A 57,671-nucleotide genomic window follows, 5' to 3' on the forward strand; every position below is an offset into this window, starting at 1 on the left:
AATACTTTACCCTTATAGATTGATGACAAATCCTCTACATTTTTCACTCCACTAACAAGTGCAGCATATTCAAAGTCCTTACTGCATAAAATGCACGACTTTTCACCTGTAACAACATGATTTGCAGCAGCCATTTGTAATCTCATTTGTCTCATCTCCAATCTGTCTTTCATTCATTCGACAGTCAAAGGGTGCTTTCCTTCTAAATTTTTATGTATTTAAAAAATTCACATTTTCGACAACTTTAAAATAAATGATCTAAAAAGGCTGTTTAGGAATCTCCTAAACAGCCTGGATTATATCTTATTCTTCATCATCTTGTGATTGATTGTAATTATATTGTGTTCGGTCAATAGGAGTAAAGTTTCCAGGAGTGTAGAAGCGTAATAGATCTCCGTTTACGACTTTATCAGAAAGTGCTAATTTATTTTCAACGATTTTCTGAAGATTCAATGCCTCTTCCATCCTACCTTCATCTAATTTCAATCCTGTAGTGGAATCGTAGAATTTACCACCTACAGATGAAATAGTTGCGCTCATAAAATTACCATCACGGAATGGAACAAGATCATCATGCTGTTCAGATAAAAGGTCAGTTCCAAACTGAACATAATCTTTTGTATCAATTCCTAACAAGTGAAGCAGTGTTGGCAGGATATCAATTTGTCCGCCGTATTCGTGGTTAATTCCACCCTCAATTCCAGGAACACGAATAAAGAAAGGCACGCGTTGTAATCCTGCACTATCAAAATCTGTAATTTCTTTACCTAGAACTTGTTCCATTGCTTTATTATGATTTTCTGAAATTCCATAATGGTCACCGTACATGACTATGACAGAATTATCATATAACCCTGATTCTTTCAGGTAATCAAAGAATTGTTTCAAAGCTTCATCCGCATAACGAGCTGTTTGGAAGTAGGTATCAACCGATTTATCACCCGTTGTATGTGGAGCAATTGTTGCATCTTCCTCAGCAAGCGGATAAGGGTAGTGATTTGAAACAGTAATAAACTTTGTATAAAAAGGCTGAGGTAATGTTTCCAACAATGGGATTGATTCCTCAAAGAATGGTTTATCCATAAGCCCATACTCAGCCAGGTCTTCTGGATTCATACTATATGAACTTTCATCAAAAAAGTGATTATATCCAAATGATTTATAAATTTCATCACGATTCCAGAAGCTGCCTGAATTTCCGTGGAACACAGCAGAACTATAGCCTTGTTGACCTAAAATTGCAGGTGCTGCTTGATACGTATTTAACCCTTTAGTTGTAAAAGCAGAACCCTGCGGTAATCCATATAATGAATTTTCAAGAATAAATTCAGCATCAGCCGTTTTACCTTGTGCAGTCTGATGGAAGAAGTTATCAAAATAAAGTGTGTTTTGATCCTTCGTTAACGAATTTAGAAACGGTGTTACTTCTTCCCCATTTAACTTGTAGTCAATCAGGAAGTTTTGCATCGATTCAAGATGTAAATAAATTACATTCATACCTTTTCCCGCACCAAAGTATGCAGGATTTGGCTGTGCGTAGTTTGATTTTGTATAGTTAATTACTTCTGTCATATCGTCACTGTTAGCCATAACCCTTTGTGCGGAAGCTTTTGTACTTTTAACAGCATCATAAATGGTGTAGTTGTACATCCCTAAATATTTCACAATATAATTACGGTCAAATCCTCTTGTTAACAATTGAGGACGATCACTTTCAGCTAGTCCAAGATTTCCACAAGAAATAGCAAGTGATAATGAGAATAAAGCAGCTACTTTTCTGCGATTCATGTCTTTAACTTCCACTTTCACAAAGCGAAAAGCAAGTAAAGCAATCAAAAGGATGATATCCATAAAGAATAAGAAATCATATGGTCTTAATAGTGTTACGACACTTCCGCTTACATCACCAAAGTTTTGAGTCTGAGTTAAAGTTGGTAACGTAATAAAGTCATTAAAGAATCTATAATAGACAACATTTGCAAATAATAGAAAGGATAAAAAGAAATCAATCACAAGTAGTGCAATATATTTCTTACGCCCTTTAAATAAAAAAGCCAATCCTAAAAATAATAAAGATGATCCTAACGGATTAATAAATAATAGGAACTTTTGTAGTGTATTTTCAATACCTAAATCAAATTGAGTTAATTGAGCTATATAGGTTTTCATCCAAAGGAAGAATACAGCCAATAAGAAAAAGCCAATATATTTATTTAAAATACCTTGACCCTTTTGAGTAAAGTTATTCATTTTTTGCACCTGCCTTAAGAAAATAATCATTATTTAGTGGGGTTTATTTTATATAAGTTATATTAATCTATCACTAAATCTATCATTAATAGTAACAGTTAAGTATGAACAATTTATGAACAGATTATAAAATAATTCAACACAAAATTGTATTATACGGATTATTTATCAAAAGTCAAGTGAGGTTGTATTCTTTTAGAATCAATGTTGAGTTATTAACTAAAGAGTGCATGAATACCCTGGTATCCAAAATAAAGTCCAAATAAAACGAGTGATGCACCAGAAATAATGGAGATAGCAATCAAGCTTTTTACTGTCAGGAGCTTTCGGAATCCTGTAGTTAGTCCAGCAACAAATACGTCCCAAATGGTTAGTCCAAGGAAAATCATACTGCTATAAATCAAAAGAGATTCTGTTCCATTTGTTTGGGCTGTTTTTGCTAAGACCGAGCCATAAATACCTAACCAGAACAATACCGATAAAGGACTGGTAATGGACATAATAAACCCAGTAAAGAAACATTTCATTAGTGACTCTTGATCTCTTCCATAAGTAAGAGTGATGGTATTCGCATTTTTGATACTTTCAAAACCTGAATAAATAAGGATAAAGCCTCCGAATAACCAAAGAAATATTTGGATCATCGGAATTCCCAAAAATTGTACCATCCCTAAATAAACAAGCAGCATAAAAAATCCATCGGCCACCATAGAGCCTGCACCAACAATCCATGCATGCCAAAATCCATTCTTAATTCCCTTATCTAAACGCGCGGAATTTACCGGCCCGATTGGAGCTGCCAATGTAAATCCCAAAATGATGTAACTCAATAAAATGCTGATACTCAATAAAACCACTCCACTCCGCCTTTATCTAACTTGTACATTTTATGTAAATTATCCGGACACATGTCCAAAAAATTCTAATCATGTAAAAACGATAAAAATTAATGATAGGGTTTGAAATGGGAAACCCTATTGATGTGCTTGGAAGAAAGGTGGCACTGATTATGAACAAATTTTCATACACACTAAGGAGGGCAACGATGGGAATTTTAAGTGGCAACCCTAAAGAAGAGCCTTTACACTATGGTGAAGTATTTGATCTTTGGTCGTCATTATTAGCTGGGAATGGCATGATTGCAGGGTATAAAACGATGCTGAACCATGCTGGTGATGAAGATTTGAAGAAGCTGTTAGTTGAAGCCGTGGAGATATGTCAGCAGGAAAAGAAGCAATTGGAAGAACTATTAAAAGAAAATGGCATTGGGTTACCTCCTGCACAACCAGAGCCGCCTGAGGCATGTTTAGAGGATATTCCTGTAGGAGCTAGAATCCCTGACCCTGCGATTGCGGCTGGACTTTCTGCTGATATTGCTGCTGGACTCGTCTTATGCAGTCAAATAATCGGCAAGTCAATAAGGGAAGATGTAGCCATGATGTATGGACAGGTTCATACACAAAAAGCAGGACTCGGCGCAAAAGTGCTTCGTCTAAATAAGGAAAAAGGCTGGCTAATTCCTCCTCCATTACATCTTAATAAGCATGGAGATTGTTAAATCAAATAACTCAGAGAAAAAGGGATGAACACGGTTGTTTCATCCCTTTTGGTTATTTTAAAAAGTAATACACATACATTTTCAAGTTTCACTGTAACTACCTAAATAGGTATTTTTGTTTACAGATATTGGCTAATAGTCCAAACAACAAGGAAATAGTCCAAAACCCTTTGGAAATAGTCCATAACCATAAGAAAATAGTCCAAAACCACAAGAATATAGTCCAAAACACCCCTAAAATAGTCCAAAACATTTTCCCAAACTATTTTTCAAAAAATATAACCGATTAATAGGCTCTTTTATTAGTTACCTTCATTATTAGAAGTAATCCGAAAAGTAAGGTATTTGCCTCTCAATGATATTCTCTAATATCTCGACAACCTGAGCATTACCCTTCAGGCGTGAAATGGCAGCCAAGTAAGATGGTCTCTTATAACTGAGCAGCATAGTCGTCAGTGTCTGTATATCGAGAGAAAATGTTGGCTCTTCTTTACTTTGAAATAATTTTCCTTGACCTAATGGGGATACATTTAATGTGAATGTCCCTTGATTCCACTCAAGCATAGGATCCTCAAGCATAAACGTTAACTGTATATCTGTGCCTGTTGCTTTAAAAGGATATTGAGAAATAAACTGTTTTGCACATACAATACGTGCCATAAAATAGGGAGAGATACTTTCATTAATGTCCCCATCCTCCAGCCAAAAGGCTAATGGTTCATTCATAAAAATATTCCCTACAACCTTTGACACCATTGAAAAATGGGCACCAATGAAATTCCAGAGTCCAATCCTTGCCTCTTGATTCATATAAACCATTTCTTTAATATGAAGCACATCCTCAGATATCCAGTACAATAGATACCCTTGCGGCTTGTGTGAACTGTCATAATAAAGTGCTGCCGTTAATTCATCTACATCCCATCTCCAATATTCATCCCAGGCCAAGTCATTTCGAAGCATACCAACATGCATTTTACTCGAGAAGAGTTTATATACAATCCTTACGTCTGGGTGCTCAATATCCAATCTTTCCACATATCCTGGAACTTTCTTGATCTTTGGTAATTGAATATCTCTTACTTCAAAAGTCATCTTATCCGAAACAATTTCCCATCCTCTACGGCGATAATAAGGAATCGAATAGGGAAATAAATAAGATATCGATTGTTTTCTTTCCCGCATATCTGCAAGTGCCTGCCCCATCAACTTATACATTAGTCCCATATTTGCGTATTCTGGATAAGTGCCAACACCTGTCAGCCCCCCCATTTCATATGATCGCCCAAAAATATTTACTTGAAAAGGGTAAACAGCTAATTGTGATACCAGTTTTTCACCATCAAACCAGCCTAATACATCCGCCTGATCCAGAACTGGCTTTTTGGCTAAAGCTATTTCTCGTTCTTCCCAGCCAATCATTTGCAGATCTTTTTTTGTCACTTGAAACACATAACGCAATAACTGATTGAATTGTTGGAAATGTTTTGTTTCCACTTTCCCCATTTTGAGCCTGTCTAGTCGACTCATATCTATACCTCCAATTTCAAATAGCACTCTAACTATTAGTCCTAACAAGTATTGTTTGCTTTATTAGAAATAAGAATTCTTGGCTATAAATTTTTATGCTAAGTTTTTGTCATACTTTAAATAGGCTTTTAAATAAGGCAAATAAATTTGAATGTTACATAATACCATGTTATCGTTATATTATGTAACATGGATGAAGGAGCAAGGTTTTTATGGAATACGTTGAAGCTTTAAGGGACATCAAGCAAATCAATGCAATTAAAAAATATTTAAAGAAGCATTCTGAGCGAGATTATTTCCTCTTTATTTTTGGTATTAACACGGGGTTAAAAATTACAGAAATGCTTGATATCAAGGTTGGTGATATCTTTAGTAATAAAGATGGTGTTAAAAACTTTTACTCGTACCCTCATCATGAAACCTTGAAGGAAGTCTACCTCAATCATAAAGTTAAACAGGCCCTTCAACATTATGTGGAAAGCAGCAAGTTAACCAATGAGGATTTTTTGTTCAAGTCTTCAAAAACTGATAAACCCATTACACGCCAACAAGCATATCGGATTATCCATCAGGCCGCTACAGCAATTGGTATTGAAGGAAAAATAGGAACCAATTCTTTGCGTAAGACTTTTGGATTTCATGCCTATAAACGTGGAATCGCCATCTCACTTCTGCAAAAGCATTTCAATCATTCAACCCCTTCCGAAACACTTAAATATCTAGGAATTTCCAAAGATGAGAAAATAAAAACAGAAATTGATGTCAATCTGTAGAGGCAACACCATTTTATCCATGTACAAATTATTTTGAGGAGGAAAAGTTAATGAATATTCGTGAAATCGAACTGCCTGGTATTGGGAAGAAATTTGAGGCCATCACAAATAACAAGGATAAGCTAGTCATTATCATTCACGATGATGGAAGAAGAGACATTTATCATTTCGACCAAGAGGATTACGAGGAAGCAATCGCTAGCACTACCTTCAATGACCAGGAAGCCAGACAGATTGCAGCAATAATTGGCGGGATGACTTACGCGCCAAAAGCATTAGAAACCATAGAAATGGCATTTGATGATTTAGTGATTGAATGGTTTAATGTCGAACCAAATGCTGCAGCAGTTAATCAAACCATCGGACAACTTAATATCCGTCAATCCTATGAAGTAAATATTATAGCGATTATAAAACGACAGAATCATAAAAAAATTCATACTCCTGGTCCTGAAACTCTTCTAGAAGAAGGAGATACAGTTATCGTGTCTGGGGAGCGCAATCAAGTAAAAAGGATCGTTAAAGAAGTACTTTCAAGAAGGGACGGGTGATACTTTTGACGAATCATTTAGTTTTTGAAGTCGGGACAGCATTAGTACTAGTTGCGCTTACAGCAGTATTAGCAGGAAAGTTGAAATTTTCGATTATCCCCTTTCTCATCCTCTTAGGGATGGTAGTTGGTCCACATGCTCCACAAATTGGGATCATTGATCTTACCTTTATTGAAAGCTCCGAGATTATAGAGTTTTTTGGCCGTATTGGTGTACTGTTTCTATTATTCTATCTGGGTCTTGAATTCTCAGTAGGAAAACTAATTCGCTCGGGCCGTTCCATTGTAGTAGGCGGTTCAATTTATGTAACACTAAATTTTACATTAGGTATTGTTTACGGTTTTATGACAGGTTTTCCTATTATGGAAACATTAATCATAGCTGGTCTTCTTAGTGTCTCCTCTAGTGCAATAGTTGCCAAAGTTCTTGTTGATTTAAAAAGAACGGCAAATGCCGAAACCGAGTTAATTTTGGGAATTATTTTATTTGATGATATATTCCTAGCATTATTCCTCTCCATCATGTCAGGTCTATTATTAGGCGGAGCGACCACGGTTGTTGGAACAATCATTTCCGTTCTGATTTCACTAGGTTATATGATTCTCTTTTTTATTATCGCTCGCAAAGGTGCACCTATTCTCAACAAACTATTAAACATTAAATCTAATGAAATTTTTATCCTCGTTATCTTCGCATCACTCTTTTTTATCGCAGGTTTTTCAGAGAAACTACATGTTGCAGAAGCAATCGGCGCATTATTATTAGGTTTAGTTTTCTCTGAAACAGAACATCGCGAGCGTATCGAACATTTAGTTATTCCATTTAGGGATTTCTTTGGAGCACTTTTCTTCTTTAGTTTCGGATTAAGCATTGACCCCTTTAGCTTAGGTGGAGCAGTTTGGCTGGCTATTGGTGCCGTAATACTAACGATTATTAGTAACTTTGTAGCTGGAATGATTTCCGGGAGAAAAGCTGGTTTATCTTATAAAGCTTCCTCAAATATCGGATTAACAATCGTTTCTAGAGGTGAATTTTCGATCATTGTTGCTAACTTAGGACTTGCCGGGGGCTTACTGCCTATCTTAAAACCATTTACTGCCGTCTATGTTTTAATTTTGGCTATCATTGGCCCGCTATTAACCAAAGAGTCAAAAAATATATATAAATTATTAAACAGTATCTTCAAATGGGAAAAAAGCAAAGTACCTAAAAAGAAAATCACTATTCCTAATCATGAAAATGAAAATACCCCTGGTCTTTAAAAAAGTAATGATGAGCAAGGGAGGCTCTTATAATGGGCATCGGGTTAACAATCATTTTGTTAACATATGTTTTATTATTAGTCATGTCCTATCAGTTTTTTATATTCATAAATGAAAAAGATGACAAGCGCAGCTGTATCATTATTACCAAGTCATATCAATATGCGTATTCAAACCTGTTATTTGGAATTCTTGTCGTATATGCATTAATAGTACTTCCCCATATTCATATAGATTCACAAACCATCAGCTACCTAGTTCTAGCTAGTAAGTTTATTTCAATCGTTACACTTGCTGGGAGTATTTATCTCCTTAGCAAAAAATTAAAATAACACAAACAGTATTAGTAGATACTTTATTAAGAGTATTGGAAATGATGGTTGTAAAAGGGGCAATAAGGTTTGAGCGGTAACCATTCAAATTAATGATGCCCTGGATGAAGAAAAAGAGCTTTAAGGGGAATCATTCGAATGGAATGATTCCCCGGAGAGAGGAAAAAAAGCTTTGGCGGGAATCTTTCGAAAGGAATGATTCCCTTGGAAGAGGAAAAAGAGCTTTGACGGGAATCATTTGAAGTTAATGAAACCCGTAGAAGAAAAACTAGGTACTGAGGCTTGTTTCACTATCAGGTCTTTAATTGAATAATGAAACCCATAACCATTATAAAGAAAACCCGCCAATCAGGATTTGCGGGTTTTCTTTATTTGTATAGCAATAGTTCTGACAAAAGTACTGTCATTTTGGCTCAATATTTAAGAAAAGCACCTCAAAAGGGAACCCTTTAGGATAAGAAATGGTGGATTTTTTTCTATAACTTTGTTCGTAAGCTCCAAAGTTCAGGAAAGAATTGCTGGTCTAGAACCCTTTTCAAATAGGTTACACCTGATGACCCGCCAGTTCCTGTTTTATGGCCTATGATTCTCTCAACTGTACTCATATGATTAAATCGCCATAATTGCTGTTGATTGCCAATATCAACTAACTTCTCTGCCAGCTCGTATAAGTCCCAGTATTGGTCGACGTTGCGGTAGACGGTCAGCCAGGCTTCTTCAACACTTTCATTCGGTTCATAGTTTTTGGATAAATCGCGATTTAAGACCTCTTCATCTACTGGAATTCCACGAGCAACAAGTGCGTGTATGGCGGCATCATAAATACTTGGTTTATAAAGTGCCTCCTGCATTTTTACATACAATTCTGTTTGATGCTGATAGACTGCCAGGGTATGGGCATTTTTGTTTCCTAATGCAAATTCAATCATCCGGTTTTGGTAGGACTGGAAGCCGGATGATTGTCCGAGCTTATCCCTAAACTCTAGGTACTCTGAAGGGGTTAAGGTGGAAAGAACACTCCATGATCGAATTAATTGCTGCTGAATTCTAGAAACGCGTGACAGAATTTTAAAGGATGGCTCTAAATGATTCTGGCGGATATACTGGACAGCCTCTGTTAATTCATGAATAATTAATTTCATCCATAATTCACTTGTTTGATGGATAATAATAAATAACATTTCATCATGGTGACCAGATAAACGGTGCTGACTATCTAAAATCTTATCAAGGTGCAGGTAATCACCATAGGACATTGCTTTTTGAAAATCTGTTTGAATCGATTTTTCCAAACCGATGCTTGTGTTTTTTTCTGGTGTATTCACGTAATATACTCCCCCTGTTCTAATGTGGTACTGATGTATGAATTAATAAGTTATTAATTTATATTCTCATCTAAAATATCATTCGTTTCATTTACTGATTTTTGAGTGTTGGATCTTTTTTTAAAAAAGAAATAGGCAGCCGTTAAAAACAGTAACCATGGAATTCCGAATTGAAGCATAATCTTAAAATCTGTAAACCATGTTGTTATCATTAAGCTCAATAGTAGTACTGCTCCTGCGATCGTTAAATAAGGAAAGCCAATCATTTTTACAGGCAATTTACGGCCATTTGACTTCTCCCACTTTCTTCTGAAAAACAAATGGGATACAAACACCATAAACCATGTAAAAATAGCACCGAACATTGAAATCCCCATCATAAACGCATAGGAGGAGCCTGGTAATAGTGCATTTACTGCAGCTGCAAGGAAAATCCCAAAAGTAGAAACACCAAGAGCCTTTAACGGAACTCCTTTTTTGCTTAATTTGCGTAAAAAGGCCGGAGCGTCATTTCCCTGGGACAAAGAAAACATCATCCGTGTAGAGGCATAAAGTTGACTGTTCATAGCAGATAAGGCAGCAGTTAATATAATAAAATTCATAATACCAGAAGCACCAGGAATATTTAAGAGTTCCATGACCTTTACAAAAGGACTTTCTTCTACACCTGTAGATTTCCAAGGAACAATCATTAACATAATTCCGATAGTAATAATATAGAATGTAGATAATCGGAATACCGTTGCTTTCAGTGCTTTTGGCACCGCAATATCGGGATCTTTAGCTTCTCCAGCTGTAACCGCTATCATTTCTGTTCCTAAAAAGCTAAATAAAGAAATAAAGATCGCGACCCACATCCCCCACCAACCAAAAGGCAGGAAACCTCCGTCATTTACAATATTCTCAGGCCCCATATTCGGCTGAGCTGAATTACCGAATAATACATAAGATCCTAAAAGTATGAAACCAACTATTGCACTTATTTTGATCATCGAGAACCAATACTCAAAAGTCGCAAAGGTATTTACGCTCGTTGCATTTACATAAATCAATACACCCGCAAACAACAAAATCCAAATGAATCCAGGAACATCAGGGAACCAGTACTTCATATAAACAGCAATGGCACTCACTTCTACTCCGACCGCAAGAACGTTTGCTATCCAATAGGAATAGCGTACAAGAAAACCAGCCAGCGGGCTGACGTACTTTTCTGAAATGGTGCCAAAGGATCCTGACGTTGGGTGAGCCACCGTCATTTCGGATAAGCACCCCATTAATAGTAATACAATAAATGCACCAATAGCATAACTTAGTATTACACCCGGTCCAGCAGTACTAATGGCAAGGCCGCTTCCAAGGAATAAACCCGTACCAATTGCACACCCCATTGCAATCATCGTTAGCTGTTTGGTTTTTAATTCACGCTTTAATCCCATTCCAGATTCATTCCCTTTATTTAAATGAATATTTTTGTTCCCCATATAGTTCCTCCTACTTTTAGTAATCTTATGCTACGACCTCACGTTCATTTGCGAACTTTTCATATTGTCTTTCTTCCATAATTTTCTTTAGAATTTGTACTACTTCCCATACTTCACTAAAAGAGGTGTAAAGAGCCACTGGAGCTAGACGAATAATGCTAGGTGCACGGAAATCTGGAATAACACCATTTTCTTTTAATGCCTTGCAAATGCGTGCAGCTTCCTTATGCTCTAGGCTCACATGACCTCCACGACTCACATCGTCTAGAGGGTTACCCAACTTGAATCCCAGATCGGATAACTCTTGGTCCAACAAATCCATCAAGAACCGATTTATTTTCAATGACTTTTCCCGGATATTTTCAATTCCTGCTTCTGCAAAAATCTCCAAAGCACCAAGTAACGGTGCAAGACTTAACACATGAGGTGTCCCAATTTGATAGGCTCCGGCAGACTCAGCAGGTGTTAATGAATGTTCCATATCAAATTGTTTCTCTTTTTTAGAACCAAACCAGCCCGCAAGACCAGGAGCAGTTCCAAAGTGTTTCTTATTTACATATAAACCTCCAACACTTCCTGGTCCTCCATTTAAATGCTTATAATTGCACCAATAGGCAAAATCAACACCCCATTCACTAAACGAATGTGGTATGGCACCGATGGAATGGCAGCCATCAAAACCGATTAAGATGCCTCTTTTATTCGCCTCCGCTGTTAGACGTTTCATGTCCAAGATTTGACCGCTTCGGTAAAGTACTGTAGGTAAAATGATCAGTGCAATGTCTTCGGTCATTGCCTCGATAATATCCGCTTCATCCAGGTAACGGCCATCCCGGCTTTTTACACGAATGAGGTGTGTATCCGGTTCAAATCCATGGATGCGAAGCTGGCTTTGAAGAGCATAAATATCAGATGGAAAGGTTAATTCATCAGCTAGAATTTTTGATTTTTTTCCATCTGGCTTATAAAAAGTAGCGACAAGTTGATGCAAATTTACCGTGGTCGAACCCGTAACAATAACTTCATTAGCGGAAGCTCCAACTAACGGTGCCATCATCTCTCCTAATTTTTCTGATAAAAAAAACCATGGGTGTTTCCCTTTTGTCCAGCCATCAATTCCATGTTCTTTCCAATCATTTAATGATTCTAATAGAGTTCTTTCTGCTCTTTTTGAAAGGAGACCTAATGAATTACCATCCATATAAATGGAATTTGGTTTTATGTAAAACTCTCCCCTAAATTTGATCAAGCTGTCAGCCTGGTCTAATTGTTTGGCATACTCTAATGTTATTTCCATATGTATCCACTCCTCTGGATTTATTTCTACTATATTATTATTTACAAGAGAATGATACACTACCCAGTTCTGCAAAATCTACTAAAATGGTATCTCCAGATTGAAAGCTAATCGCTTCCGTAATGGCACCACTAAGAACGATATCACCTTTTTTTAAGCCGCGTCCCGTTTCTCCAAGCTTATTTACTGCCCAGGCTACCGCTACAGCAGGATTTCCTAATACTGCAGCACTTGTGCCGACAGTGGCCACTTCTGAATTTTTGGACATATATACACCAATTTCTTTCAGGTCAAGAGATTCAGAATACTTCCATTTGTTTCCGACGATAAATTTTGAAGATGAACAGTTATCAGCCACAACATCAACCAGAGTAAACTTGAAATCTAAATAACGACTATCAATAATCTCAATAGCTGGTGCCACATATTTTGTAACACTTAAAATATCTTCCGCTGTAACAGAAGTCCCTTGGATATCTTCATCAATAAAGAAGGCAATTTCAGGTTCTGCCTTTGGATGGATGAAACTGCTATAAGGTACTGGCTCCCATTCTGTGGCAAGCATATCATCCATTAGATATCCATAAATCGCTTCATGGACCCCCATCATTTCTTGCTTCGCTTTACTTGTTAACCCGAGTTTAACTCCAATCCGTCGAAGTCCTTCCTGTTCTTTTTGCTCAATCAATTTTTGTTGGATTTCATATGCCTGCTCAAATGTTAAGGACGGGTATTTTGTCGTAATTTTTTCGACTTCTCGTTTTTCCTTTTCTGCGTCTAAAAGGTATTTTACAATTTCTTGTTCTGTTCCTTGCATCAGTTTCATGTAGAAAACCTCCTATTTGTTTACTCGAATGTTACAGAAACAGTTCCCAATAAGCCGAAATGTGCTGAAATCTTATCTCCCTCTTTTACAGGAACTGCACCAGAAAGTGCTCCTGGAAGAATCAACTCACCTGCTTTTAAATGGATGCCAAATTCATGTAATTTATTCGCCAACCAGGCAACTGCTTTTGCAGGGTGTCCTAACGCCGCTGTTCCAGCTCCTGTTGCAACCATTTCATCATTTTTATAAAGGACCATTCCCTGGGTCCGTAAATTAAAACCTTCTATTGTACTTAATTTATTCCCAACAACTACTCTTGCAGATGATCCATTATCCGCCACAGTATCTTCTAATCTAATTTTCCAATCAGTTATACGGCTATCAATTATCTCAATGGTCGGCACCACATATTTTGTAGCCATTAACACGTCTAAATAATTTACATTTGGTCCTACTAAGTCCTTATCTAAAATAAAACCAATTTCCGCCTCGACTTTTGGACTGATGAATTCACTGATTTTGACCTTTTCATCATCAGAAATCCTCATATTATCTAATAGGTGGCCGTAATCTGGTTCATCAACTCCAAGCATCTGCTGCATTGCAGCGCTAGTTAGACCCACCTTCTTCCCAATAATCTCATGTCCTTCTTCTATCTTTTTCTCAATAACTTTAAGCTGTATATGGTATGCATCACGAACATTATGGGTGGAAACCCTCTCGGATAGCGGAGTTACTGGTATTTGACTATTCTCTGCCCTAATTAATTCAGTTGTAATCAAATCTAAGAAATTACTCATTATACATCCACCTGCCTTATTTCATTATAGGAAAAGTGGCCATTCAGCCACTCTTTCCCTTTACTCCTACAATTTCATGGTAATCGTTTTAGCCTCAGTGTAGAATTCGAAACTATGACGTCCGCCCTCCCTGCCAATACCGCTAGCCTTCGAACCGCCAAAAGGAGTTCTTAAATCTCGGTAGTACCAACAATTGATCCAGAATAAACCAGAATTAATCTGATCTGCTACACGATGGGCACGCCTCAAATCATTTGACCATACAACACCAGCCAACCCGTAAATCGAATCATTGGCAATTTGAATCGCATCTTCTTCTGCTTTAAAAGGAATAACCACTAACACCGGTCCAAAAATTTCTTCTTGCGCTACTCTCATTTTATTATTTACATCATAGAGTACGGTTGGCTCGTAAAAATTACCTTCTGTTAAACCTTCTACACGCTTTCCGCCAGTAGCAAGCTTTGCACCCTCATCTAATCCAATCTGCACGTATTTGTCAACAGTTTCTAAATGATTTGTGGAAATAAGGGCACCCATATCTGTATTTTCATCCAATGGGTCTCCCACTTTGATTTTCTTTACCGCTTGTACCAATTTTTCTAGGAATTGTTCATATACTGTTTCCTGTACTAACAGCCTTGAACCTGCAAGACAGATTTCACCCTGATTTCTAAAAATCGCTTCAATCGAGCCTTGGACTGCTTCATCCAAGTCAGCATCATCGAACACAATATTTGCTGATTTTCCGCCCAATTCTAGTGAAACTGGGATTAACTGTGAGGCTGCATTTCTCATCACCGTTTTACCGGTTGAACTTTCCCCGACAAATGAGATCCTGCGGACAAATGGATGAGTAGTCATCGCCGTCCCTACCGTTGAGCCTGGTCCGGTAAGAATATTCAAAACTCCTGGTGGAAGTCCTGCTTCATTGGCAATTTTACCTAACATGACAGCACTTAACGGAGTATATGATGCTGGTTTCACAATAACCGTATTGCCTGCAGCTAAAGCTGCAGAAACTTTCCAGGTCATTTGCATGAATGGCAGATTCCAAGGAATGATTAAGCTTGTAACTCCAGCTGGAGCATACTGCGTATAGCTCATATGCTTGGATTGAGGATAATGCTCATGATGAATATACTTTGCCATTTCCGCAAAGAATCGTAAATTTGAAGCCGCTCTGGGTATATCAAAATCTCTGCTTTCTTTTATCGGCTTTCCCACATCTAATGTTTCAAGCAACGCCAGCTCATCAACACGAGCCATGACAAGATCGGACATTCGACAAAGAATCTTAGCTCTCTCTTCAATTGCCATTTTGCTCCAGATACCACTTTCAAAAGTTGTTTGAGCAACTTGAATCGCACATTCAACATCATGTACACTGGCACTTGCGACTGAAGCTAACTTTTGATTCGTTGCCGGATTAATAGTGTCAAAGGTTTCTCCTGAACTAGCATTTACATATTCTCCATTAATAAATAGCTTAGCATCGTTAATTTTAAGCTGTTTTTCAAGGAACTTACTCATTTTGATCACCATCCTCAACTTCTAAAATCATCTCAACCTCCACAACATTATTGTGTGGCAGCTGTGCCATCCCTACAGCTGACCTTCCGTGTCTGCCTTTTTCTCCAAATACCTCAACCAACAAATCTGAGGAGCCATTCATTACTTTGGGGTGGTCAGTAAAATTTGGTGTGCTGTTTACAAAACCAAGAATCTTGACCACTCTTTTTACTTTACTAAGGTCGCCTAGCTCATGTTTGACAACAGCTAATAGATTCAGCATACACTGTCTGGCCGCCTGATAACCTACTTCAATGGATACGTCCTCACCAAGTTTTCCACGAAATTCATCTGTACCCTGTCCTGAAGTAAAAATAAGGTTTCCAGCGCGAACACAGCTAACATAGTTTCCAGATGCTTGGCGTAGAGGTGGAAGCTTTAAACCAAGTTCCTTTAATCTTTCTTCTGGGGTTATCACCTTTTCTACCATCTACTCATCTCTTTTCCTACTAAATTAGTTGATTAACCGGTAAATTTAAAAATCTAAGTGCATTTTCACCTAACATCGCTCTTTTTTGGTCAGCAGTAAGGGATAGAGTATCATCTATAATCTTCCCAGGAGGTGTTTCCCTGAGCAGGAAAGGGTAATCAGAACCCATGATGACTTGCTCTGCTCCAAATTTTTCAACGAGGAATTTAATATTCACAGGATTATTTACGATAGAATCATAGAAGAATTTCTTTGCATAAAAACTTGGAGGCTGCTCTGTCAGTTGTAGGTGTGGCCAGACATTCCACCCATGATCAAGGCGGGGAAGAATATAAGGCAGTGAGCCGCCGCCATGAGAAAAACAAATTTTTAATCCTGGAAACTTTTCAATGACGCCTCCTAGAATTAAACTTGCAGCAGCTAAAGCGGTTTCACTAGGCATCCCAACCGTGTACATTAGGTTATGTTTGGTAAACCGATCGCTGCCCAATGTTTCCCATGGATGAACGAATATAGGAACATTCCACTTCTCACACATCGCAAAGAAGTCTGTTAACGATTCATCATCTAAATTTTTCCCATTAATGTTCGTGCCAATTTCAATCCCCTTTAAACCAAGCTCATGAACACAACGATCCAGTTCACGAATGGCAATTTCAACATTTTGCAGCGGGACTGTCCCAAGACCAATAAACTTCGTAGGATATTGTGCAACTGTCTCTGCGATAAAATCATTCTGTAATCTTGCCATAATTTCAGCTTCTTCAATGGGTGCCCAGTAAGAAAACGTTACAGGAATGGGCGAGAGAACCTGTATATCTACATTTTCCTTTTCCATATCATTAATCCGCTTCTCTGGACTCCATACCTGGTCTGTTACTTCACGAAAAACCTTGCCTGCAACCATAATATTAGCACCACACGAACAGGTTGGCTGAAGGATTGGCCATTTATCATTTTGGTACTTCGCCGCAAAGTCCGGGAAATTTTCTGGAATGATATGTGTATGAAAATCTACTCGCATTTCCATTCACTCGCTTCTTCCGGCATAACATACCCACAATTCTTACAAGTACGAAGCTCAACATTACTGTTAAAACCATTGATTGCCTCTTTTACCTGTACTTCAATATTCGTTAACTGGACAGAAACTCGATGCATCTCATGGTTACATTCATCACAGAACCAAACAAAATCCTCTAATTCACCTGTTGCTCTGTCACGTTCAATCACAATTCCAATTGTATCAGCCACTCGATGCGGAGAATGAGGTACATTTGGAGGTAAATGGAATACCTCTCCTTCCTTTACTGTAATTACCTCTCTTTTACCCTCTGCATTGATAATTTCAACGTAACAATTACCCTTTAATTGATAAAAAATCTCTTCCGATGGATCAACGTGAAAATCACGTCGTTTGTTTGGACCGCCAAGGATCATAAACATTAGCTCCGAATCCTTCCAAATGACTTTATTATTAACCGGCGGCTTTAATTGTTCCTTATTTTCTTCGATAAATCCCCATAGGTTTATTGGTTTTAATGAATTTGTCATGAATATCTGTCCCCTCTCGAATTTTATTGACCCCACTTATATCTAAATAAAAATAAAGTCTGTTAAAAGACCGTTTCTAATTTTTTCTCTGATGATTTTAATGCTTCTTGCATGAATACTACTTCTTTTGCTAAGTCTGTAATTCTGTTTAATACTTCCTGATCGATGATTTCATTATCTTTATTGAAATGATCGTTATTAACGTACACATAGCCTGGCGCTACGAATGCCCGGAAAAATCCGGCAATCGGTTTCAATTGGTTTTCAATGACTAGGTAGTGCTGGTAAGTACCGCCGGTAGCGACAAATCCCATAACTTTATTACGAATATCCTTTGGATTGATTAAATCAAATAAATTCTTAAGTGGTCCTGATAATGAACCTTGAAAAATTGGGGTTCCAATAATATAAAAATCAGCAGATTGAATGATATCAAGAACTTTTTTTGTATCACCTGTGTAGGTCGAAGGGTTTCGACCATCACAAAACTGCACATCATATTCTCTTAAATCCAACAATTCAATTTCCACATTTGGATGGTGTTTCTTTACCTCCTCAAGGACATTTTGGACAACGATACTTGTCTTTGCTCCAATGATAGTCCCTGAAATCCCTATTAGTTTCATAGTTTTATTACCCCTTTTGTTTCTAATAAGTAACCCTCAGTTCTTTTACCACCCTAATAAAGAGTAGGACTGTTGATAATCTCCCTCTGAAAGTAACTGGCGAATTCTCGTTGATGAAATAAGTTCTCCATCGTTACAATAAACAGGTAATGTCACATTAATCTGAAAGTACTTTTTTAATAGTTCTACATCACCTTTTCTATTTTTTCCAAAACGAAATTCCGAACCAATAGATACTTCTACCGGGTTTAGCTTCGATAATTCACTGATAAAATCCTCAGGAGGACGCGTTGCATACCATTCATCAAAACTAGCAACGATCACATAATTTACACCTAATTTATAGATCCTCCTTACCTTTTCTTGAATGGGTGTCAAGATTTGGGCACCTTTAAAAAAATGTCGAGGAGGCGGGTCGAACGTATATACGACACTTGGAACCTGATGAATAAGACTCTGTTCCACAGCCTGCCTAATGACAGCTTGGTGTCCTTTGTGTACCCCATCAAATGCACCAATAGCAATAACAGAACCTTTAAGTGTCAGAACACCATCTTTAATCGTTTGCATCGATCACACCTCCTCGAGATAGTGTAATAGTTTAAAGACTAGGAACCTCATTTTTTCGGTCAAAAATCTCCAGCGCTTCTTCAACCAGCTTAAATGAATTATTTCTTTTGTGGTTGTTATAGAAAATGGCTCTCTTGCGGATTGGATCTCCTGTGTAATAACGTTCGTATTGAAGGATCCTTTGCCCAAATGCCTCACCGCATAAATCCCATGCCAGCTTAAAGAGATGAACCCGCTCTTCTGCAGCTACTCCTTCTCTTCCCACATAATAACGATCTAAATCCTCTCGTAAATCTGGATTTTCAAAATCGGCATCCGTTGGTGACATTAGCAGTCCTCCAGCACCGATAATTTGCATTACCTCAATAGCACGAGGATACATTTTCGGCAGCAATCCTCGAATGGTTTCAAGTGGTGCATAGGCAGGCATTACTTCACCAGTCTCTGTTACTTCGTATTCATACTCAGCAATTCTGAGCAAAGCCCGAATGGATTCAACGGATTGTATTAATTCACCTAAATCGTTTTGAACATTTAGATAACAATCAACACCAATGGAGTCTGCTAATTTACAAGCAACTTCTGTAGCAAATTGCAACTTTATTAGACCTCTTACTCCTGATTGATGTGCGGGCTGGATACCAATTCCTGTTTTCGGATAAAGTAAATTTGCTGCTTCGACATTGTTATAAAGGAAAACACGATCCCATGGTACTAAAACATCATTAAATACCAAAACTGCATCCATTTCTTCAAATCTTGATGCTAATGGGTGATCATAAACAGAACGCTTTCCATCCTGCATAGGTTCACGGCATAAAATACGCAGTCCTGGTGTATCAAGCGGCAGTGCAAAAGCAAGTGCGTAACGTTCATCTCCAGGCTTAAATCCAGGGAAGGAGTATACAATTACTTCGTCTGTAATTGGTGCGAGGGTCGCCAGCATTTTAGCCCCTCTTACGACTAAGCCATCTGGAGTTTCCTTAACCGCACCTAAATGGGTAAACATATCCTGTTGTTCATGTGATGATTTACTGCGGTCATTTTGTGGATTAATAATAGCGTGTGTTAAAAATAGGTCATTGTCGCGAACATGCTTATAATAGGCTCGAATGTTTTTTCCCCATTCAGGATTGTATTTGTCCAAGAACTCGGAATTACTAGCCATAGAAGTTACTACGACATTTAGAAAATCAGGAGTTCTTCCCATTAAACCAAAAGTAGCCTTAGCAAAGACCTCAAAGTTTTTTCTTCGGGCTTCCAGATCTTGATAGTTTTTTGGTACCATGAATGCATTCGAAATTCTTTCACCAGTTTCTTCACAAATATGAGTGATCTCTTCTCGATACTCTGGATCATGCTGCAAATCATACAGCTTCGCCATTTCAAGAATTGGCTGTTTAAAAACAGGTTCTTCAAAGATATTTGTTACTCTTATTCCTGATAACCAAACTTCTGGATAACGTGATTTCAATGCCTCGATATACTGCGCTCCTGTACGAATTCCCATATACATCCTCCTCATCTTTCATATTGTCATTATAAAACTGAATTTTCTGAGTCATTGTAGTCTGGTTAACACTTTTTTCAAAAAAGGTAAATTACTTTTTTTCAGAAATAAAAGCCGCACTCTTCTTTTGATTAGAAGAGTGCGGTTTTTAACTTTACAAATTAAATATTTCCTTTTTTAGGAATAAACAAGATTGTTATGGAAGCCAAGACTCCTGCAACGGCAAAGAGATAAAAGTTAAGGGAGAAGTCAAAATTTGAGCTCATAAAGAAACCAATTAGAATAGGGCCTGAAATGGCACCAATTCGCCCAAAACCAAGGGCCCAACCCAAGGCAGTCGCTCGATTGTCTGCTTCAAAATATTTGGAAATGTAGGCATTTAGAATAAGTGTAGTTCCAATTGTTCCAAAGCCTGCCATCCCTACTAAACCATACACAACAAACATCGATGATTTTATACTTAAAAGTGCGATTGATATTCCTGCTAAGAAATAAGAAAGGCTAATAATTTTTCTTGAGCCCCAACGGTCTGCCGCCGTACCAGCTACTAAAGCACCAATCGCCGCGGATAAGTTTAACATCAGTAAAAATCCTAAACTAGGTCCGAGCGGATATCCTGCCTCACGCATCATTTTTGGCAGCCATGTACTTAACCCATAAATCATTAACAGCCCTAGAAAGAAAGTAACCCAAAAAAACATGGTTGCCCTAATATTTGTCCGTGAGAATAGACTCGCGATAGCGGCAAATTTATTCATATTTCCTTTGGTCTCATCCTTCATAGTGCTTTGGATAAGATCATTAGGAAGTTGATATTTTTTTGCCAAATTTTCAGCCTTATCAAACTTTTTCTTTGCAAGAAGAAAGCTGATCGACTCGGGAAGAAATTTAATTATAAAAGGAATAACTAAAAGTGGAATGACACCAATCCAAAACATTAATCTCCATCCATAATCCTCTAAAAGAAACATGGAAAATAAAGCGCCAAGGACTCCTCCAATTGGATAACCAGTATACATAATAGCGTACATTTTTGAACGATGCTGGACAGGAGAATACTCGATTGTTAAAGCGGATGCTGTAGGAATAACTCCACCAAGTCCAAGACCGCCAATAAAGCGAAAGATCCCAAACATTTCAGGAGACGTAGAAAGTGCGACAAGACACATTGAAATCGAAAATACGCTAACGCAAAAAATTAAAGTCATTTTACGGCCAATCATATCCGTAACCGTTCCAACACAGACCGCACCGATAAGCATACCCATTAGTGCATAACTACCGATTGCTCCAGCCTGTGCTGGTGTCATACTCCAATCTTTATACTCCATTAAAGACGGTAATACTGCACCATAGATTCCTAAATCATATCCATCAGCTAACATCGCAAACCAGCACAAGAGAACAACAATAAACGTTGCTTTAGGCATCTTCTTAATTGACAGATTAGTAGTATTTAGAGCCAATTGATTTGATTTTGTTATATCTTCAGTAACTACAGATTGTACTTTCTGGTTCATCCAATCATCTCCTTTTAGAATTTAATCCAATAGTCACTTGTGTTTATTCTTTGCTGTATTTTCTTACCGAATCCCCCTCTCTATATTTGATTTTATATTTTTTATCTTTTACACTATTGTTAAGTGGTTAACATTAATAAACTTTTTTATGTATTTGTTATGATAATTTAACAATACAATTCTATTAATCCATATTAAAATGTAAGCGTTAACAAAAAAGTAAATCAACTAACAAATTTAATACATAAGAAATAAAATTTAGCTTAGGAGTTGATTCAGTGGCAATCCTTTTTGAAAGTGATATTAATTGGGAAACTTGTTTGCAATTTGGAACTAGACAATTCTTCAAGGAAAAAAAGAGTATTTACCAACAAGGAACAATGGGAGATGGATTTTATTATATCCAAAAGGGATTAGTGAAAGTGACAACTACAACAGCGAATGGGAAAGATCGCATGTTAAACATCGCTATTCCTGGTCAATTATTAGGAATTCAAGCTATGGATCGGATGCCACATTTTACAACGTCAACAGCAGTAAATGACACAGTACTCTACTATTTTTCATGTGAACAATTTCAAAAACTAATAACCTATCAACCTTCAATCCTAAACATTGTTATAGAAACAATCATACATAAAATGCATATTCTTGCAGATAAAATTCACCTGGACACTCTTACTCCAGAGCAGCAGTTGTCCGTAATTCTTTGGAATATCTGTTATGAATTTAAGAATTATGAAGTTACTCTTTCACAGCAAGACCTTACAAAATGCACAGGATTAACAAGAATCACCATTTATAAGATTCTTAAGCAATGGAAGGAAGAAGACATCATTGAGGTTCATGGGAAAAAGATTATAATAAAAAATCCCGATGAATTAAAAAAACTTCAAGGCAGGGTGTAGGCATGAAAAATCTTAGAAATGCATGGGGTTCTTATTTAAAATATGGAAATAAACTTGTTCTTGAGGAAAATTCAGTAGTGTACCGTCAGGGCGGTGAAGGAAAAGGATTTTTTTTCTTATATGAAGGTGGGATAAAAATTACCCTTCTCACAAAAGAAGGAGTGGAACGCACAGTTAACTATGTTCCTAAAGGAATGTTATTTGGTGAGCAAGGCTCAAGGAAGCAATCCTACCTAACCTCCGCTTTAACAACCCGTACATCTATTGTCTATCATTTTTCTGATGATGCGTTAGAAAATATTTGTCATAATCATCCTGAAGCAGCATGTATTTTCACCAATTCTCTAATCTATAAATTTAGAATTCTTGCAGAGATTATTGCCTTTTTAAACTCCCCGGTTGAACAACAAATGGCTCATTATCTATTAAAACTAATAAATGAAAATGGCAGTTTCTCCATTGATCAAACATCCTTTGCTCATTACATAGGTACCTCAAGAATTACTGTTAATAAAATACTTAATAAGTGGAAGAGTCAAAAGATCATCGACTTAACGAATAGGACAATTGACATCCTGGATATTAATCGGTTAAAAGAACTACGAGAGTCTGGTGGAATTCACATTGATAACTTGGATTTATTAATATTGACTAACTATGAATAAAGCAGTGCCTAACTTCATTGTTAGGCACTATAATCATTGGACCAAAGAGACTTTTATTCTGTTCAAATATATGAAACATTATTCAAGGACCAAAAAATATTGAATTTGATATGGTGTAACTGCTGTAATTGCTTGTATCGAATAACCGATACTTAGTAATTGCGATAAGGTTTCTGCACAATTTTCGCGAGGAGGCTCGATTGGTGCATGAAAGCTTTTAAATAAATTTATAAGTTGATTATTCGTCGTACATTGAAGCAAAACCACATGTCTACCAGTCCACGCCTGCCCAATCATGGGTTGTACTTGTCTTATCCTTCTCATGATATGACACCCTTACCTTATTGATACAATAGTCTATGTTTTACTTATCGGAAGGGTTTCACATTAAAGTACATAATTAAGGCGTGATCCAATTGGATTCACGCCTGAAGTTTTACCCTTTTAGAACTCGACCAGATAAACACTGGTATTAGGAGGAGTGAAAGAATTCCTCCTGCAATGGATAGTGTGGCATAACTGCTATTCGCAACAACCACCCCAGATAGTACGCCTCCCGTAGCACCGGATAAAGCAACCATAACATCAACAGTTCCTTGCGTTTTTGCACGATTAGCCGGATTCGTTGAATCTACTAGAATAGCTGTTCCACTTATTAATCCGAAGTTCCAGCCTAGGCCTAGCAATATCAGTGCCAAAGTAAGTAAAGTCATCGATTCACCTGGTGCCATGGCAGCCAGCACCCCTGCTGCAAGTAAGGTGACACCCGATGCGATTGCCATGTATAGGCGTCCAATCCTATCAACAAGGACTCCTGTTAGGAGTGATGGAAGATACATAGCACCTACATGAAATCCAATTATCATACCAACGTCACTTAAACCATGTCCGTGCTTCCCCATATGTACAGGTGTCATTGTCATGATTGCGACCATAACCAATTGAGTTAACACCATTAATGTTGCTGCTGCCACGATTCCTCTTTTATTAAACGCTAGTGAATTTGTATTACTATCTAAATGAACTTTCTTGTTCTTTCTCTTCTCATCCGCAATAGCTTCTGCAACAATAAGTGGATCTGGACGCAGTAAAATGAGCAGCACCAAACCAGCTAGAATATAAGTTGCTGCTGCTAAAATGAATGGTCCTGATAATGCTGGGACACCTAACTTTATTGCAAATCGTCCCATTACATCAACCAAATTTGGACCCGCAACAGCCCCAAATGTTGTTGATACCATGGCAATACTTATTGCAGTCGCTCTCTGCTTGGGACTAGCCAAGTCTGTTCCTGCATAGCGGGCTTGTAAATTTGTTGCACTGCCGGAGCCATAGATTAGCAGTGAGATAAATAGCAGAAAAATATTATTGGTTATCGCTGCAATGACTACCCCGATTGCTCCAATTCCTCCTGCAAGAAAACCAGCAGCCAATCCAAACCTGCGGCCATACGATTGAGATAACCGCCCTACCAGAAGGGCTGCCCCTGCAGAACCAAGGGTAAATAACGCAGTTGGAACCCCTGAAAAACTATCTGTCCCCAGCATATCTTGAGCTAGCAGTGCTCCAACCGTGATGCCTGCTGCCAGTCCGGCACCGCCGAATATTTGTGATAAAACAACGATGATCAATGTCCGTCTATATAAAGCCCGCTGTTTTTCTGGTGAGTCAATGTAATTCTGATACTTATTAAAAATAGTTGAATCATCCTGTTTATCAGCCATATCTAGATCTCTCCCATTTGCACCATAATTGATATTGATTACTAAATAATATCATTTAGGGCTATTAACGAAAACAAAAAAAACAAGAAACCACAAATCTTCTGAGTTTCCCGTTTTTTTACATAAACTATGGATTTGTTCTAGTTACAGGAGGAGTACCCCTTAACCAACCTAAAATATATCCAATAATTAACCCTAATAGTGCAGGAATTAACCACCCTAGCCCTTCAATATAATAAGGAAGAATTTCAAGTGCCCCACTCCAACTACCATCTAAAAATACTTTGTTCATGGTGTCTAAAACACTAAAAAGAGTAACAAAGCCGATTACAGAGCTATATATATATGGATTTCTTTTAATAAAATCATCCAAAAGACCTAAGAAGATTAGTACAATGGCAATTGGATAGATCATGCCAAGAATCGGTACAGATATTTGCAGGATTTGGGTTAAACCTAAATTTGCAATTGCCGTACTTAGTACAGCTAAGATAACGACCCATACTTTATAAGTGACTTTTGGAATGGCGTTAGAGAAGAACTGGCTGCATGATGTGATTAAACCGATGGATACACAAAAACATGCGAGCGTAAAGACAATACCCAGCAGCAATGTTCCGCTTTGTCCAAACAAGTAGGTCATAATGTTGGACAAAATAATTGCCCCATTTTCAGCTTGTCCTAATGAAGAACTCGCAGCGCCTAAATATCCTAAAATAAGATAAATCACCGCTAATAACAACCCAGCACCTAAACCAGCGTACATCATATAATGTGATTTCTTTTTGGAGTCGAGTACACCTTGTGATGTCAACGTGTTAGCAATTACAATTCCAAACGCCAGTGCTGCCAAGGCATCCATGGTTAAATAGCCCTCTAATATTCCTTGAAATAATGGATTCTCTTGATAATTCCCAACCGGTGATGTAAATGAACCGATAGGATCCATTAAGCTCTTTACAAAAATAATGGCGATCAAGGTTAAAAGGATTGGCGTCAACAGTTTCCCAAAAAGACTAATCAGTTTAGATGGATACATACTCAACCACGCGGCTAATCCAAAAAAGACGATGCTATAGAGTAATAAAGAGATCGGACCTGCAACCAAATTCTCCGGCAAGAACGGTGCGGCCCCCATTTCAAAAGCAAGGCTTCCTGCACGAGGAATCGCTAGTCCTGGGCCGATTGCAATATAAATCAAAAATGGAAAGATTAATGCAAATAAAGGGTGCACTCTAAGGTTCAGCTCGTTCAAGCTTCCTACCTTTGCAACTGCAATCACTCCTAATATTGGCAGACCAACGGCTGAAACAATAAACCCAGCAAGGGCCAGCCAAATATGTTCTCCGGCTGATTGACCGAGAAAGGGTGGGAAAATAAGGTTCCCAGCACCGAAAAACATAGAAAATAACATAAAACTAATAAAGACTACTTGCTTTGCAGAAAAATTCATGATGTATCTCCTTAGGTGTAATAAAAAACAACATTTTAACATTATATCATTTGTTGGCTCTAAATTCCTTTGGTGTCTGTCCAAATTTCACTTTAAAAATTCGATAAAAATAACTGATGTTATAATAACCGACCTGTTCAACAATCGAAGCAATTGGTAAATCGGTTCCTTCTAACATTTCCTTTGCTTTTCCCAGCCGTCTTTCCTGAAGAAGGTCTTTAAATGTACGGGAAGTCGCCTTTTTAATCGTTTTGCTTAGCCCATAATGGGATTGGTTTAATTGCTCTGCCAATTCGTATAAAGATGCTTCTTTGTAGTGTTCCTCTATATATTTAAGTGACTCCACGACCAAATAGTGTGTGATGGAGGCTTCTTCTTTTCGTTCTACCCGATCAGAATTCTTGATTAGCTCAATCATAAAGAGCCCCATGTATAGCTTGATGGCAGACTCTGAGAAAGTGGTGGGATACATAATTTCATGAATTATTTTTCTAATTAAATCCTGTATGTCTTCTATTTCCGAAACTTTAAAATAAAGAAATTGCCCATTCTGTGTATTATTGTATAGGCTGCTCAATAAGAAATCACTGACAATATTACCTGAGCTTAAATAAGAAAATATAAAATCAAAAAAGGCTGGGCGAATTATAAAATTAATGACAATGTCTTCTTTGGCACAAGCTTTAATTTCATGCTCTATATGCTGATTTAATAGAAGCAGCTCCCCTTTTTTTAAGATTATCGGTCTCCCGCCAACTGTCTGCTCCAATTTCCCGTTATACACATAATTAACTTCGATATAATCATGTTTATGTAGGGGGAAATCTACAAATCGAGTGTGCTGGCGAACCATAATCATCTTATCTTTACTTAAGAATTTTTCACTTTCAATAATAAAATTTGTCTTACTCGTATATAGTTCTTTACTTACTTTCGCTTGCTGTTCAAGAATACTCTTCTCTTCGTCAGTAATCTGTAAAAGCTCGTTTAGTAGTTCTTGATTCATGTTTCACCTTTTCCTGTTTACCAATTCATTATTATAAGTAGTATAATACCATTTCCTTTTATCCATTAGAACAAAAAGGTGTGCCCTATATCCGGAACACACCTTAGATTTATTTCTTATTAAATATCCTTAAACATCCTTAAAATCCCTTCGCGTGGAACAACACCAAATGCATCTGCAAGCTCTTGCAACTGAGCGTCAGTGATCGTTTGCTTTTTGCCTCCTTGGGCACAAACAATGGTATAGACTTCCGCAGCTTTTTCAGCCGTCTCAATCAGACCGAAGGTTTCATCTAATGTGGTGCCAGCGCCGAAGATTCCATGATGCGGCCAAAGAACAAGCCGGACATCCTCCATTTTTACTGCTGTTGCTTCACCAATTGCATTTGTTCCAGGAACAATCCACGGAATGATTCCTACGCCTTCAGGGAAAACTACAAGACATTCTGTACACATTTCCCATAAGGTTTTTGTGAAATCTTCTTCTTTTAAACTATGTGTAAAGGACATGGCAATCAGGTTTGTTGCGTGACAGTGCATGATTACTCGGTGGTTCTTATCAGCTGCTAAGCGCTTCGTATGATTCATCAGATGTGTTGTTAATTCGCTGGTTGCAACTCCGCCATCTTCAAAGCCCCAAAGGATTTCATAGCTTTTCCCATCCGTTGCAATACGAATTAGACCTAAGTTATTTGCAGGATCCCTGTTAACATTCTTAAAGTATTTTCCTGAACCTGTTACGATGAAATAATGGCCAGCAAGTGCTGAAGCATCAAATTTCATAGGGACCGTTCTTTTAACATCATCTACATTCAAATACGGAAGAACTTCATATTCATGTAATAAATAACTGATATTGCCGCCATTTCGTTCATCCCAGCCTAAACGATATAAATTCGAAGTGGTTTCTAACATTTCTTGTAAAAATGGGGCTGTATAAATTGCATCTTTTATGATTGTCATACTCATTTCAATTTCTCTCCTTTTATTGGAACTATTAATTTTGGTAAAAGTTTTTTGTTTAATATTAAATAGTTTTTGTTTTATTCTTTATAATGTAATTATACTCCCGAAACAAACATAAATCAACATAAAAACAATCAATTACTTTTGTTTGTTTTTGTTCTCTCGACAAAACCGTCACAATTGTATCCGTTTTCCCTTATTTCACTTAGAGTCTTGCAAAAATTTGATAATTATACTTGTATAAACAAATAGAAGCAGACCCACTTGGTCTGCTTCTAAACGATTTTTCTATAATAGATTTATGCATTGGCTTCATTAAATTAATTTGCTATCGTTATCGGAATGCTTCTTTCTTCTAATTGTTTTTTAGTTTGTTCATCTATATTTGAATCGGTGATAATACAGTGAATCTTTGATACAGGAGCTATTTGTGAAAAAGCCCGTGTTCCAAATTTGCTTGAATCAACCATTAGAATGGTTTCATCTGCAATATCCATCATTTGTTTCTTCAAAAGAGCTTGTGACTCATTGAAATCACTTAGTCCCTTTTCTAGATGGACACCCTTACAAGATATAAATGCCTTATTAACGTGATACATTCCCAACGATCGTTCAGCAAGCGGACCGACATAGGATAGAGATTGTGCCAATAAAGTACCACCTGTCGAAATCACTTTAATTTGTTCTTTTTTGCTTAGCTCAATTGCTACTTTAATGGAGTTTGTTAGGACAGTTAACGGAATGTCCTCTAATTCCTTTGCTACATACCAAGCCGTTGTACTTGCATCTAACACAATTTGGTCGCCAGCCTCAATGGAGCGCACTGCTTCTGCCGCAATCGCTTTCTTCTCAGCAGCATTGGTAATTTCCCGTTCCAAATAAGAAGTTTCTCCATGATCCTTTTCAATACAAACTGCACCACCATGACTACGCATTAATAGGTTCTCTTTTTCAAGCTTTTCAAGATCTCGACGAATTGTTTCCTCCGTAACAGAAAAAATCTTGCTTAGCTCTGTAACACGTATACTCAACTTCTCATTTACAAGCTCAACAATCTTTTTATGCCTTTCTGCAACAAGCATTTGTTATTCCCCTTCCGAACGATCACCATACTATTTTGTTTTTGTTGTTTTATATTTATTTTTTCTTTGTTTATATAATAAATATACCATATTTTTTTAAAAACAAACACATTTTCAAAAAAAGAAAGACCCAACAAGGGTCTTTAATCCCTTATTGAGTCTTTTTATAAATTATCGCTTAGATAAAACTTCATTCTCATAAGCTTTTACTTCTTCTAACCAAGATTCTCTTACTGGTACGCTCATTTTTTCACAGTAGTAATCCCAAACTGCACCAAATGGATAGGTTTTGAATTCTTCCATTAATGCTAGTCTTTCTGTGAAATTGCCTTCTTCTTGAAGCTGCTTTAAATATTCATTTGGTACTACCATTGCATAAAGCAGCGCTTTAATCATGTTGCGTGTACCAATTGTCCAAGCAGCAACACGGTTGATGCTGGCGTCAAAGAAATCTAGTCCGATGATAACGCGGTCTAAGGCATCGTTACGAACAATTTCAAGTGCGATTTCTTTAAGTTCGTCATCAAGAATGACAACATGGTCACTGTCCCAGCGTACGGGTCTTGAAACGTGTAACGCAAGTTTCTCGCTAAACAAAAGCATAGAAGAGATTTTGTTTGATACAGTTTCTGTTGGATGATAGTGACCTGTATCTAGTAAACATAATTTGTTGTTCTTCATTGCATAGTTTAGATAGAATTCGTGTGAACCAACCACATACGATTCAGAACCTATACCGAACACCTTACTTTCCACTGCATCTAAGTTGTAATTTTCATCTGTTTCAACTGCAAAGATCTTATCCAATGATTCTTTTAATCTTTTTCTTGGAGTTAGACGATCACTAGGGATATCCTTATAACCATCTGGAATCCAAATGTTTGTTAAAGCTGGTGTACCAAGCTCTCTTCCGAAATATTCACCAATTTTACGACTCCCAATACAGTGATTAATCCAGAATTCACGAATTTCTTCCTTTGGATGAGAAAGTGTTAAACCATCATCCGCTTTAGGATGTGAGAATAATGTTGGATTATAATCCAATCCTAGTCCATTTTCCTTTGCCCACTTTACCCAGTTTTCAAAATGTTTTGGTTCTAGCTGATCACGCTCAACAACTTCACCATTTGTTTCAGCATAAATAGCATGAAGGTTCACGCGGTGCTTACCAGGGATTAATGATAATGCCTTCTCTAAATCACTTCTTAATTCTTCAGCGTTGGTCGCTTTACCAGGGTAATTCCCTGTTACATCAATCCCGCCTGATAGTTCGTTTTGGTTTACTTCGAATCCAGCAACATCATCGCCCTGCCAGCAATGAATGGAAATCGGTACGTTTTTGAGCTTTTCTACTACTTCATCAACGTCTACTCCCCATTTAGCATATGCTTGTTTCGCAAGTTCAAAATTTTCTTTAATTGTCATGTTTATTCTTCCTTCCTTTAATTAGCTGATTACCTGATGAGCAGGTAGATATTTTTTTACTTCAAATGACGCTTTAATAATCGAACGTGCTTCGTTTATACCATTGATTTCTCCAAGAGCCATTAATTGTGCTGCTATGTTGCCAATCGCTGTTGCTTCAACTGGTCCTGCATAGACTTCTTTATTGGTGACATCGGCAATCAGCTGGTTAAGCATTTCATTTTGACAGCCGCCGCCAATGACATTTATCTTTGTAAACTTCTTTTCGAAAATTTCTTCAATTTCCGTAACAGCTTCTTGGTAGCTTACTGCTAAACTATCAAACACACATTTTGCCACTTCACCAGGAGTACTTGGTACGTGCTGTTGTGTTTCAATGCAATAGTTCATGATTGCTTCAATCATATTATCCGGCTTTAGGAAACGGTCATCGTTTACATTTACTATCGCCTTATAATCCCCTGCTTCTCTTGCTAAATCCACAAGCTGTGCAAAGGAATATTCATCATTGTATTTTCGCTTCACTTCTTGGATCATCCAAAGACCCATGATATTTTTCAAGAAGCGGTATTGGTAATCGATTCCGCCTTCATTGGTAAAATTGTAATCCAATGCCTTGGTTACACAGATTGGAAAATAGTTTTCCACTCCAATGAGTGACCATGTTCCAGAACTGATATAAATCGATTCATCTTCTTCTGGAACCGCAATAACCGCTGAGCCTGTATCATGTGTTGCTGGAAGAATAACTTGAAGGTCAAAACCAAGCTCTGTAACAAGTTCCTTTGAAAGTGACCCAAGAATCGTTTTTGGAGTTTTGATTTCTTGAAACATTTCTTTATTAATCCCGAGAATATCTAATAACTGCCCATCCCAGTGTTTCGTGAAGGCATTTACCAGCTGTGTAGAGGTGGCATTGGTGTATTCATTTGCCTTTTTACCAGTAAGTAAATAATTGAAATAATCCGGAATCATCAAAAATGATTTTGCTTTTTGTAGAATCTCAGGATTATTTTTTTTGATAGAAAATAATTGATAGATTGTATTAAACTTTTGAAACTGAATGCCTGTTTCGAGGTAAAGTCTTTCTTTTGAAAAAAGCTCAAAAACCTCTTCCATAATCCCGTCTGTGCGAGGGTCACGATATGAAACTGCATCGGTTAGTGGCTGATCTTTTTCATCTAATAACAAAAAGTCAACGGCCCATGTATCAATTCCAATGCTGTCAGGCTTTATGCCCATTTCCTTACACCTTTTCAGTCCATTTTTGATTTCTTGAAAAAGTTTAACCTCTTCCCAGCAAAAGGAATCCCCTTTTTTCACGATTTTATTTTCAAAGCGATGAATTTCATCTAGTTTTAATAGACCATCTTCAAGATATCCCAATATAAGTCTTCCACTTGATGCACCGATGTCGACGGCTATACTGTATTTTGGCATTAACATCACCTTTCCATTGGAAACGCTTACTGATATCTTTATTTTACTAGAAAAATATGTTTTTCCTATAACGTGATTCGACTAATATATTGTCCTTATTTGCACAAAAAAAGGAGATCTTTCGAATTGAAATAATCTCCTTCCTTCATTTATTCAGTTATGAGTGAAAAAAACTCATTGATTTGCTTCAAATTTTTTGTATTACTAGGGACGCATAATACCTTATTTTCATCCAACTTTAATGGAGTCAAAAAATTAATGTCCGAGGTGCTAATTCCATAAACTTCTTCATTAGAAGTTAATACTTTATTGATTCCCTTAAAATCATTTAGTGCTAACAATGAATTTTGCTGGGATGATATTTCCTCAAAAAGTTCTTTATCAACAATCAGCAAATCAATAGATCCTGTAGTAATTTGTGCGGTCATTTTTTGCAGCCCTGCTTGGGAAGCCGGGTCTGGGCTTGATTTATCATAGGATAAAGTTTCGATATAAACTTCTTCATCTGCTTTGTCAATTACTAACTCATTTGTTAATTGTTCTTGTAATTGAACCACACCTTCTGTATTTACCCCTTGTCCAATAATGGTCATATTTAAGGCAACTTCTTTTTTCTCACCGATACTACTAATAAATGAAATTAATAAGATGATTGCAGCAATTGTTCCTATGATATGAAACTTGTAATAGTCCCAGATATATGCCATTTTTTCTTTTTGACTCATGGGTGCAAGGATTGCTTTGATGTTTTGCTTCAATAGTTGTTTCTCCCTTCCATGACGGATTGTCGCTTTCAAATGATAGTTAAATATAATTTTAGTATAAAAAAACTTATAATACCACTGGTAGCTGCTTCAAAAAAACAGTAATCCAATACAGGGCCCATAGGATAACAACACTTTGGGCCCTGTTTACTATTATTTTTTCAAAACTTCAGCAAATTTGATTAGCATTTGCACTTGATTCTCTGTGAAGTCTTTATTTGTTTTTGCTTTCAATTGGTTGATATAAGCATTTAGCTGTCCATCTCTTGCATCCTTATTGCCTTTTTCCTCAGAAGCTTTAGCTGCTTCCAGTTTAGCATTTAATGCCTCCAAGATGCTACTATTGCCCTTTGATTCAGTTAGGAACAACTGTGTAAGTTTTCCAAGACTATCAAAATCAACAACGACATTAATCGTAACGGATTTGGTCGATTTATTCCCAGCAATGTCTACTGCCTCTGCATTGAAGGTATGGTTTCCTAATCCAAGCTCATAAGCTGGTACCGAAACATCCTCACAAGTTGAGGAGGCAACTCCCGATAAATCATCTGCTGCCTGACAAGTAATAGTAACAGGTTGGTCCACGTTGAATACTGTTCCATCCTCAACCGAGAAAGTAATTTCTGGAGCAGTTTTATCAATGTTAATCTTAAATATTTTCTTCGGTTCGATGTTACCACTCTGGTCGATACTCCAATATTCTAGAACATGTTTGCCATCTTCTGTAATGGTAACTGTTCTGCCTTCTTGGTCAGCAGAACCATTTAATGAATAATAGGTTGTTTTAATGCCAGATTGATAGTCATATCCAGTTAAATTTACTGTTACTGTACTATTATACCAGCCTGCCTTTTCTGTCCCTATTACCTCATATTCTGTTTCCGGCGCATTCACATCCGGTATTTCCACTACATCAATACTTGGTACCGGTGGCTTTGACATGCCTGTTCCAAGGAAAAAGCTAGTATTCGGCGGCTGGTTATAACCGACGTTTTGCCAGGCAATCGATAATCGATACTGAGGGTCATGCATTAGGGTGTAAATTCGATTATCTGTTTCTTCAGTTGTCATGTACACCCTTAGGGAACTGCTATCATCCGTTCTCCAGATAATCTCTTCTCTCCAGTCACCAAACAAATCAGCTTGTAGGACAGGATTTCCTTTTGTTCCGTTATTAGATTGTGTTCCATCAGCGGTTAGGATATTTACTAGCTTACTATTTTCATAATCCCATTTGTCGATCGTTCCTACACCTGTCGCTGTATCCTCATCCCACTTATGGTCAACTAGTTCGCGGGATAAGTCTCCGTCCCACCAAATCGCAAAATTGCTGGAAGGAATGTTGTCGGAAATTTTTTTACCTTTTGCTGTATGAATTCCGCCTTCCTTACTGTTCCAAGCACCTGAGATTGCCCATGCTTCTGCCCCCTCATACCTTGGGTCAACGTCAGCAGACACTCCGCGGCCCGTATCCTGTCCCGTTTTCACACCCCATAGGATATCACCCGTTTCCGCATCGCGCATGTCATATCCATATGGCCCTTCTTTATGCTCTTGTACAGCAAATACCTCAAGACCTGGTCTAGTTGGATCAAGATCACTCACATGCTGCGCATCTCCATGACCTAAACCAGTTGTATATAAACCTTTGCCATCATCATCTATTACTGCTTGACCGTAAACGATTTCATCTTTACCGTCCTTATCGACATCAGCTACACTTACGTTATGATATCCCTGACCTGCATAGTCTCGATGCTCTTCATCATTTGAATCGAAAACCCACTGTTTTGTTAGTTTTCCATCTTTAAAATTGTAAGCAGCAAGCACACTTCTTGTATAATACCCACGTGCCATAACAATGCTAGGAGTTTCGCCATCTAAATATGCAACAGCTGCAAGGAAACGATCTACACGATTTCCATAGGTATCACCCCAGGCACCTACGTCACCACGAGCTGGTTCATAATCCGTAGTATCTAGTGCTTTTCCAGACTCTCCATCGAATACCGTCAAGTACTCTGCACCCTGCAGAACATAACCTGTACTGTTACGATGGTCAGCATCTGCTCGGCCGATTATAGTTCCCAGTCCGTCTTTCGTTCCATCTGCCGTTTTGAAAATAATCTCTGATCTGCCATCCCCATCAAAATCATAAACGAGGAATGGTGAGTAGTGGGCACCTGCACGGATATTTTTACCTAAATCAATGCGCCACTTTAAGGTACCATCCATTTCATAGGCATCTACATATACATTTCCTGTATAGCCTGCTTGCGAGTTATCCTTTGAATTGGTTGGATCCCACTTTAACACCAATTCATATTCTCCATCAGCATCTAAGTCACCGATACTTACATCATTTGCCCGGTATGAATATGGATCGCCAAGTGGTGTCACCCCGTCCGCTGGTTTTTGAAGAGGAATATCCAAATAATTTTGATTCAATACCTTCGTTGTATCCTTCGATTTTCTTTCTTTACCATCCATTACTGCACGAACTTCATAGGTTGATTCAGCTTTTCCATCTTTATCAACATAATTAGTGCTAGTTGTAATTGGTTCAGAATTAATCTTGTCACCATCACGGTAAACGTTAAAGCTAATACTTTCAGAATCTGTTCCGAGCATTCTCCAGCTGACAAAAACACCTTCTTCAGTTTTCATCGCAACTGGAGCACGCTTCAAGTCTTCCATTTGTCTTTTTAATTTCGTTACTGCAGGAGTCTCTAGGACTTCAGAGAGTTCGGAAATACCACCTGCATTAACAGCAGCAACCTTATAAAAGTAAGGAATCGTTGTTAATACGGTCTCGTCTTTATAAGAATTTTTTTTGGTTTTACCGATAAATTCGTATGTTCCATTCACCTTCCTCGTACGGTACACATTATACGTAATTGCACCCTCTACCTGATCCCAGCTAATTGTAAGGTCACTCTTATTTACATCACCAACCTGTAGGTTATCTGGTGCATCAGGAACTGGCTGTGATGGATCAACCATTACCACTTTTAGCGGAAGTGAGGGATCTGTTTCAACATCGGCATTATCTATGGTCGTAGCAACATACTCATATTCCATTCCTACATCCACAGTCTTATCAGTAAAGGATGTTGTAGTGGAGCTGCCGACCACTGTAAAGTCCCTAGTCCCGACCACTTTCCGGTAAATATTATATTTTACCGCATCCTCAACGGCTTTCCATGATAGAATGACAAATGGATTTTCAGCTTCTAATGATTTCTCATCCACTATAAGTTCGGACGGAGCGATTAAAATTGGGGTGATTTCTACACCATTAACAATTCCTGTTGAACCACCGAAACTAAAATTCATTTGACCATCTTTAACAGAAACTTGAGAAACAACTTTGGTTGTAAAGTTATTTCTAGAGGCAGAAATTTGCCCATAATCCTGACCTTCTACTGCCAAAGTTGTTCTTGCACTTCCAGTCATATCGCCAACATAGACTTTTAGCGCATAAAGACCGTTTGGCACATCAACCTTAAATTTCCATCCGACGTTAAAATAACCCAGCCAGTCACGAATAACGTCTCCACCTGTACTGCGGTCTCGGCCAATCATACCAGTTGAATCAACAATTCCATAACCTCGTTCAGCAGTATATATGGTAGAGAGATTGACTCCTGTGTAACCTTCGGCTATTGGACTCCCGGCTAAACCGAAGTCGAATTTTAGGGTTGCTTTCTTCGTTGTAAACTGTATTGCATCCGAATATTCGGATTCACCCTTTCCATTTAAAGCAGAAACAACAACATCGTATGCTAGACCTTCTTCCATCCCCGTTACATTCAGTCTAGGCAGGGTGGAGGTACCAACTAATTTATAATCACTATCTATTGAAAGCTTTCGATATACCTTGTAGATATCTGCTCCGTCTACCTCTTTCCATGTAATTAGGGCACCCGCATTACTTACACTGCTTGCAGTCACATTGGCTGGTTTAGCAGGCAGATTGTCCGGTGGGTCTATACCCGTAACATACTGAGAAAGCGGAATATTCAGATTTTTTATTTCATCTGAAACCAACCTTGCAAGCTGAATGGCTCCATATTCTTGAAAGTGAGTATTATCTTGGGATCCATTAGGGAATGCACCATAAACACCTGGGTCTGTATGTAAAAATACTGAAAGACTACCTTCAGGCCCAATGGTATCGTAATAAGCAACACTGCGTGAACTTAAATCGACAACTTCGACATCCATTTCTGCTGCTACTTCCTTCATGCCCTGAACATACTCTGGGAAGCTGACATTAAACTTTCCAGTAGTTGGATTAAAATCACGTCTGCCAACCGGGGTTACCAGAATTGGAATCGCTCCACGTTGACGTGCACCGTTTATATAGGTTTTTAGGTAATTTTTGTAATCTGGTACAGATGCATAACGTTCAGGAACACTGATCGTTGCATCATTATGACCAAACTGAATTAAAAAGAAGTCATTTGGTTTGATTTCTCTTAGGATGTTATCCAAACGTCCTTCATTAATAAACGTCTTTGTACTTCTCCCGCCAATAGCATGGTTTTTAAAGAGTACATCTGAGCTGAAAAAGCGAGGAATCATTTGACCCCATCCGGCTTCAGGTCTCCAATATTCATCATAGGTCTGGACCGTTGAATCCCCTGCAATATAAACCGTTGGCAGTTCTCCAGCAGTTCTATTTGGAAGTTTCTCAATCATTATCCCGTTTACTTTTGAAGCAGCACCGGTAAATTCAAAATTTAATTGTTCATCAATTAGTGAAATCTCAAACTCACGTTCAATATAATTACCTTTTAATATCGAGGCATTTTGAACTTTTTGAATATTTTCTGCCTTAATGCCCACTTCAGTTGCTTCTGCCTCGTCACCTGCTAAGACAGTTACCGAATAATCGCCATTTGGCAGATCCACTTTAAAGGAGGTCTCAGTTGTCGAAATAAAATCTGATTTCAAGGGGTCTGATGTTGCACGATCTGTTGAGGTTACCTTGGAGATATCAGCGAAACCGTAGCCTGTTTCTGCCGAATAAGCTGTGTCTGAAGAAACTTTAGTATAGCCGTCCATTACGGAACTTGTGGGTGTTCCAAAGTCAAACTTTTTTAATAGTAATGGTTCTGCCTCCTCTGCTTGAATTGGCACTGCAGGTAAAGAGGTTAAAATTAACAATAGACTTAGAATAACTGCAAAAAACTTGCTCTGTTTTTTTCTTTTAATCTTCAAAAAACTTCCTCCCCGCTAACTCTTTTTTTCAATTGGCTGTGTTAAAGCTGAATGTTGATTTTACTGTGTTTGGAAAATAAGCGGAGAAATTCCGTTTAAATTGGGAAATTCCCATATTTCCTTCATAATAAGCGGAGTTTTTCCGCTTAAGGTATCCAAAATCATTAGATTTTGTCTTATTTAAAGCAGTTAACCGGAATATTTCCGCTTATATCGGCTTCTTAAGGTTCCTTTTCTACATTAGCCGGAAATTGTCCGTCTATGAATGATCAACCCTACACGAAAATCAACAATGAATCATAACACAGCCTTTCAATTAAATACTCATTTGGTTTACTCCTGAAAATCATCTCCTCTTCTACTAATTTGGTAACGTTTTCACTTGTATAATAGCTGGATTTACTACCTTTTAGTTAGATAGAAATCAGTCAATAATGTTTAAAATTCAGTGCTGGGCAAAAAATGTGTATTTTTACCTACTACTTATTGAGTGCTTGAAAAACATAGCAGGTATTGAAAAGACTCTCTACCTGTTGATAGAGAGTTTTGATTTTGGATTATATTATCTAGTAAACGCGGCTGGTACACCGCCGTCTACGGTTAGCATACAACCTGTTGTTTTTTCAGATTTTGAAGAAGCAAAGAATGCAATCGATTCAGCAATATCTGATGGGTATATATTGACTAGTAATGTCGTGCGCTTACGGTAGTGTTCTTCTAATTGGTCCGGGTCGATTCCATATGCTGCTGCACGTTCTTCACGCCAGTTTGATCCCCAAATGGCAGAACCTTGAAGAACCGCATCTGGAAGAACAGAGTTTACACGAATACCGAATTCTCCGCCTTCAGCAGCAATACATCTTGCTAAGTGTGTTTCCATTGCTTTCACAGAGCTGTAAGCTGCGGCATTTTTTCCAGCGTATACAGAGTTTTTCGAACCGATAAATACCATGTTACCGCCTATTCCCTGCTGCTTCATTTGCTTAAAGGCTTCACGGGCTACTAAGAAATAACCTGTTCCTAACACATTCATGTTTAAGTTCCACTCTTTTAGAGAAGTTTCGTCGAATGGACTAGAGGTAGCAAGACCTGCATTGTTAACGATAATGTCTACACCGCCAAAAGTAAGAGCTGTTTGATCGAAAGCAGCTTGTACTTGCTCTTCGCTAGTAACATCCATCTTAACAGCAAGGGCACGATTAGGACCGTATTGCTCGTTAATTTCTGCTGCTACTTTTTCTGCACCTTCAAGATTTAAATCTGCCAACACAACATGTGCGCCTTCAGATACGATACGTCGAGCTGTTGCACTGCCAATACCGCCTGCACCACCAGTGATAAAAGCTACTTTTCTAGTAAATTCTGCTTCAGCTGGTGCAAGAGTTAATTTATATAGTTCTAATGGCCAGTATTCCACATTATAAGATTCGTTTTCACTTAAAGAAACAAAGTTTCCTAGAGTTGTAGAACCTTTCATAACCGCAATCGCACGGTGGTATAAAGCACCACTTACTCTTGAATTATTTACATCCTTACCTGAATTCACCATACCTACTCCAGGAATTAAAATAACACGTGGAGCTGGTTCAAACATTTTGTCGCCTTCATTTTTATTACGTTCAAAGTAAGCCTTGTAGCCTTCTTTGAAGCCTTCAATACCTTCTTTTACACTAGCAATTAAGCTTTCCACATCTTTGGTTTGTGGATCCCAATTGATATAGAGTGGAACCATCTTTGTATGAACTAAGTGGTCTGGGCATGCTGCTCCAATTTGCGATAGCTCAGGTGCTGCATAGCTATTTACAAATTGCAGGACATCTTCTCCACGGTCAAAGGTTAAAAGCATTTTCTTTTCTTCACTTACAGCACCACGGATAATTGGCATTACTTTTGCTAGAATACTAGCAGCTTCTAAATCTGAAAGAGATTGATATTTCTGTCCGCCAAAAGCAGTTTCTTCGTTTACTCTGTCATTAAAATATTGTTCTGCTTCATTGATGATTTCAATTGTTTTTGCATAAGACTCTTCTGAGGTTTCTCCCCACGTTACAAGTCCATGTTTTTCCATTAATACTAATTCTGCATTTGGATTGTTTCTTACGCCTTCTGCAATCATTTTTGAAAGGGTAAAGCCAGGGCGTACATATGGCACCCAAACAAAACGGTTTCCAAAAATCTCTTCAGCAAGCTGTTTACCGTTATCCGCACAGCAAAGGCTGATAATTGCATCTGGATGCGTGTGGTCAACATGCTTAAATGGTAAGAACGCATGTAATAAGGTTTCGATAGAAGCTCTTGGGTGCTTGCTGTCAATCATACAATGCGTAAGGTAAGCAACCATATCTTCATCTGTCATTTCTTCACGTTCAAATAATGGGCGAATATCTTCTAAATTTAGTCCTGTAAAGTTGTGAGCTTTCATTGTTGCTAAATCCGATCCGCTTCCCTTTACCCACATAACCTCAATATCACGTCCACGGAAATCTTTTTCCGTTGTTTTCATAGAAGTGTTGCCGCCACCCCAGTTACATACGGGACGATCTGAACCAATCAAGTTGGAACGATACACTAATTCTTCTACCCCTTTAGATACTTGTGCAGCCTTTTCACTATCCCAATAATTTTTTACCATCCGAAATCCCCCGTTTGTATGTTTGTTAACTTCTGTAACTTATTATAATACACTTTTGTTTATTTTTGAACACATAATTTAATATTTGTTTATATTTGTTTTTCGTTTGGTTATTTTTGATTACGTACCAATTGGCCACAATAAAGGGTGTGATTCCGTATGAGGAACCACACCCTTTTTGGGTTTCATTTGGTTTTTTTTATCTTTTCTTCCCTGCCCCAAACGATAGACTATCAATTCTAAGGTCTGGTTCATGGAAGACTACATAGATGGTATCCTGTCCTTTTGGTGCATTTTCACCTAATTCTACTGTTACATCCATATAACCTAGTTCGTTCACTGTGATACCTGCATTTTCAATGTCGTATGTCTTCTTCTCTGTCTTTGGTACATTGATTTCGGCAAACGGTTCGCTAGTTACAGAGCCAGCATGCAAGGTTATTTTGCCTCCAGCAGTATCTGCAGCAACGGATGCTGTTACTTTCGTTGAGCCTGTTAATACTACCTTAGGCAGTGCTACCCAAGAACCATTTCCTTTCGAACGAACGGCATAATACCCGGCAACCACATTCTCTGCCTTTAAATTTTCTGCTGTTCTACCCTTAGATACTTCATGATAAACAACTTCATTGGAAGCAAAGGCATGGTCGAAAACGTTAAAAGGCATATTGGTTAGAAGCGCTGCAACCGAGTCCCCAGATATTGCGATGTTTTTCTCTGCCTTGATGTCTTGTGAAGAATCTCCGACCATAAGTGTGTACGTACCATCCTCAACAATAAAGTCACCTTTATTTACATCCCAGATTGCTACATCTTTCGAATCAACAATAAGTTTTACTGTTTTTGTATCACCTGCGGCAAGCGTTACTTTTTCGAAAGCTACAAGCTGCTTTTGAGGTGCATACTCACCGTACGTTGATTTGTTGTTTTTCGCATAGAGCTGAACAACTTCAGAGGTGTTGACTCTTCCATTATTTTTAACCTTTACAGAAACCTCGAAAGCAGATTTTCCATTCGCACTTTTTGGTGCTTTGAAATCGCTGTATTCAAAACTGCTGTAAGAAAGGCCATAACCGAATGGATAGGTGACCGGGGCATGCGTATACATATAAGTCAGCTTTGACTCAATTGGATCTGCATTTGTCATATCAACCGTAAAACGAGGGTCAACATCTTTCAGTGTTAAGGCATTCCCTTCCGGAATTACGTATTTATTAATCTCAGGGAATGCAGACATATCTGCATACCATGTTGAGGATAATCGGCCTGTTGGAGCATAATCACCATAAAGAACCTGCGCCAAGGCTTGGGCATCATATTGACCGCCATATGGCTGGTAGACAATTGCCGATACATTTGGATTGTTTTGAATTCTCTCCATGCCAACAGGGAAGCTTGTTTTAGCGACTACAACCGTCTTTTTCCCTTTTGCAGCAAATGCAGCTGACACTTTTTCTACCAATTCGTAATCAGCTTCACTCATATTCAAGTCAGAACGGTCATTACCTTCTCCTGCACTATGGCGAGGAATAGCACCAACGAAAACAACTGCATAATCGTCTGTTTCCGCACGCGTAACTGCTTCAGCGCCTACTTCTTTTACTACTGTTTGTTCAAATTTCACATCATCTTTTCGATTAGCTGCATTTTCGGCAGTACCTAGAGTATTTGCAGCAGTCTTCAGTTTTCCATCTGAACTAGTTGTAACAAAGCGGCCATTTGAATAATACCAATTTGTAAAATCACCTGAAAATCCAGTCCGGAAACCGCTTGAGATAAGAGAAACGGACTGATCTTCATTGTTCTCTACGCGAATAGTTGGCGGGATTGCACTTGTTTGACCAACCATCTGTGCTAAATCCCAGTCGTTGCTGGTTAAGTTTAATGGAGTAGGATTTGTATTTTCTACTGCAGCATTCGCTTGCGTAGGAGATGTTATCCATTTTAAGTTCTTTACTGAACGAAGGCTGTATCCCTCTTGTCCCCAATTGTACACTTCGAATAAGTGGGCTGGGTTATTTACATCTAAAGGTTCAGACGTTGTCACAAGCTGAGAACCTTTTGTAACATCCGCAGCATTCTCATCTGCCGTGACTGTTTCTCCGTTCAATTTTGATTTAAATGCAACAATTTTAACCGCTGGGTCATACGATACGTTACTTGCTCCATTGGCTTTAATAATTGCAGATAATGGTGAGATTCCAGAATTCTCAATTTTTGGAGTTGTACCCACAGAGTAGGTTGTTTTAAATCTTGAATCTGCATATACGCCAGAGACAGAAGCTTTCTTATTTTTCTCAAGAGGCAGTATTCCATCATTCTTAAGAAGTACGATACTCTCTTGAGCAGCCTGCATAGCTACTTCCTGATGTTCAGTATCATTAAACGTAGCTGCTTCAGTTCTCACATCTTTAGCTTCCTGTGCGAATGGATAATTCTTCGGAATGCCGTTTTCATCCACTTCGTTAAAAATACCAACACGGACCATTTGGTTAACATGCGGCCGTGCAGCATCAATCAGGTCTTCCTTTGTCATACCGTACTTGCCTTGCTCAACTGCATCAACTACAGCAGCGACATCTGCTAATGCGTTCGCAGGATTTGGTCCAGGACGTCCAGCATTTGCGTCTGCTAAAATCATTAAAATTGTAGCGTTCGTTCTATCTGTTGCATATGTCGCATCATACCCATTTCCTTGTGATTGGAAAACCAGCTGGTCACCATTAAAGTCTGGAGAACTATAAACTCCATACTTAGAATGGTTATTGGCATGAATTTGGTATGGGGAAATAATGTTTGGAATTCCATTGGTTCGACCGAATGAGGTCATTACCCCTGCAACGGAACCTGAACTAAGCGCTTTCAAAGGACTTTTCGTTTGATATTCGAAAATTGACCGTGCCCCTGCGCTGTTACTTGCTGATTGACGGAACCACTGAGCATTATACACGGAAAAATGCTTTGTTCCGACAGCCGCACGCATCCAGAATCCATTTTCACTCTTTTCTTGATCGGTTCCACTTAATCCAGCTGCCATCCCATCAATCATCTCTGCAGCCATATATGCATCTTCAGAGAATCCTTCGTCAAATCTTCCACTCAGCGGATTAATTCGCATGTCACTCACAACAGTAAACGCCACAGTTGGAGAAGCATTTTGCCCGCCGTGAATGTTTGACTCCCCTTGCTTTACTTTTAAGGTACTAATTTTTTCACTTCCCATTACTTTTCCGATATCTGAAAGTAGCTCTTTGTTCCAGGTTTGTCCCATTCCGACTAACGCAGGGAAATCAGTAGATATCCCCTGTACATTGTCTGCTGCTGAAAGTGCACCTGGAATTTTTTTCCCAGCATTCGGACCACGCTGAAGTGTGTAGTGATTCCTTGAACCCGTTGCATACACAGCTGGTCCCTCTAACCCCGTATAATCAAAATAAGCATCCACATATTCGTCAAGATGTTCAGGTACACCATCAAACAGGGGCATCCCGTCAAATACACCTCCGACCTGTTTTTTAAAGAAGAGGGTTTCTTGTGCTTTTTTAGCTGGTGCACTGAAACCAACCAAACCGGCAGTAAGCGTCGTTACTAGAGCTATAGATAATGCCTTTTTTCCCATCACCTTCAGGTGGGATATTTTCATTGCCTTCACTTCCCTATCTTTAGATTATTAAAACGCTTTCAAATATTCTAGTGAACCATGCACCCCCTATTTTTCTTCCACTCTCCTTTTATATAAGAGTTATTACCTTAATTCTAATGGCTTTTACCAATTTTCATAATTGTCCTATTTATCAGAAAAATGTCCGTTTTTTTCAGCTAGATTCGAATTTTTCTTGAGAACCAATAGAAAAGGATATTCCAAAAGGAATACCCCCTAGTTATTTTCTACTTTTTTATATTGCCCCGGTGAAACGCCGACATATTTTTTAAAGATATCGGAAAAATGGCGATACGTATGGTAGCCTACCTTTTCACTAACCTTTATTACTTTTTGACCTTCTTGAAGCATAAGTTTGGCTTTTTCCATTCTTAGCTCAGTTAAGTATTTTATATATGTCTTACCCATTTGATCCTTAAATAAAATACTGAAATAATTAGGGTTCAATCCTGTAAAATCAGCGACTTCTTGGAGCGATATTTCTTTATTATAATTTTCATAAATATACTTACAGGCCTTTTCAATGGCCTCATGTTTATGATTTAAAGGAAACGAAAAATGTGACTGTTCCTTTAACTTTTTCTTCTTAATTTTATCAATTGTTTCCTCGATCATTTGAATGGTTATAGGTTTTACAAGGTAATCTGCAACCCCTATTTTCAATGCCTGTTTTACATATTCGAATTCTCTGTGCCCGCTCATGACAACACAAATTGTATCAGGGGCGGTATCCATGACCTCTTCAATTAATTTCAATCCATTGATCCCTGGCATTCGAATATCAGTAAAGATGATATCTGGTTTCTCAGAATAGAATAATGATAGTCCACTAATTCCATCAGTTGCCGTTCCAATTATTTCAATCCCTTTTTCGGTCCAGTTAATAACTCTTTTTAACCCTTCAATGACAATGAATTCGTCATCAAAAATAACGGCCTTCAACATTTATATCACCCCCATACAACTTGGTCTGTCATAAATATAGGAGAAGCATTTTCTAAGCAAAAAGAATGGGATGTTGGATTTATATACTTATCACCCAAAACTAAATTGCGTTGATGCAGTTTGATTTAGTTCTCGATTCAAATCTACTAGTTTTTCCTGCGGAATCTTTGCTTTTCCAGGAGCAGCTAATTGGTTTAGGGTTTTCATTTTTAAATTGGCAGTTGGGTTTGGTTTTGTAATGCCTGGTGCATATTTTTCCAGTATCCTTTTTGCAGATTCATCGTTCAAAAGTTCAATAAGTCTTGTTTCGTTCGTATAGACTTTAGATAATCCTTTACTATTGGGATAAATAAAACGATATACGCCTGAACCTGCCTTTAAGCGAACTCCATCACCAGCATTAATTTGGAATAGAATGCCTTCTGAAACCGTTAGTGGTAAGCCTCCTTCAAGTACATCTGTTAACACCGCATTAGGCAGAATAATTTCAGCCGTTGTATTAACAGGTATTTCAACCTCGATTCGAACCTCATCTTCCGTGATCTTCCATGCAGAAACTATTTTTCCATACATAGAGTTATAGGTAGCCTTGACATGCGTTAGTTCAGCTCCGCCCAACCTAGGCTGAATTCGAATTCGTTTATACGCCGGCTCACTTTCATCCATATCAAGCCCCGCAACTACGCGATACATCCAATCCCCAATGGCTCCGTAAGCATAATGATTAAAGGAATTCATATCATCACTCCAAAAGCTGCCGTCCGGTTTAATGCTGTCCCAATGCTCCCAAATGGTTGTCGCCCCTTTAGAAATCGAATACAGCCAGGATGGGTAGGTGTCTTGTAATAATAATTTAACGGCTGTTTCATGGTAACCATTATTTGATAAAGCAAAGCACAAATATGGTGTCCCGACAAATCCGGTTGTGAGATGGTAATCATTTTCTAAGACCAGCTCATTTAATTCAAATGCAGCACGTTCTCTAACTTTTCCATCTATCAAATCGAATGCTAGGGCAAGAACATAAGCCGTCTGGGTTTGTGAGGTTAACCTACCAGTCGGGGTGATAAATTCCTGATTAAAATGGTGAATGATTCCACTTAATAATTCACTATAATGACGTACATCCTCTGATTTTCCTAAAACAACAGCTGCATCCCGAACAAGTCTAGCAGAGTACGCATAGAAAGCAGTAGCAATGAAGTCTCTTGCCGTTGCGCCAATATAGCTGTTCTCCTTCGCATCCAAGCCCAGCCAATCCCCAAGCTGAAAGCCCGTATTCCAAAGGTATTCGTTATCTCCCTGCAGACGGATAAATTTTACCCATTTTTTCATACTTTCATATTGTTCAGCTAAAAAACGTTTATCACCGTTTACGAGATAAACAGTCCATGGGCAAATTACAGCCGCGTCCCCCCATGCTGTGGAAGAAGATTCACTATCCTGCAGTACATCCGGTATAACAAAGGGCACACCGCCGTCCTCAAATTGATCGGCCTTTAAGTCTCGTAACCATTTTGTGAAAAACGGTCCTCCTTGATAATTAAACAGTGCAGTTCGGATAAACACTTGTGCATCCCCTGTCCATCCTAAACGTTCATCACGCTGTGGGCAATCGGTTGGGACGTCTACAAAATTCCCCCTTTGCCCCCAATCAATATTTTGTTGGAGCTGATTCACTTGTGGGTTCGATGTTTCAAACATACCAGTTTGCTCCATATCCGTATGAATAACCTCTCCAACGAAATTTGCAACTGGCAACATGCCGTCTTGAAGCGGATAGCCCTCGACCTTTACATAGCGGAAGCCTTGGAAGGTGAAGGCAGGTGCGTATTCCTCCACACCCTCGCCTTTGGTAATATATTCAATTGTCTGCCTTGCACTACGAAGATTGCCAAAGTATATATTTCCGTTTCTATCAAGTACCTCGGCATGCTTCAATACAATTTTTGTACCCGCAGGTGACTGTACCTTAAATCGAAGCCTTCCTACCATGTTTTGACCCATATCGATGACAGAATCTCCATTAGGTGCAATAAAAGCACAGTTGGGAGGCAGAGTTTCGGTTACTCTGACAGGATTGTTTTCCTGTGCTACCAAATTTGTCAATGGTCTGCTACGAACAATGACACCCTTCCATGTTGTTTCATTAAAACCAGGCTCACTCCAGCCTTTTTGTTCAAGTCGAGCATCATAGGTTTCCCCATGATAAATTTCTGAAAACAAAATCGGACCAGTTGAAGCCATCCATGTAGGATCCGATACGATAATCTCCTCTGATCCATCGAAATACCGGACATTTAATTGAAGCAAAATCCCTCGTTTATCACCGTAAAAATTCCTTTTGCCTTCCCAAGCAAGATTTCCCTTGTACCAGCCGTTTGCTAATATAACCCCGATTGCATTTGAACTACTTTGCAATTGTGCTGTTACTTCATATGTCTGATACTGTAAACGATTATGGTAACTTGTCCATCCAGGTGCAAGTAATTCATCACCAACTCGTTCTCCATTTAAATGAAGCTCGTAAAGTCCAACACCTGTGGCATATATCCGTGCTGATTCAATTCCAGCTTTTAATTCAAATTCCTTACGTAAAAGAAAAGCAGGTTCTGATTCAGGAGCAAGCTCCTGAGGATTTGGTGTAATCCATTCAGCTTTCCACTCACCAGCATCGAGAAATGCTGTTTCCCACCAAGAAACACTGCTCCAATCAGACTCATTGCAAAAATTATCCCAAACCTTTACCCGGTAGTAATATCTTGTTCGAGACGTTAGTTCTGGTCCTTCATATGGGATATGCAGCGATTGCTCCGACTTCATATAGCCTGTGTCCCAAAGTGGCTGATCAAAATGATCCTTAGTAAGTGAAACTTGATATTGATAGGCCTGTTGCATCGTTCCACGCCGGTTTGATTGTATTTGCCAGCTTATCCGCGGCTTACGAATATCGATACCGAGTGAGTTTTGACGATATTCACAAGTAAGGGATGACACATATAATTTGTCCATTCATAATAATCCCCTTTCAATTTGATAGATTGACTAACTGATTTGCAGCTAAAGAAAATGGTTTACCATTCACTTGAATTTTTGTGTTATCTGCTGCGGTAATTTGGACTTCCACTTCGTCAGGAATCGTAATTTGCAAATCAATGTATTCTCCTGAATCTTTACAGTAAATATCAATCCTGCCTTGAGGTATAGGCACAGACCCTTTAATCCACTTTAATCCATTTAAATTCGGAGATATGGATACTTTTTTGAATCCTGGTTCTACCGGTTTTACCCCTAAAAATAAGACTCCAAAAACATAAGTTGGCGCTGCCGACCAGGCATGACAATGGCTTCGGCTGAAATCTCCCTCAATTAACTCCCAGCCTTCCCAGCAGGTTGTCGAGTCATGCTCCAGCATATACCCATAAATCTCACGAATGTTATCTAGCACCCTATCATTTTCCCCTAAATTCATTAAGGCTTGGTAGTAGAAAAACAGAACAAAGGGACTTTTAATTTGCACAAAGTTTTCAGGCGGATTTTTTATATACTCCTCTATCAAATTTCTGCGTTGACCCTCAGCGCAATCAGATAAGTAAACTATTAGGTTTGTTTGAATACTGTGAGTTTTGGACCTGATTCCGTCCTCATGAATACTATCAACAAAAACGTTTTCATCCTCATCCCATAGGTATAGGTTGATTGCTAGTTTTAGATTTTCTGCTAAAGTGAGAAAGTTAATTTGGTCTTTAGTTTCTCCGATAATCGAAGCTAAATATGACGTTTGTCTTAAGGCTTCGACTAGGAGTGCATTTTGATGCGTGACAATATTATGGTTCGTATCCATTGGGGCCCAATCTAACATGTTCCAAGCATCGATTTCTAATAACCCTTGCTCATTTATATATTGTTGAAAACGTTGAACCGTCAGCTTTAGTTCCGGGTAAACCTCTTGAATAAATTTTAAGTCCCCTGAATAACGATAATATTCTCTGCATGCCATCATCCACAGAATCGACCATCCAGTTAAGACATTCTGCCACCCGCTAGGTACATGTGATTCTGGTAAAGGAGAGCGATAAACAGATTTTGAGATTAGTCTTAAGCAGCGTCTAATTAAATCATAGTTTCCAAATGTATAGTAATTCATGAGGGATATATTATAGGAGTCACCCGTCCAAAGTGCCTGTTCATAAGCTGGACAGTCAATGATTGTATCCTGTGCACACATGCGAACGGTGTGCTTAGAGATTTCCCATATTTGATTTAACTGGTAATCGGAACTGTTAAATGCACCAACATTTGCCGTAGGAAATGTGGTTACATCCACTTTTACTCTATGGATTTTACATGGTGTGTTAAAATTTCGAATTGTTAATAGTAGATACCGGAACCCTCTGGGAATAAACGACCGATACACCTGTCGCCCATCCTTTGCAACATATCGTAAAGAATTGTTCAGTGAAAAGGTATGCTCAATCCTTCCATCCTGATGGAGGTTTTCAAATAAAAAGAAGTCGAAAATCGTCCCTTTCGATGCTTCTATTTCAAACTCTATATATCCTAAGTATTCCTTACCGAAGTCGATTAAATATTCTGTGTCCCCTTTCTCCATTGGTTCTACGGAGGTAAAACTGTGATTAGGCAAAATCATATTCTGATGCTTAAAATCCAGAGTATGAGTCTTTATGTCTTTTTTAAATATGGAAAGTATACTTACGTTATCTATACAAACATGGTCGTCTGGAATCACTTTTGCCCATTTTTTAAAGGCTTCAAATTCGCTTAACAATGACAACTGCTGTCCTTGTAAATATTCCCTCGTTAAAGGAATGGGATTTTGAACAGGTTCACCTATTTGTAGCACTGTCTTGGTGTAAAAAGGTCCAATCGCTAAAAACCTTGATTCACTTTGACTAAAAGGTGCCTTCAACTCTATATTTTCAGGAAAATCAAAAGCTAGATGAATCGTTGGTTCGTGAAAAGACCCGCCTACATCTATTATTAATAGATTAGCCCCTTTTTTTAGGCTTACATTTTCATATTTTCCATTTTGAGTTTTATAAGAAACTCCGTTCAGTTTAAATTCCCATTTAGCCTCTGCGTGTGCATCAAAAGTCAGGGTCATAACACCTTCGATAGCATTCTTTGCAAGAATTTCTGTAACGACAAATCCTTGCATGATTTTTCTTGAGTTATTATCTACTTCACTGGGAAAAAAAGTTGGTTTTAAATCAATCGAATAATGCTGGGAAATGGGTTTAACCTCTTTTAAAGCTAAGACACTTTTAGGAAAAATGGGTTCATTGGTTAAATGAGGTATATCTCTAGGGATTAGTATTTTCCATGGATCAGTCCCATACAACCCGATGATTTCAGCATGATTCCAAGTTGAATCGTCAAAATTCAACTGATTCCAATCAGTGTAAAACAGTCCTGCATCATAGATTTCTGACCATGATAAACAATTTGACATTTTCACAGATTCCTTTTTAAAACCATCGTGAACCGCCGTCTTCCAACGGTCATCAGTCAGCAAATGATCCACCACTTGACCATCTTGATAAAAATCAATTTGTGCGATTAATCCACCGCGTCCTTCAATATAATGCATCGTTCCAATACCATAATGATTGACTAATACTGAGAGCACATTTTTTCCTTTTTTTAACCCGCTTAAATCGTATTGGTCATAATACCATTCATCTGTCCAGCCGCGAACTGGACCCGCCCCTATTTGTTCACCGTTAACATACACCGTATACTTAGTGTCTGCCGATATAGATAATGTTGCAGATTCATATTCCGAAGAAATGGTAAATGTTTTTCTGAAACAGGACCATTGATTTCTCGGATGTTCACCACTTTTATCCCAAATCCACTTTGCCTTCCATTCCATAAAACTCCTCCAATGTAAAGACCCGATTACTTCAGAATAACTGCCATTTTCGGGTCTTTTCTTTTATCTAGTTTTGAATGAGATTCTCTACTTAACTGACCCTGCCGTCATACCCGCAACAATTTTCTTGTTAAAGATAATAAATAGGATCAGCGGCGGTATTGAGATTAAGAGAATATTTGTAAAGAGTAGATTCCACTTTGTCATGTACATGCTCATAAAATTATAGAGTGTTAACTGTAATGTTGCGTTTTCTGCACCTGGGAAGAAGTATAGTGGATTAACGAAATCATTGTAGACGCTCACCGCAGTTAGAACGATTACAGTTGCTGATACGGGCTTTAACAAGGGTAAAATGATGTTAAAGAACAATCTAAATCTTCCACATCCATCTATCAATGCTGCTTCATCTAGTGACCTAGGGATCGTCACCATAAACCCTCGATACAATAAAATTGTAAATGGCAAATTCAGTGCCACCTCTACAAGAACAATTCCAGGCATTGTTTTAAACAGTCCGATTTCCTGCAGCACCCAAATGGTTGGAACTACTGCTGGAGGGATAATGAGCCCTGCAAGTATAAGAAAATTAAAGAAGGGAGTCGCTTTCGTTACTTTACGTTGTAATACATAACCAGCAGCGGCACCGAGAATGATTAACAAGACGATCGATATTCCGGTTATCATCACACTATTAAAAAATGCACGAATAATCATGCCATCTCTTGCACTTATTACTTCTTTCATATTCTCTATTAAATGAAAGGAGCTGGGCCAATCCATATTCAATAGAGAGGATTCCTGCGTATTCTTAAATGCATTTATAATGACAAAATAAAAAGGAATTCCAAAGATACCTAATGTAGCCAAAACTGAAAAAGTTTCAACAAATAGTTTCCATAGCTTTTTACGTGTCTTTACCCTGCTTTTTGGGATTACTATCGGGGTTGAATTAGGGTTGCTTATTATTACCTTACTCATTACAAATCCACCTCTTTTTTATTCAGATACGTGTACAGAGGGAAGGCTAAAGCAGAAACGAGTATGAATAAGATTACGTTTCCAGCTGTTGAGAGACCGAAGAAACCAGCCTGATATTGTTTATATATAATTGAAGCAATCAGGTCAGTACTAAAACCTGGACCTCCTTTTGTCATTGTCCAAATTAAATCAAAAGAACGTAACCCGCCAATAAAAGATAAAATAATGACTGTGTTCATCGCAGGTCGGCTAAGCGGCAAAATGATGCTTTTAAATTTATGCCATGCATTCCCGCCATCAATCATAAGTGCTTCATAATAATCCTCTGGAATCGACATTATACCAGCGATGAAAATGACCGTCGCCATCCCGACACCTTTCCATACGTCTACTAGCGCGACAGATAAAAGAGCAATCTTGGTATCTCCTAACCAATCTGGGCCAACAATTCCCATACCTTGCAATACAATATTGATAATCCCCTGTGAAGGATGCATCATCATCGTAAAAGCAATCCCAACAGCAATGGTACTCAGCAAAGTTGGGAAAAATACCATGGAACGGATAAATCCGACTGTTTTAAGCTTTGAACTGAGAAAAACACCAAGTAGCAGGCCAATAATGACCTTTAAACCGCTTGTCACGACCGCATAAATTAATGTGTTTTTAAAACCAATATTTAAAGAAGGTTCTGTTAAAAAAGTTACGAAGTTTTCAAAGCCAATAAATTTCCAATCTGTTAATGTCCACCATGTCATACTGAAAAACAATGACATAATCGTTGGCAACAAGAAAAAGACAAAATAAACAATTCCTGCGGGCAATAAGAAGTAATAGGTGTACGTTTTATTTGCTAACTTATTCATCTGCTGCTCCTCCCTACAAGCGTTAGTAAAAGATTAGCCCTGCTAGAGTCTAGTCAGGGCCAATGTTTAATCGATTAGAATTTTTTTACCATCCTTCAAGACCTAATTGTTTTGCTTGTTTTTCAACATCTTTGTCGTATAATTCGGCGCCCTCTTTTGCGGAACTAATGCCACTGCCGACTTGAGTTGTAATTTGCTCTAAGCTTGGACCTTTAACAGGGCTTAAGAATTCAAGGGCAGGAGCATTATTACCAGAATCAAAGTACTGAATCATATCCTTAACTGCTGGGTACACGTTATCAGGAAGTTCTACACCTTTAATGGCAAACGGGCCAGTCGGCGGGATTTTAGATGAATAGATTGTCACACCTTCTTGAGAAACGTAAAACTCTAAAAATTTCTTTGCTGCATCAATATGCTCACTATTTTTGTTAATAAAGATACCTGCTGGCATCCACACAGTTAAACCATTCTTTTCTGCGCTGTCACTTGGCTGAGCGAAAATTCCGATATCTTGCATTTTATCTGGGAAGGTTGTTGCAAGATTTGCTAACGCGAACGTAATCATTGGGTAGTGAGCACCCTCACCGTCAGCTAACATTTTTAAACCTGCATCATAGCCAGTAGCTAGGAATTCTTTATTCATGTAATCTTGTTTAAATACTTCTTCTAATTTCTCAAAACTGCGAAGTGCCGCTGGAGTAGTAGAGATTTTTGCTTTGTTTGCAGTAAAATCCTCTGCGAAAGTCGGATTTTCTTCAAGTACATTGTAATTATCTGCAAGGACAATTACTTGTGATGTCCAAGTGTCTTTGAATGTACCAATTACTGCTGTTTTACCAGCTTGTTTTATTTTTTCGTTATTCGCCATTAACTCGTCCCATGTTTTAGGTACAGACAGCCCAAGTTCTTCATACACCTTTTTGTTATATAACCATCCGCCTGCATTCGTTGGAGTGCCCGGAATACCAAACACTTTGCCATTTGAGGAAACAGCTTGTTGGTAATCTTCCATTATATTTTCCATAAAAGGTTCTTTACTAAGATCTACAAAATTTTGCTCCGGATTTAGTGCCTGCAATTGTGATCCTGAGTTATTCCAAACTAAATCTGTCATATCTCCAGTTGCAAGACGTGTTTTGATGATATTATCGCCTTCAGCACCACCAGGACGTGTCTCAATTTCTACTTTAATATTGTTCTTCTTTTCAAATTCATCAATAATGGCTTCGATTCCATCTAATTGTGTTTGATTGTCAATTAAAAATGTAATCGTTTCTGTTTCCCCACTTTTGCTGCCGTCTGAACCTGTTTTTTCTTCTTTGCTGGTACAACCTGCTAATATGCCTGCCATTAGTGCACTGCTAAGCAACAATGATACAATCTTTTTTCTTTTGGCCATGTTATTTCCCCCTCTTAAATGTCTGCTCTAAAACACTTTAATTTTCTTGCTTCTTGGTGATTAATTTAATTTTAAGCGCTTTCAAGCTAATTTTTAAGTGATGCATTTTTTGGAATACGTCCGTTTTTTTTGGAATCGTACCGATTTTGTGTCTTTTAGAAAAAAAATAGCCTTCTCTCATGGTTTAATGAAAGAAAGACTATTTCTATAAAAACGTTCACCTTATTACCAGCCTTTAAGTCCAATTTGTTTTGCTTGTTTTTCAAGGTCTTGATCATATAATTGTGCACCTTGTTTTGCTGTGATGGTTCCACTGCCTACTTTTGCAGTGATTTGAGGTAAATCTGGACCTTTTAAAGGAATAAGGTATTCTAGTGCTGGTGTGATTTCTTCTGATTCAAAATAGGTTAGAATATCCTTCACAGCTGGCATGACATGGTCCGGCACGTTTAATCCTTTTAGGGCAAATGGTCCGATTGGGATCTGTTTCGCTTGATATATTTTTACTCCTTCGGGAGAGATAAAATATTCTACCCATTTTTTTGCTGCTTCTAAATTTTGAGTATTCTCATTTACATAAATGGCAGCTGGCATAAACATTGTCAATCCATTACTTTCAGGGTTATCTCCAGGCTGAGGGAAAAATCCGATGTCATTCATTTGATTTGGATATTGTTTAGCAATTTCCATAAGCCCCTTTGACATATAAGGATACTGCACCCCGGTACCTTCTGCTAACATTTTTAATCCATCATTAATGCTCGATGATTGAAAGTCGCTATTTAAATAACCCTTCAAATACACTTCGGATAATTTTTCAAAACTTCTTAATGCTGTCGGTGTTGTGGCGATATCAACTTTATGAGCTGTTAAATCCTCTGCAAATGTTGGATATTCGGCGATTACATTGTGATTATCTGCGAGGACAATAAGCTGTGATGTCCACTCTTCCTTATACGTGCCAATAACCGCTGTTTTACCAGCACCCTTAATTTTTTCGCTATTTGCCATCAATTCATTCCATGTTTTTGGAATAGATAACCCTAACTCTTTGTAAACCTTTTTATTATACAGCCACCCCCCAGCAAAAGCATTTCCTACTGGGGCCCCGAATACCTTGCCATTAACCATAACCGATTTCTTAAAGGGTTCTAATACATCCTTCATAAATGGTTCATTTTTTAAATCCACAAAGTACTCTTCTGGGTTTAAGTCTTGCACAAGCGAACCTGAATTGTAAAAAACCAAATCAGTCATATCACCTGTTGCTAATCTAGTTTTTATTACCTCATGGCCTTCTACTCCGCTGGGACGTGTTTCAATTTCCGTTTTTATGTTATACTTTTTTTCTATATTAGCTGCAACGGCTCTTATTCCATCCTGTTCAATCTGACTATCAAAAAGAATCGTTACGGTAACCTCTTTGGTGTCTGAATGATTAATAATTCTTCCATCATTACTGCCACAGCCTGTCACAATACTAAAAAATAGTCCTAAATGAACAAATCCTGCTAGTATTTTTCTTTTGTTCAACATACTGATTCCCGCTTCTTTCTAATCTAATTTCTTTAGATGCATTCAGTGAATGAGTGTTAAAAGGAATCTCGATATTGACCCGGGTTTACTCCAACCTGTTTCTTAAATAATTCAGAAAAATGACGATAGGTATGATACCCTACTTTTTCACTTACATCCGCGACTTTATACCCTTCGCGTAAAAGTACTTTAGCCCGTTCCATTCGAAGCTTTGTTACATATTTGATATAGGAAAGTTTCATTTCCTCCTTAAAGAGGAGACTAAAGTATGTTGTATTCATCCCAACATACTCCGCAACCTCCTGTAGAGTCAAATCATTTGAGAGGTTCTTTTCTATATATTTACTAGCTTTCTCAACAGCTTCATGCTTTTTATCACGTCGAACCTGCAGGAACCAGTCCATAATCATTTCCATTTGATCTTTAAGCCAGCTGAACATTTTCTCTTTTGTATTCAGCATTCTAATTTCAATATGCGGCAGGTAATTTCGCTGGGTAATGGTTGATACATCTTCCCCAGTCTCCTTCGCTACTTCCAGTCCCAGATAGATTAGCTTTAGAATTTCTCGTTCTATTACATCAGGATTTAACCTTTGGGTTTGGACTTTGTTAATAAATTCATTAAGCTGCCTCAAAAGCCCTGATTTATCACCTGTCCGCAAATAGAAAATAATCGCCTCTTCTTGTTCCGACAAATCGCCTGGAATATTGGGATTCTCCCCAATTTCCTCAAATCGCGTCCATTCTCCTTGTTCCATAAACTGCCCATATCGTAATGCTTGCTGTGCTTCTTTATAACTTTTAACTGCATCAGTAAGATATTGATAGGTCCGTCCAGAGCCAACTGTGATGCCATGTTGACCCGGCAGATATAATAATTCCTTTAAAAGCTCTGAACTATCTTTTTGAAAATGAAAAATGACAAGTAAATGTTCTTTCCCATTTCGAAGATACAATGAAAAGTAGGACGAGTGACTTGGGATGTCAGGTATTCTTTCTGAAAGAGCCAGTACTGTTACTCCGACAATATCGTTTAATTCTTCTCCAAAGCTATTCCGCCACCTTGGTAATGCTTCTTCTCCCTGAAGAAGTAAATCCAATGCAGCTTCTTCTCCCTGAAGAAGTAAATCCAATGCAGCTTCTTCTCCCTGAAGAAGTAAATCCAATGCAGCTTTTTCGATCAGAACATTTCGACTGTCCTCTAATGTTTCCTTAAGAGAAAGGACCTTTTTTTGCTCATTTATTTTTTCAAGTGTTCTCTTTAGTGTTTCCTCCATCATCGGAATCGTGATTGGCTTTTCTAAATAGTCTGATACTCCAAGCT

Annotated in this window: 44 protein-coding genes (2 of these 44 running past the window's edge); 7 read left to right on the plus strand and 37 right to left on the minus strand. The window is 38.2% G+C overall.

Features of this window, described 5'->3' with window-relative positions; all coding sequences use genetic code 11:
- The 3 genes from MLOOGBEN_RS13215 to MLOOGBEN_RS13225 form a co-directional block, all read right to left on the minus strand.
- Positions 1-146, minus strand: partial view of a hypothetical protein gene (locus MLOOGBEN_RS13215; RefSeq protein ID WP_179158719.1) — the 5' portion only. Its footprint begins 139 nt before the window's first position; the window shows 146 of its 285 coding nt (coding positions 1-146); it begins with the start codon at positions 144-146; its stop codon lies beyond the left edge, outside the window.
- A 157-nt stretch (positions 147-303) separates the two neighbouring features.
- On the minus strand, positions 304-2,250 hold the full coding sequence (ltaS, locus tag MLOOGBEN_RS13220) for a lipoteichoic acid synthase (protein ID WP_179158720.1): 1,947 nt from the start codon (positions 2,248-2,250) through the stop codon (positions 304-306).
- 215 nt (positions 2,251-2,465) lie between these two features.
- The gene (locus MLOOGBEN_RS13225; protein ID WP_179158721.1) at positions 2,466-3,098 is read right to left on the minus strand and encodes a LysE family transporter; all 633 of its coding nucleotides are present in this window, start codon (positions 3,096-3,098) and stop codon (positions 2,466-2,468) included.
- 197 nt (positions 3,099-3,295) lie between these two features.
- On the opposite strand from MLOOGBEN_RS13225, the gene MLOOGBEN_RS13230 reads away from it, so the two are divergent.
- Positions 3,296-3,808 (plus strand): DUF3231 family protein, encoded by a 513-nt coding sequence (locus MLOOGBEN_RS13230; RefSeq protein ID WP_179158722.1) that lies wholly within the window; start codon positions 3,296-3,298, stop codon positions 3,806-3,808.
- A 318-nt stretch (positions 3,809-4,126) separates the two neighbouring features.
- On the opposite strand, the gene MLOOGBEN_RS13235 is transcribed toward MLOOGBEN_RS13230, so the two are convergent.
- Positions 4,127-5,338, minus strand: coding sequence for a GNAT family N-acetyltransferase (locus MLOOGBEN_RS13235; RefSeq protein ID WP_179158723.1), 1,212 nt, complete (start codon positions 5,336-5,338; stop codon positions 4,127-4,129).
- 212 nt (positions 5,339-5,550) lie between these two features.
- On the opposite strand from MLOOGBEN_RS13235, the gene MLOOGBEN_RS13240 reads away from it, so the two are divergent.
- The 4 genes from MLOOGBEN_RS13240 to MLOOGBEN_RS13255 are packed head-to-tail and all read left to right on the plus strand — an operon-like array spanning position 5,551 to position 8,256.
- Entirely contained in the window at positions 5,551-6,111 is a 561-nt protein-coding gene (locus MLOOGBEN_RS13240; RefSeq protein ID WP_179158724.1) for a tyrosine-type recombinase/integrase, read from the plus strand.
- 50 nt (positions 6,112-6,161) lie between these two features.
- A complete protein-coding gene (locus tag MLOOGBEN_RS13245; protein WP_179158725.1) occupies positions 6,162-6,662 on the plus strand; it encodes a cation:proton antiporter regulatory subunit in 501 nt (166 codons plus the stop codon).
- 5 nt (positions 6,663-6,667) lie between these two features.
- Positions 6,668-7,924, plus strand: a complete 1,257-nt coding sequence (locus MLOOGBEN_RS13250; protein ID WP_179158726.1) for a cation:proton antiporter — start codon at positions 6,668-6,670, stop codon at positions 7,922-7,924.
- 32 nt (positions 7,925-7,956) lie between these two features.
- Positions 7,957-8,256 (plus strand): hypothetical protein, encoded by a 300-nt coding sequence (locus MLOOGBEN_RS13255; protein ID WP_179158727.1) that lies wholly within the window; start codon positions 7,957-7,959, stop codon positions 8,254-8,256.
- Between the two features lie 476 nt (positions 8,257-8,732).
- Here MLOOGBEN_RS13255 and kynA read toward each other — a convergent pair whose 3' ends face one another.
- The 13 genes from kynA to MLOOGBEN_RS13320 form a co-directional block, all read right to left on the minus strand.
- Positions 8,733-9,581 (minus strand): tryptophan 2,3-dioxygenase, encoded by an 849-nt coding sequence (gene kynA, locus MLOOGBEN_RS13260; RefSeq protein ID WP_179158728.1) that lies wholly within the window; start codon positions 9,579-9,581, stop codon positions 8,733-8,735.
- A 53-nt stretch (positions 9,582-9,634) separates the two neighbouring features.
- Positions 9,635-11,065 carry an amino acid permease gene (locus MLOOGBEN_RS13265; RefSeq protein ID WP_179158729.1) on the minus strand — a complete coding sequence of 477 codons (1,431 nt, stop codon included), beginning with the start codon at positions 11,063-11,065 and terminating at the stop codon, positions 9,635-9,637.
- Positions 11,066-11,090: 25 nt separating this feature from the next.
- Entirely contained in the window at positions 11,091-12,362 is a 1,272-nt protein-coding gene (gene kynU, locus MLOOGBEN_RS13270; protein WP_179158730.1) for a kynureninase, read from the minus strand.
- A 37-nt stretch (positions 12,363-12,399) separates the two neighbouring features.
- Complete coding sequence (locus MLOOGBEN_RS13275) at positions 12,400-13,188, minus strand: 2-keto-4-pentenoate hydratase (RefSeq protein WP_179158731.1); 789 nt, start codon at positions 13,186-13,188, stop codon at positions 12,400-12,402.
- A 20-nt stretch (positions 13,189-13,208) separates the two neighbouring features.
- Positions 13,209-13,988, minus strand: coding sequence for a 2-keto-4-pentenoate hydratase (locus MLOOGBEN_RS13280; protein ID WP_179158732.1), 780 nt, complete (start codon positions 13,986-13,988; stop codon positions 13,209-13,211).
- A gap of 66 nt (positions 13,989-14,054) precedes the next feature.
- The gene (locus MLOOGBEN_RS13285) at positions 14,055-15,521 is read right to left on the minus strand and encodes an aldehyde dehydrogenase (protein ID WP_179158733.1); all 1,467 of its coding nucleotides are present in this window, start codon (positions 15,519-15,521) and stop codon (positions 14,055-14,057) included.
- Positions 15,514-15,990 (minus strand): RidA family protein, encoded by a 477-nt coding sequence (locus MLOOGBEN_RS13290; RefSeq protein ID WP_179158734.1) that lies wholly within the window; start codon positions 15,988-15,990, stop codon positions 15,514-15,516. The genes MLOOGBEN_RS13285 and MLOOGBEN_RS13290 overlap by 8 nt, the downstream gene beginning before the upstream one ends.
- A 19-nt stretch (positions 15,991-16,009) precedes the next feature.
- Positions 16,010-17,020 (minus strand): amidohydrolase family protein, encoded by a 1,011-nt coding sequence (locus tag MLOOGBEN_RS13295; RefSeq protein ID WP_179158735.1) that lies wholly within the window; start codon positions 17,018-17,020, stop codon positions 16,010-16,012.
- On the minus strand, positions 17,005-17,544 hold the full coding sequence (locus MLOOGBEN_RS13300) for a 3-hydroxyanthranilate 3,4-dioxygenase (RefSeq protein WP_179158736.1): 540 nt from the start codon (positions 17,542-17,544) through the stop codon (positions 17,005-17,007). The genes MLOOGBEN_RS13295 and MLOOGBEN_RS13300 overlap by 16 nt, the downstream gene beginning before the upstream one ends.
- Before the next feature lie 62 nt (positions 17,545-17,606).
- Positions 17,607-18,170: an NADPH-dependent FMN reductase gene (locus tag MLOOGBEN_RS13305; RefSeq protein ID WP_179158737.1), complete on the minus strand. Its 564-nt coding sequence runs from the start codon at positions 18,168-18,170 to the stop codon at positions 17,607-17,609.
- 45 nt (positions 18,171-18,215) lie between these two features.
- Complete coding sequence (locus MLOOGBEN_RS13310; protein ID WP_179158738.1) at positions 18,216-18,740, minus strand: FAD synthetase family protein; 525 nt, start codon at positions 18,738-18,740, stop codon at positions 18,216-18,218.
- 31 nt (positions 18,741-18,771) lie between these two features.
- The gene (locus tag MLOOGBEN_RS13315) at positions 18,772-20,250 is read right to left on the minus strand and encodes a 4-hydroxyphenylacetate 3-hydroxylase family protein (RefSeq protein ID WP_179158739.1); all 1,479 of its coding nucleotides are present in this window, start codon (positions 20,248-20,250) and stop codon (positions 18,772-18,774) included.
- A gap of 161 nt (positions 20,251-20,411) precedes the next feature.
- Positions 20,412-21,680: an MFS transporter gene (locus MLOOGBEN_RS13320; protein ID WP_256989080.1), complete on the minus strand. Its 1,269-nt coding sequence runs from the start codon at positions 21,678-21,680 to the stop codon at positions 20,412-20,414.
- Between the two features lie 368 nt (positions 21,681-22,048).
- Between MLOOGBEN_RS13320 and MLOOGBEN_RS13325 the strand changes: the two genes are divergently transcribed.
- Both MLOOGBEN_RS13325 and MLOOGBEN_RS13330 read left to right on the plus strand, forming a co-directional pair.
- Entirely contained in the window at positions 22,049-22,678 is a 630-nt protein-coding gene (locus MLOOGBEN_RS13325) for a Crp/Fnr family transcriptional regulator (RefSeq protein ID WP_179158741.1), read from the plus strand.
- 2 nt (positions 22,679-22,680) lie between these two features.
- Entirely contained in the window at positions 22,681-23,343 is a 663-nt protein-coding gene (locus tag MLOOGBEN_RS13330; protein ID WP_179158742.1) for a Crp/Fnr family transcriptional regulator, read from the plus strand.
- A 78-nt stretch (positions 23,344-23,421) separates the two neighbouring features.
- Here MLOOGBEN_RS13330 and MLOOGBEN_RS13335 read toward each other — a convergent pair whose 3' ends face one another.
- From MLOOGBEN_RS13335 to MLOOGBEN_RS13430, 20 genes are all read right to left on the minus strand, one after another.
- Positions 23,422-23,667 (minus strand): hypothetical protein, encoded by a 246-nt coding sequence (locus tag MLOOGBEN_RS13335; protein WP_179158743.1) that lies wholly within the window; start codon positions 23,665-23,667, stop codon positions 23,422-23,424.
- A 98-nt stretch (positions 23,668-23,765) separates the two neighbouring features.
- Complete coding sequence (locus MLOOGBEN_RS13340) at positions 23,766-25,067, minus strand: MFS transporter (RefSeq protein WP_179158744.1); 1,302 nt, start codon at positions 25,065-25,067, stop codon at positions 23,766-23,768.
- A 127-nt stretch (positions 25,068-25,194) separates the two neighbouring features.
- Positions 25,195-26,520 carry a branched-chain amino acid transport system II carrier protein gene (brnQ, locus tag MLOOGBEN_RS13345; RefSeq protein ID WP_179158745.1) on the minus strand — a complete coding sequence of 442 codons (1,326 nt, stop codon included), beginning with the start codon at positions 26,518-26,520 and terminating at the stop codon, positions 25,195-25,197.
- Positions 26,521-26,566: 46 nt separating this feature from the next.
- Complete coding sequence (locus MLOOGBEN_RS13350) at positions 26,567-27,526, minus strand: AraC family transcriptional regulator (RefSeq protein WP_179158746.1); 960 nt, start codon at positions 27,524-27,526, stop codon at positions 26,567-26,569.
- A 119-nt stretch (positions 27,527-27,645) separates the two neighbouring features.
- A complete protein-coding gene (rhaD, locus tag MLOOGBEN_RS13355; RefSeq protein ID WP_179158789.1) occupies positions 27,646-28,488 on the minus strand; it encodes a rhamnulose-1-phosphate aldolase in 843 nt (280 codons plus the stop codon).
- A gap of 323 nt (positions 28,489-28,811) precedes the next feature.
- Positions 28,812-29,573 carry a DeoR/GlpR family DNA-binding transcription regulator gene (locus MLOOGBEN_RS13360; RefSeq protein ID WP_179158747.1) on the minus strand — a complete coding sequence of 254 codons (762 nt, stop codon included), beginning with the start codon at positions 29,571-29,573 and terminating at the stop codon, positions 28,812-28,814.
- 171 nt (positions 29,574-29,744) lie between these two features.
- On the minus strand, positions 29,745-30,998 hold the full coding sequence (rhaA, locus tag MLOOGBEN_RS13365; RefSeq protein WP_179158748.1) for an L-rhamnose isomerase: 1,254 nt from the start codon (positions 30,996-30,998) through the stop codon (positions 29,745-29,747).
- Between the two features lie 21 nt (positions 30,999-31,019).
- Complete coding sequence (gene rhaB, locus MLOOGBEN_RS13370; RefSeq protein ID WP_179158749.1) at positions 31,020-32,438, minus strand: rhamnulokinase; 1,419 nt, start codon at positions 32,436-32,438, stop codon at positions 31,020-31,022.
- 149 nt (positions 32,439-32,587) lie between these two features.
- The gene (locus MLOOGBEN_RS13375) at positions 32,588-33,196 is read right to left on the minus strand and encodes a hypothetical protein (protein ID WP_179158750.1); all 609 of its coding nucleotides are present in this window, start codon (positions 33,194-33,196) and stop codon (positions 32,588-32,590) included.
- Positions 33,197-33,355: 159 nt separating this feature from the next.
- Positions 33,356-38,428 carry a rhamnogalacturonan lyase family protein gene (locus MLOOGBEN_RS29600; protein ID WP_179158751.1) on the minus strand — a complete coding sequence of 1,691 codons (5,073 nt, stop codon included), beginning with the start codon at positions 38,426-38,428 and terminating at the stop codon, positions 33,356-33,358.
- Between the two features lie 562 nt (positions 38,429-38,990).
- On the minus strand, positions 38,991-41,060 hold the full coding sequence (locus MLOOGBEN_RS13385; protein WP_179158752.1) for a bifunctional aldolase/short-chain dehydrogenase: 2,070 nt from the start codon (positions 41,058-41,060) through the stop codon (positions 38,991-38,993).
- A 199-nt stretch (positions 41,061-41,259) separates the two neighbouring features.
- Complete coding sequence (locus tag MLOOGBEN_RS13390) at positions 41,260-44,703, minus strand: glycoside hydrolase family 3 C-terminal domain-containing protein (RefSeq protein WP_179158753.1); 3,444 nt, start codon at positions 44,701-44,703, stop codon at positions 41,260-41,262.
- Positions 44,704-44,937: 234 nt separating this feature from the next.
- The gene (locus tag MLOOGBEN_RS13395; protein ID WP_179158754.1) at positions 44,938-45,666 is read right to left on the minus strand and encodes a response regulator transcription factor; all 729 of its coding nucleotides are present in this window, start codon (positions 45,664-45,666) and stop codon (positions 44,938-44,940) included.
- A gap of 90 nt (positions 45,667-45,756) precedes the next feature.
- Positions 45,757-48,678 (minus strand): alpha-L-rhamnosidase, encoded by a 2,922-nt coding sequence (locus MLOOGBEN_RS13400; RefSeq protein ID WP_179158755.1) that lies wholly within the window; start codon positions 48,676-48,678, stop codon positions 45,757-45,759.
- Positions 48,679-48,694: 16 nt separating this feature from the next.
- Positions 48,695-51,562 (minus strand): family 78 glycoside hydrolase catalytic domain, encoded by a 2,868-nt coding sequence (locus MLOOGBEN_RS13405; protein WP_179158756.1) that lies wholly within the window; start codon positions 51,560-51,562, stop codon positions 48,695-48,697.
- A gap of 87 nt (positions 51,563-51,649) precedes the next feature.
- The gene (locus MLOOGBEN_RS13410; RefSeq protein WP_179158757.1) at positions 51,650-52,543 is read right to left on the minus strand and encodes a carbohydrate ABC transporter permease; all 894 of its coding nucleotides are present in this window, start codon (positions 52,541-52,543) and stop codon (positions 51,650-51,652) included.
- Complete coding sequence (locus MLOOGBEN_RS13415; RefSeq protein WP_179158758.1) at positions 52,543-53,409, minus strand: carbohydrate ABC transporter permease; 867 nt, start codon at positions 53,407-53,409, stop codon at positions 52,543-52,545. The genes MLOOGBEN_RS13410 and MLOOGBEN_RS13415 overlap by 1 nt, the downstream gene beginning before the upstream one ends.
- An 85-nt stretch (positions 53,410-53,494) precedes the next feature.
- Entirely contained in the window at positions 53,495-54,811 is a 1,317-nt protein-coding gene (locus MLOOGBEN_RS13420; RefSeq protein ID WP_179158759.1) for an ABC transporter substrate-binding protein, read from the minus strand.
- A 225-nt stretch (positions 54,812-55,036) separates the two neighbouring features.
- Positions 55,037-56,347 (minus strand): ABC transporter substrate-binding protein, encoded by a 1,311-nt coding sequence (locus MLOOGBEN_RS13425; protein ID WP_179158760.1) that lies wholly within the window; start codon positions 56,345-56,347, stop codon positions 55,037-55,039.
- A 56-nt stretch (positions 56,348-56,403) separates the two neighbouring features.
- Positions 56,404-57,671, minus strand: partial view of a response regulator gene (locus MLOOGBEN_RS13430; protein ID WP_179158761.1) — the 3' portion only. 286 nt of this gene lie beyond the right edge of the window; 1,268 of the gene's 1,554 nt are visible here — the last part of the coding sequence; its start codon lies off the right edge, out of view; the stop codon is at positions 56,404-56,406.

The sequence above is a fragment of the Bacillus sp. EB106-08-02-XG196 genome, assembly GCF_013396335.1.
Taxonomy (GTDB): Bacteria; Bacillota; Bacilli; order Bacillales; family Cytobacillaceae; genus Neobacillus.

What these genes read in the sequence shown, in the direction of transcription:
- MLOOGBEN_RS13425 (WP_179158760.1), bottom strand. Translation starts at nt 56,347, where the DNA reads ATGTTGAACAAAAGAAAAATACTAGCAGGATTTGTTCATTTAGGACTA.
- MLOOGBEN_RS13295 (WP_179158735.1), bottom strand. Translation starts at nt 17,020, where the DNA reads ATGGAAATGCGAGTAGATTTTCATACACATATCATTCCAGAAAATTTC.
- rhaB (WP_179158749.1), bottom strand. Translation starts at nt 32,438, where the DNA reads ATGCCAAAATACAGTATAGCCGTCGACATCGGTGCATCAAGTGGAAGA.
- MLOOGBEN_RS13360 (WP_179158747.1), bottom strand. Translation starts at nt 29,573, where the DNA reads ATGCTTGTTGCAGAAAGGCATAAAAAGATTGTTGAGCTTGTAAATGAG.
- MLOOGBEN_RS13280 (WP_179158732.1), bottom strand. Translation starts at nt 13,988, where the DNA reads ATGAGTAATTTCTTAGATTTGATTACAACTGAATTAATTAGGGCAGAG.
- MLOOGBEN_RS13350 (WP_179158746.1), bottom strand. Translation starts at nt 27,526, where the DNA reads ATGAATCAAGAACTACTAAACGAGCTTTTACAGATTACTGACGAAGAG.
- MLOOGBEN_RS13305 (WP_179158737.1), bottom strand. Translation starts at nt 18,170, where the DNA reads ATGAAACTAATAGGGATTTCAGGGACTATCATTGGAGCAAAGACAAGT.
- MLOOGBEN_RS13340 (WP_179158744.1), bottom strand. Translation starts at nt 25,067, where the DNA reads ATGGCTGATAAACAGGATGATTCAACTATTTTTAATAAGTATCAGAAT.
- MLOOGBEN_RS13275 (WP_179158731.1), bottom strand. Translation starts at nt 13,188, where the DNA reads ATGAAACTGATGCAAGGAACAGAACAAGAAATTGTAAAATACCTTTTA.
- MLOOGBEN_RS13385 (WP_179158752.1), bottom strand. Translation starts at nt 41,060, where the DNA reads ATGGTAAAAAATTATTGGGATAGTGAAAAGGCTGCACAAGTATCTAAA.
- kynU (WP_179158730.1), bottom strand. Translation starts at nt 12,362, where the DNA reads ATGGAAATAACATTAGAGTATGCCAAACAATTAGACCAGGCTGACAGC.
- ltaS (WP_179158720.1), bottom strand. Translation starts at nt 2,250, where the DNA reads ATGAATAACTTTACTCAAAAGGGTCAAGGTATTTTAAATAAATATATT.
- MLOOGBEN_RS13395 (WP_179158754.1), bottom strand. Translation starts at nt 45,666, where the DNA reads ATGTTGAAGGCCGTTATTTTTGATGACGAATTCATTGTCATTGAAGGG.
- MLOOGBEN_RS13400 (WP_179158755.1), bottom strand. Translation starts at nt 48,678, where the DNA reads ATGGACAAATTATATGTGTCATCCCTTACTTGTGAATATCGTCAAAAC.
- rhaA (WP_179158748.1), bottom strand. Translation starts at nt 30,998, where the DNA reads ATGACAATTAAAGAAAATTTTGAACTTGCGAAACAAGCATATGCTAAA.
- MLOOGBEN_RS13315 (WP_179158739.1), bottom strand. Translation starts at nt 20,250, where the DNA reads ATGGGAATTCGTACAGGAGCGCAGTATATCGAGGCATTGAAATCACGT.
- MLOOGBEN_RS13405 (WP_179158756.1), bottom strand. Translation starts at nt 51,562, where the DNA reads ATGGAATGGAAGGCAAAGTGGATTTGGGATAAAAGTGGTGAACATCCG.
- MLOOGBEN_RS13330 (WP_179158742.1), top strand. Translation starts at nt 22,681, where the DNA reads ATGAAAAATCTTAGAAATGCATGGGGTTCTTATTTAAAATATGGAAAT.
- MLOOGBEN_RS13390 (WP_179158753.1), bottom strand. Translation starts at nt 44,703, where the DNA reads ATGAAAATATCCCACCTGAAGGTGATGGGAAAAAAGGCATTATCTATA.
- MLOOGBEN_RS13235 (WP_179158723.1), bottom strand. Translation starts at nt 5,338, where the DNA reads ATGAGTCGACTAGACAGGCTCAAAATGGGGAAAGTGGAAACAAAACAT.
- MLOOGBEN_RS13230 (WP_179158722.1), top strand. Translation starts at nt 3,296, where the DNA reads ATGGGAATTTTAAGTGGCAACCCTAAAGAAGAGCCTTTACACTATGGT.
- MLOOGBEN_RS13415 (WP_179158758.1), bottom strand. Translation starts at nt 53,409, where the DNA reads ATGAATAAGTTAGCAAATAAAACGTACACCTATTACTTCTTATTGCCC.
- MLOOGBEN_RS13300 (WP_179158736.1), bottom strand. Translation starts at nt 17,544, where the DNA reads ATGACAAATTCATTAAAACCAATAAACCTATGGGGATTTATCGAAGAA.
- MLOOGBEN_RS13255 (WP_179158727.1), top strand. Translation starts at nt 7,957, where the DNA reads ATGGGCATCGGGTTAACAATCATTTTGTTAACATATGTTTTATTATTA.
- MLOOGBEN_RS13420 (WP_179158759.1), bottom strand. Translation starts at nt 54,811, where the DNA reads ATGGCCAAAAGAAAAAAGATTGTATCATTGTTGCTTAGCAGTGCACTA.
- brnQ (WP_179158745.1), bottom strand. Translation starts at nt 26,520, where the DNA reads ATGAATTTTTCTGCAAAGCAAGTAGTCTTTATTAGTTTTATGTTATTT.
- MLOOGBEN_RS13320 (WP_256989080.1), bottom strand. Translation starts at nt 21,680, where the DNA reads ATGCCTAAAGCAACGTTTATTGTTGTTCTCTTGTGCTGGTTTGCGATG.
- MLOOGBEN_RS13310 (WP_179158738.1), bottom strand. Translation starts at nt 18,740, where the DNA reads ATGCAAACGATTAAAGATGGTGTTCTGACACTTAAAGGTTCTGTTATT.
- MLOOGBEN_RS13335 (WP_179158743.1), bottom strand. Translation starts at nt 23,667, where the DNA reads ATGAGAAGGATAAGACAAGTACAACCCATGATTGGGCAGGCGTGGACT.
- MLOOGBEN_RS13285 (WP_179158733.1), bottom strand. Translation starts at nt 15,521, where the DNA reads ATGAGTAAGTTCCTTGAAAAACAGCTTAAAATTAACGATGCTAAGCTA.
- MLOOGBEN_RS13290 (WP_179158734.1), bottom strand. Translation starts at nt 15,990, where the DNA reads ATGGTAGAAAAGGTGATAACCCCAGAAGAAAGATTAAAGGAACTTGGT.
- rhaD (WP_179158789.1), bottom strand. Translation starts at nt 28,488, where the DNA reads ATGACAATCATAAAAGATGCAATTTATACAGCCCCATTTTTACAAGAA.
- MLOOGBEN_RS13410 (WP_179158757.1), bottom strand. Translation starts at nt 52,543, where the DNA reads ATGAGTAAGGTAATAATAAGCAACCCTAATTCAACCCCGATAGTAATC.
- MLOOGBEN_RS13265 (WP_179158729.1), bottom strand. Translation starts at nt 11,065, where the DNA reads ATGGGGAACAAAAATATTCATTTAAATAAAGGGAATGAATCTGGAATG.
- MLOOGBEN_RS13245 (WP_179158725.1), top strand. Translation starts at nt 6,162, where the DNA reads ATGAATATTCGTGAAATCGAACTGCCTGGTATTGGGAAGAAATTTGAG.
- MLOOGBEN_RS13240 (WP_179158724.1), top strand. Translation starts at nt 5,551, where the DNA reads ATGGAATACGTTGAAGCTTTAAGGGACATCAAGCAAATCAATGCAATT.